Source organism: Actinoplanes aureus (assembly GCF_015704865.1).
Taxonomy (GTDB): Bacteria; Actinomycetota; Actinomycetes; order Mycobacteriales; family Micromonosporaceae; genus Actinoplanes; species Actinoplanes aureus.
In genome coordinates this window covers 169,369-227,039 of sequence record NZ_JADQTO010000010.1, presented here as the reverse complement: position 1 = coordinate 227,039, position 57,671 = coordinate 169,369, and the positions used below count along the sequence as shown (strand labels likewise).

Genomic DNA, 57,671 nt, shown 5'->3' with positions numbered 1-57,671 from the left:
ACGCGATCGCGGCGAGCAGCAGCACGGCCAGGCCGACGAAGACGGTGTTGCGGACCCGGCGGGAGCGGTCGAGCGCCGCACGCCCCGCCTCTCGCTCGGCGATCAGTCGCTCGTCCAGGGCGGCGACCTGGCGGCGGACCGTCTCGAACGCGGTGTCGGCGCTCGCCTCCGGCGTCGTCCCGGTCCGCCGGCGGTTCTCGACCAGCGGGTCGGCGCCATCGGCGCGCCACCGTGCGGCAAGCGTCTCCACCTCGGTGAGCTCGGCCAGCAGCGCCGGCTCGCCGGCGAGCAGCTCGCGCAGCCGGCCGGCCGCCGCCCGTTCCGCCGCCACGCCCCGCGGATAGGGCTCGAGCAGCGCGTCCTGACCGCTGAGCAGATATCCACGGACGCCGGTGGCCTGGTCCAGCAGGGCCACGTCGAGCTGCACCACGGTGGTGCGTGCCGGGGAGATGTGGTCGCTGAGCCGGTTCGACACCGCCGTGGTGTGTGCCAGCGCTCGCGCGCCGAGCGCCGTACCACCGACGATCAGCACCGCCATCCCCACCAGCACGAAGGCGAACCAGCGCTGCGTCGTCCACCGCCCGGCCGGGTTCAAGGTCACCTCCGCACGGTACTGGAGATCACGCCGATCCACGTGGCTGCCGCGGTGACCGCATGGACGACAGGCGATCCGCGTGGAACGCTTCGGCCGGAGGTGGGTGATGAGGATCGGCGAGCTGTCCCGGCTGACCGGGGCGAGCGTGCGGGCGTTGCGGCACTACGAGCAGGAGGGCCTGATCCGGTCGACCCGCGGCGGCAACAACTACCGGGAGTACGGCGAGGACGCCGTCGACGCCGTCCGGCAGATCCGCGGCATGATCGAGAACGGTCTGCCCACCCGGCTCATCCGGGAGATCCTGCCCTACCTGGACGGGCCGTCCGAGGTGCTGCCGCGGGAGCCGTGCGCGTACCTGATCGATGAGGTGGCCCGGCAGCGTGCGCAGCTCGACGGCCGCATCGTCTGCCTGACCCGCAACCGTGACGCGCTCGAGGCCTATCTGCGGGCCGCCCGGGATCGCGCTTGACCCTGACGTAAGCGTCAGCGTTCTAGCGTCCCGGCATGGCGATGATGCGCGCGCTTCAGCAGACCACCCTCGACGGTCCCGGCGACCTGCGACTGATCGACACCCCGGTCCCGGTGCCCGGCCCGGGCGAGCTGCTCGTCCGGGTCACCGCGGCCGGGATCAACTTCGCGGACGTCATGCAGACCCGTGGCACGTACGCCGGTGGGCCGTCCGCCCCGTACCTGGCGGGTTTCGAGGCCGCCGGCCGGGTGGTGGCGCTCGGTCCCGGAGTCACCGGCCCGCGGATCGGCACCGCCGTCGTCGGCACCGGCCACGGCGCGTTCGCGGAGTACATGACGATGCCCGCGGCCGAGGCGATCTCCGTGCCGGCGGGCTGGGCGGATGAGCAGGCCCTCGGTCTGGTCCTCAACTGGGCCACCGCCCTGGCCGCGCTGAAGCCGTTGGGCCGGGTGGCGCCCGGCGAGAACGTGCTGATCCATGCCGCGGCGGGCGGGGTCGGTCAGGCCGCGGTCAGGATGGCGAAGCACTACGGCGCGACGGTGATCGCCGTGACGTCGGCGGGCAAGCACGCGACGGTGCGCGGCCTCGGCGCCGACCACGTGCTGGAGCGCGGCGCCGCCGGCCTGGCCGCGCAGGTGCTGCGGCTGACCGGCGGCGCCGGCGCCGATCTGGTGCTGGAGTCAGCGGGTGGCGGCGCCTTTGCCGCCACCCTCGCCGCGACCCGCCGGGTCACCGGCCGGGTCGTGGTCTACGGATTCGCCGGCGGGGCTGCCGCGATCACCAGCCGGGATCTGGTCTTCGACCATCCGGTCCAGGTGATCGGCCTGCACATCGGCACGCTCGCACGGGAGGCGCCGGAGATGTTCGCCGAACTGCGGGCCGAGTTGGTGTCCTTGCGGGCGGCCAGGGTCCACGTCCCCGGCCGCCCGGCGATGTACGACCTGGCCGACGGTCCGAAGGTGCTGGCCGAGTTGGAGGCCGGATCCACCACCGGCAAGCTGGCCCTGCGCCCCTGACCGATCAGGCCTTCTTGGTCTCCCAGAAGATGTCCGAGATCTCGGCGATCTTCGCGAGCAGCCGGTCGGCGACCTCCGGGTCCGCCGAGCCCTTCGCACCGCCCGCGCCGGCCAGTTTGGTGGCCTCGTTGAACAGGGTGTGCAGCTGCGGGTACTTCTCGAAGTGCGGCGCCTTGAAGTAGTCAGTCCACAGCACCCAGAGGTGGTGCTTGACCAGCTCGGCCCGCTGCTCCTTGATGATCAGAGCGCGGGTACGGAACTCCGGGTCGTCGCTGGCCTGGTACTTCTCGCAGACGGCTTTGACCGATTCGGCCTCGATCCGCGCCTGGGCCGGGTCGTAGACGCCGCACGGCAGGTCGCAGTGTGCGCTCACCACGGTGCGCGGGGTGCGGAAGCGTCGCAGATTCATGTGTCTCGGATTCCTTCGGGATAGGTGATGAATTCGCGGTCCTGGTAGACCAGCCGGCCGTCGCACGGGCCGAGCAGGACCTCGAGCACGACCGCGACGACGACGGTCGACTCGCCGACCGGGACCAGGTGCAGCGGCGTGCCGCGCAGGGACGCCACGGCGCCGGCCAGGATCGGCTCGCCGGTCGGCGACACGTCCCACCCCTGGTCGGGGGTGAAGCGCGGGCGACCGGTCCGGGCGAAGTCGTCCGCCAGCCGGGCGTGCCCGGCACCGAGCAGATTGACCACGAAGCTCGGCGCCTCGAGGATCGCCCGGGCGGACCGGGTATCCAGCACCGAGAACGACAGCGCGGGCGGGGCGACCGACACCGACGCCACGCTCGATGCGGTAAGCCCGACCGGCCCGTCCGGAGCCATCGCGGAGATGATCGCGACGCCGGTCGGGTGGCGGCGGAAGGCGGTCCGGAACCGATCGGTGATCTCGGTGTGGCTCAGCACGCGGCAAACCTAAGACCTCAACCGCACTTGAGGTCAACGAAAAGTGTCGGACCCCGCCGCTACGGTTCCGGGCAATCGACACCCCTCGCCGAAAGGTGGCCCCCGATGCCGTCCGACGTCACATATCTCGAGCTCTCCGAAGACAGCGGGAGCGCGCACAAGTTCTACGAGGTGACCGTCGACGGCACGGAGCTGACCGTCCGCTACGGGCGGATCGGCGACCGGGGCCAGCTGAAGAAGTCCTCCTTCACCACCACCGACAAGGCGAAGTCGGAGGCCGCGAAGAAGATCGGGGAAAAGGTCCGCAAGGGGTACGCGCCGGCCGTCCCGGGTGGACGGCAGAAGCGTGCGGTGTCCCGCCGGGAGATCGTCAGCACCCGCTCGACCGCGACCCGGGCGCCGCTGCTGTGGCGATACGCGTCGGGCAGCCCGGCGTTCGGCATCTTCGTCGACGACGACATGTGCATGGTCGGCAACGAGAGCGGCCGGATCACAACGCTCAGCCACGACGCACAGGTGCTCCAGCAGTTCCAGCTCCCGGACGGCGTCAAGTGCATCGTCGCCGACGACGAGTGGATCTACGCGGGCTGCGACGACGGCAACGTCTACGACCTGACCGGCAAGGTGCCGCGGCTGGCGTACCGGATCGCTCCGGAGATCGACATCTACTGGCTCGACATCCACGACGGGGTGCTGGGCGTCTCCGACGCGAGCGGCGGGATCTCCGCCATCGACCACGAGGACGAGTTCCTGTGGCAGCGGCCCGGCCGGGGCGCGGCGGCCTGGATGGTGCGCTGCGACGACTCCGCCGTGCACCACGGCAACCGGGCCGGGATCACCAGCTACGACTGGCGCACCGGGCGCGAGCTGTGGCACACCAAGACCGGGCCGGTTCTCTTCGGCTGGCAGGAGCGGTCCACGCTCTACGCCGGCACCTCCACCCGGCAGGTGGTCGAGCTGGGCAAGGACGGCTCGCTGCGGCAGACGTACCAGTGCGACGGCCCGGTGTTCTCCTGCGCCACCGCCGAGGACGGGCGGTATGTGTTCGCCGGCGACAGCGCGTCGTCGATCTACTGCTTCGACACGGACGGAACCCGGCTGTGGAAGCTGGGCACCGGCTGCGGCTCCGCCTACTCCATGCAGTACCGCGACGAGCGCCTCTACATCGTCACCACGGACGGCTCGCTGGCCTGCATCGACGCGAGCGAGGCCGCGATCCGGTCGGCGGTGAGCGGCGAGGTCCCCGAGGTGATCGACGTGAAGGCGCCGCCGCGGATGGCCGCGGTCGTCCCGTCCACCACGGTCGAGATCGTCCACGACGTGACCGGCGGGGTGGTGGTCGAGTGCGTCGAGGTGGGCGGCCGGCTGCGGATCCGGGTGGTGTCGTCCGGCTACCACACCGACTGGCAAGTGCAGTTCCCCAAGGGGATCCGGGAACCGGGCAGCCGATATGTGGTGACCGGGCTGCGCGAGGCGAGCCGGGGCGGCTTCTACCGGGCGTACGGGGAGATTCGCCGTCTGGTTTGACGCAATGCATGGACGCTCTTGACGGGCCATCGGGGCATACCTATGTTTGTCGCAAAGATTTTCAGAAAGTTTCATGCATGTTGCTGCAAGAAGGTTCAGGAGTCGTTTCCCCGTTGTCCGACGGCTCCTGAACCCGCCCCGCGGATCCCTTCCCCGTCAGGAGATCGTTGTGGACGAGCCCACCCGTCGCCCTAAACGCCGCAGCCGCCTCACCACCGCGCTGGCCGCGGCCACCCTCGCCGTCGGCCTGGGCGGCTTCGGCGTCGCCTCGGTCGTCACCGGCCCGGACGCCTTCGCCGCGCCGCCGGGCGGCAAGGACGTCACCGCGGTGATGTTCGAGTGGTCCTTCGCCTCGGTGGCCCGCGAGTGCACCACCAAGCTGGGGCCGCTCGGTTACGGATACGTGCAGGTCTCACCGCCGCAGGAGCACATTCAGGGCAGCCAGTGGTGGACGTCGTACCAGCCTGTGTCGTACACGATCGGCGGCCGGCTCGGTAACCGCGCGGCGTTCGCCAACATGGTCAACACCTGCCACGCCGCCGGTGTGAAGGTCATCGCCGACACCGTCATCAACCACATGAGCGCCGGCTCGGGCACCGGCACCGCCGGTACGTCGTACTCGAAGTACAACTACCCGGGCCTCTACTCCGACCAGGACTTCCACTCCTGCCGGTCGGCGATCAACGACTACACGAACCGCTCCAACGTGCAGGACTGCGAGCTGGTCAACCTCTCCGACCTGAACACCGGCAGCGACTACGTCCGCGGCCGGATCGCCGGGTACATGAACGACCTGGCCTCGCTCGGCGTGGACGGCTTCCGGATCGACGCGGCCAAGCACATGTCCGCCGCCGACCTGGCCGGCATCAAGTCCAAGCTGTCCAACACCGGGGCGTTCTGGAAGCACGAGGTCATCTTCGGCGCCGGTGAGGCCGTGCAGCCGACCGAGTACACCGGCAGCGGCGACGTGCAGGAGTTCCGCTTCGCCCGGGACCTCAAGCGGGTCTTCCTCAACGAGAACCTCGCCTACCTGTCGAACTTCGGCGCCGCGTGGGGCTACCTGCCGAGCAACCAGGCCGGTGTGTTCGTGGACAACCACGACACCGAGCGCGTCGGCGACACGCTCAACTACAAGAACGGCTCGGCGTACACGCTGGCGCAGGTGTTCACGCTCGCCTGGCCGTACGGGGCGCCGGACGTCAACTCCGGCTACGAGTTCAGCAACCACGACGCCGGCCCGCCGAACAACGGCGCCGTCAACGCCTGCTACTCCGACGGCTGGAAGTGCCAGCACGCCTGGCGGCAGATCGGCAACATGGTCGGCTTCCGCAACGCCGTCTCCGGCACCGCGGTCACCAACTGGTGGACCAACGGCGCCGACCAGATCGCCTTCGGTCGCGGCAGCAAGGGTTACGTGGCGATCAACCACGAGGGCAGCGCGCTGACCCGTACCTTCCAGACCTCGCTGCCCGCCGGCACCTACTGCGACGTGCAGCACGGCGACCCGACCAGCGGCGGCGGCTGCACCGGCACGACGTACGCGGTCAACTCGGCCGGCCAGTTCACCGCGACGATCCCGGCCGGCGAGGCGGTCGCCCTCTACGTCGGCGCCAGCGGCACCACCCCGACCACCTCGGCGCCCAGCTCGCCGTCGCCCAGCCCGTCCGGCAGCGCCACGTCCGGCGCGTCGTTCGGCGTCAACGCCACGACCAGCCTCGGGCAGAACATCTTCGTCGTCGGCAACCAGGCCGCACTCGGCAACTGGGCGCCGGCCAGTGCGGTGGCGCTCTCCTCGGCCACCTACCCGGTCTGGACCGGCACGGTCTCCCTGCCGGCCGGCACTGCCTTCCAGTACAAGTACCTCCGCAAGAACGCCGACGGCAGCGTCACCTGGGAGTCCGGCGCCAACCGCACCGCGACCGTCCCGGCGAGCGGTCGCGTCACCCTCAGCGACACCTGGCGCAACTGACCATTCGGTACGCGTAAACGGCCGTTGCCGGACAGCCACGCAGTTTCGTGGCTGTCCGGCGCGGCCTTTCCGCTTCTCCGGCCGCGCGACGCGGCCGCCGGGAAGGGGCGCGTGGATTTCTGTTGTCGGGTGGGCGCCCGCGCATCCACTGCACAGCGCCCGGGTCGTTCTCGCTCGCGGTGCCGCGGCCGGCACAACCCCACCGGCCGGATCCCCGCGGCGAAGGACGTGCTCATGACCAGGAAGAACGCTCGCAAACGGTGGCTGATCGGCGCGGCGGCGGTGCTTGCCGTGCCGACCGCGCTGGTGGGTTACTCGATGCTGCCGTCGAACGCGGCGACGCTGCCGGCGGCCGGCGCCACCTATCAGCTCAAGGTGACCAAGAGCGGCATGTGCGTCGACGTGCCGGGCGCGTCCAAGGACAACGGCGCTCTGCTTCAGCAGTGGGGCTGCACGACCGGCGCGGCCTGGCAGCAGTTCAAGCTGGTCGCCTCCGGCGCGAACTACCTGCTGCAGAACGTGAGCAGCGGCAAGTGCGTCGACGTGCCCGCCGGGTCGAAGACCTCCGGCGTGCAGCTTCAGCAGTGGGGCTGCGTCGGCTCGCAGACCAACCAGCAGTGGAGGCTGGCCGCCAGCGGCACGAACACGTTCCAGATCATCAATGTGAACAGCGGCCTGTGCATCAGCGACAAGGGTGCCTCGACCGCCTCCGGCGCGGCGATCATTCAGGAGACCTGCACCGCCAACTCGAACAAGCAGTGGGCGTTCAACCAGGTCAGCGGTGGTGGCAGCACGCCGGCGCCGACGGCCGGGCTGGTCGGCTGGGCCGCGCAGAACGGCGGGACGACCGGCGGCGCGGGCGGCTCGACCACCACGGTGACCACCGCCGCCGCTCTCGACTCGGCCCTGCAGGCGAGCGGTTCGCGGATCATCAAGGTCTCCGGGACCATCTCGCTGACCGGCATGCACAGGGTGACCTCGAACAAGACCATCCAGGGCGTCGGCTCCGGCTCCGGAATCAAGGGCGGCGGCCTGAGCCTGTCCGGCGTCAGCAACGTCATCATCCAGAACCTGAACTTCACCGGGTCGAACGATGACGCGATCAACATCCAGGACGGATCACACCACGTGTGGGTCGACCACAACACCTTCTCCAGCGCGGCCGACGGCCTGGTCGACGTGCGGCTGGCGTCGGACTACGTGACCGTCTCCTGGAACATCACCCGCGGTCACGACAAGACCATGCTGCTCGGCTCGGACGACTCGAACACCGGCGACCGGGGCAAGCTGCGGGTGACCTACCACCACAACTGGTTCGACGGGACCAACCAGCGGCACCCGCGGGTCCGGTTCGGCAACCCGGTGCACGTCTACAACAACTACTACGACGGCGTGACCAGCTACGGCGTCGCCTCGACCACCGAGGCCGGTGTGCTCGTCGAGGGCAACTACTTCGAGAACGTCTCCCGGCCGACCACCCTGGCGCAGGGCACCTCGCCGAACGGCAACCTGGTGCAGCGCGGCAACCACTTCGTCAACTCGGGGACGCCGCAGACCAACGGGACGGTCAAGGCGATCCCGTACGCGTACCCGCTCGACGCCGCGAGTTCGGTCAAATCGGTCGTCACCGCCGGAGCCGGCACCGGCAAGCTCGGCCTCTGACGGCGGGGGCCCCGCACCCGGGTGCGGGGCCCTCCCTGACCCTTGCGTGATCGGCGTACGATCCCGCAGTCCGGCATGGATGATCACGCATGGGGAGCAGTCTTGAGCGACAACACTTCGCCGACCGTGAGTGTGGTGATCGCGGCGCTGAACGAGGCCCGCAACATTCCTCACGTTCTGGGCAAACTGGGTCCCGAGGTGACCCAGGTGGTGCTCGTCGACGGCGGGTCGACCGACCGGACGATCGAGGTGACCCTCGAGCACCGGCCGGACGCGACCGTGATCCGGCAGACGCGTACCGGCAAGGGCAACGCGCTGGTCTGCGGCTTCGAGGCGTGCACCGGCGACGTCATCGCGATGATCGACGCGGACGGTTCGGCCGACCCGGGCGAGATCCCGGACTTCGTCGCGGCGCTGACCGCGGGCGCCGACTACGCCAAGGGCACCCGGTTCGCCCTGGGCGGCCACAGCACCGACATCACGCACCTGCGCAACCTGGGCAACAAGGGACTGACCGGCCTGGTCAACGTGCTGTACGGCACCCGCTACACCGATCTGTGCCACGGCTACAACGTGTTCTGGCGCCGGATCGTCCCGCTCATGGAACTGCCCGACCCGAGCCTGCCCCGGCCCGCCGACGGCAGCAAGATCTGGGGTGACGGGTTCGAGGTGGAGACCCTGATCAACGTACGGCTCGCGGCGGCCGGTGCGCGCGTGTCCGAGGTGAAGAACGTCGAGTACCCGCGCCTGCACGGGGAGAGCAACCTCAACACGTTCCGGGACGGGGCGCGCGTACTGCGTACCATCGCCATCGAATATCTGCGGCATCGCCGGCAGCGTGCCGGACGCACCGCCCGGCCGGCGCTGGTGGATCAGGCCGCCGAACGGTGACCTCGGTCGCCGTCGTCATTGCGTGCCACAGCGAGGAACGCTGGGACCTGCTGCTCGGAGCCATCGCCTCGGCTCGCGCCCAGCAGCCGGCCGAGGTGATCGTGGTCGTCGACCACAACCCGGCGCTGCGCGACCGGCTGCGCACGGCCGCGGCGGGCGTGACCGTGCTGGCCAACCGCTACACCCGTGGCGTCTCCGGAACCCGTAACACCGGGGCCGAGCACGCGGCGACGGACCTGGTCGCCTTCCTGGACGACGACATCGTCGCCGCGCCCGGCTGGCTGCAACGCCTGATCGTCGTCTTCGGCGATCCCGCTGTGGTGGGAGCCGGCAGTGCCATCCGCCCGAACTGGCTGCGGGCGCGGCCACGCTGGTTCCCCGACGAGTTCCTCTGGGCGGTCGGCGGCTCGTATCCGGGGCTCCCGACCAGCACCGCACCGGTTCGTAACGTCTGGTCGGCCGGGATGGTGGTACGGCGCGACGCGTTCCGCGCCGCCGGCGGGTTCCGCACCGAGTTCGGCAAGGTCGGTGACCGGATGAAACCGGAGGACACCGAGCTGTGCCTGCGGATGGCCGCGGCCGGCGGGCGGTGGATGTTCGTGCCGGAGGCCGTCATTCAGCACGCCGTCCCGGCCGGTCGCGATGATCTGCGGCATTTCGTCCGGCGCTGCTGGCAGGAGGGCCGGGGCAAGGTCGCGATGTCCGCCCTGAAGTCCGGCGAGGGCCTCACCTCGGAGCGCGACTACGCGCGGCGGGTGCTGCCCCGGGCAGTCGCCCGGGAGATGGCCGCCGCCGCTCGAGGGAGGGGCGCCGACCATCTGCGGCGGGCCGGCGCGATCCTGTTCGGCGCCGGCCTCGCCGGTCTCGGCGCCGCGACCGAACTGGTAGCGTCGCGCCGCCACTAGAGAGGGTCTTGTCCGGCCCAACGCGGGTGCTGTCTGGCGGCTGTCGAGACAGCATTGAGCGTGGGCCAAGCAAGATCACCGTTAGAGCAGCTGGCCGAGGATCCGTTCGCCGATGCCGTTCTGGTAGAGCCAGAGACCGTTGGTCTGGCCGGTGAAGCTTGGCTCGCCGCCGAGCGGGCCGTCCAGAGTGAACCCGGACGCCAGGCCGATGCCGAACAGCCCGGGAACCGGGTCGCCGCCGGCGTCGAGTACCCGGCAGCGGGTGTCGACAAGCGGCGGGGTTCCCGGTCCGCTGCCGTACAGCGGCATCGGCCGGCCGTGCTCATCGAGGACCGGGATCGTCACCGGCCGGTAGCCGAACGCCGGAATGATCACCGCGGCCTCCTTGAGCAGCGTCGTGACGCCGTCGTCGACCGCCGGGTCGAGGCGGACGAGGCCTACCCGGTCCTCGGCTCCCGACCAGATCCGGCGCAGCAGGTCCCGCGAGTCCCAGCGCAGGCCGGCCAGCCGGTACACCCGCTGGGTGAGCGGGCACAGGTCGTCCGCTCCGAAGTCGGTGTACCCCTCGGCGTGGGCGTCCGCCGCCGTCGGATAGAAGATCCGCGGCGGCTTGCGGTGCAGGACGGTGATGTCGCCCGGGCCGAATTCGCCGCGCACCCGGTTCAGCAGCACCCATGCGGCGGAGAAGGCGCTGTGCGAACCGCCGATGATGACGACCCGGCGGGTGCCGGCCGCCGCCAGCATCTCCGCCACGCGCTCCGCGCCGCCCGCGGTCAGCACCTGCTCGGTGTGCAGCACCCGGTCGGCGTACCCGTCGGCGAGGCGCACGCCGGGGACGATCGGCGCGGCCAGCGCCCGCTGGTGGTCCTGGTAGCCGCCGAGCGCGCTGATCACGTACCGGGAACGCAGTTCGAAGGTCTCCTCGCCGGCCGCGAGGGTGGTCGCGAAGCCGCCGTCCGTGCTGCGGCGGATCGAGACCGCCCTGGTCCCGGGCAGGAAACGGCTGACCGGGTGCGCGTCGAGGGCGCCGCGGAGTGCCGCGCCGATCTCGCCGAGGAACTCGCCGACGAGCGGCAGCGGTGCCGCCGACTGCCGGTACCGCTCCAGCCGCCGGCGCGGTCCGCTGCCGGCAACCGGAGCGAACAGATCGTCGTCGAGGCATTCCAGGAAGGTGCCGCCGGCGGTGTCGGAATTGATCAGGTGCTGGCCGATCGTCCCGGGGCCCATCCGGTCTCCGCGGTCGACCACCGCCACCCCGGTGTCCAGCAGGCGTGGCAACAGCCCACGCTGCTGCGCGTTCACCAGCGGGCCGATGCCGGCCGGTCCGGCACCCAGAAAGAGCGCGTGCAGGGTCATACCAGGAACCTCGGCTGGAGCGATCCGCCGTCGCGCAGACCCAGGGCCTGGACGGCGAAGGCGGTCACCCAGACGTTGACGTGCGGCACCGGCGCCCCGTCGCTGAGCCGGCCGAACCACCAGCCGCCGTGGCTGCGTACGTCGCCGGTGTCCGCCTGGTGCCCGGCGACCAACTCGCTCAGTTCGTCCAGCTTTCCGGGCAGGCCGTGCAGGCTCGCCAGACGCAGAGCCTGGGCCTGCACGTCGACCCGCTCGGCGTAGACCGGCATGCCGGCCCGGACGAAGCGGGGGACCGCGCCGTCGGACCGTTGCAGGGTCAGCAGCCACTCGGTGGCGCGCCGGGACGCGGCGACGAAGTCCGGCCGGTTGAGCAGCAGGCCGGTCGCCCAGAGGCCTTCCGCGGCGTACTCGTGCGGGTGCATGTGGATGCCGCCCGGATGCCCCACCGACCCGTCCCCGGCCTGGATCGTGAGGGTGTACTCGCAGGCCCGGATCGCGGCCTGCCGGTACTCGTCGCCGCCGGTCAGCTGTGCGAGGTTGGCCAGACCGAGAGCCACTTTGGTGTGGTAGCCGCCGGGCTGCCACGACCAGTCGTCGGCCTCCGGTGCGAACGCCTGCGCCGAAGCGTCCCAGACCGGGCGGAAGCCGCCGTCCGGTAGCTGCGCCGTCCCGACCAGCCAGTCCGCGGCGCGTACGGCGGCCTTGAGGTGACGATCATCACCGGTGACCCGGTACAGGTTGGCCAGGCCGTTCACGATGACGCCGGTGTCGAACGCGTACACCAGGTCCTTCTTGGCGGCGAACCGGCCGTCGTGCAGCGGGACGAGGCACCGGAAGGCACCGGTTCGGGCGTCGGCGGTCCGCTCCAGCCAGTCCCCGGCGGCGGTCGCCACGGCCAGGTGCCTCGGGTCGCCGGTACGGGCGTACACCTGGCAGAACAGCGTGGTCAGGTAGCCGGTGATCTCGGCGTACAGGTACGGGTGGTCCCGGCGTTCGACGTCGTACCAAGCGGCGAAGCCACCCTCGAGGTGTTGCACGCCCGACTCGACGAGCCAACTGACCCCCGCGTCGATCCGGTTGGCGATCTTGAGCATCGGGCGAGCTTTTCATGATCCCGAGGCTCGGGAAAGATTCCTGTCCGAATAGTGATCGCGCCGCGTTGCGGCCGGTCAGTAGCTTGATCGCGGCGGGGGAGGCCGGTGGCGGCACGGCCGTGCGCTTCTCTCGCCGAGTCGGTCAGCAGAGGTCCACGGGGAGAACATGGAAGTTCATCTGGTCGCCGGCACCCGTCCGGAAGCCGTCAAGCTGGCGCCGGTCGTGTCCGCGATGCGCGATGCGCGGCTGCTGACCCCGGTCGTGGTGGCCAGCGGCCAGCACCCGGCGATGGTCGCCCAGGCACTCGCCGCCTTCGGCCTGACGCCGGACCACACCCTGCGTTTCGACCGGAGCACGGGCCGGCAGGCGGAATTGCTCGCCGAGATGGTCCGCGGGCTCGATGAACTGTGGGAGACCCGTACGCCGTCCGCTGTGATCGTCCAGGGTGACACCACGACCAGCCTGGCCGGCGCGCTCACCGCCTTCTGGCGGCGGATCCCGGTGGTGCACCTGGAGGCCGGCCTGCGCTCGGGCGACCTGGACTCACCGTTTCCGGAGGAGGCCAACCGCCGGCTCGTCACCCGGCTCACCGCCCTGCACCTGGCACCGACCCCGCTGGCGGCACTGAACCTGATCGGCGACAACGTCGCCCCGGCGGACGTGCTGATCACCGGCAACACGGTGGTGGACGCCGCCCTGGCGATGGCCGCGCGCCGGACGGCGGCACACCGCCCGGGCGGCCGGCGGCTGATCCTGGTAACCGCACACCGGCGGGAGTCGTGGGGTGAGCCGCTGGACCGGATCCTGGCGGCGGTTCGGCAGCTGGTCGTCCGCTACCCGGACGTCGACGTCGTCCTGCCGAACCACCCCAACCCGGCGGTCCGCGCGCAGGTCGACGCCGCGCTGGCCGGGGTGGAACGGGTGACGGTCACCGAGCCGCTGCCGTACCCGGACCTGGCCCGGTTGCTCTCCGAGGCGTACCTGGTGCTCACCGACTCGGGCGGGATCCAGGAGGAGGCGCCGTCGTTCGGGGTGCCGGTCCTGGTGCTGCGCGACGTCACCGAGCGGGTCGAGTCGCTGGACGCCGGCTGCGCCAAGCTGGTCGGCTCGGACACCGAGACGATCGTGAAGGAGGCGTCCGCGCTGCTCGACGACCGGGACCGCCGGGACGCGATGGCCGCCGGCGCCAACCCGTACGGTGACGGTCTCGCCGGCCGGCGGACCGCCCAGGCCGCCGCGGCGCTGCTCGGTCTCGGGCCCGTGCCGGAGCCGATGCCGCCGCGTGCGACCGGTGCCGATCCGCGGCTGGCCGAGCGGCGGTGACGGCCGGCGGCGCCGGGCGGTTATGCCATCTGAGGACCGACTGGTTCGAACATGATCCGGTGGGTATCAACTGTTCGTCCCGTTCACCGATCGAGGAGGTCTCATGAGCGCTGTCGCCAATCCCGCAACCGTCGAGGAGTGCCTGCGGGTGGGTGCCGGTTTCTCACAGGGCGACCGGGCCTGGATCGCCGAGCAGTGCGCCACCCTGGACGCCCGGCTTGCGGCCTTCCACGCCGATGCGACCGAGTTGGAGATCTCGGTGAAGGACCGTGGGGCCCGCGGACAGAAGGTCACGCTCGAGTGCTGGATCGGCGGCCGTGACAAGGTGGTCACCACTTCCTCCGAGGAGGACCTGCACGCCGCCGTCATGGACGTCCGCGACGACCTGCGCCGGCGTCTCAACGACGCGAAGACCCGGCAGGAGCCGCGGCACAACCGGCACCTGCGTGAGGTGCCGCAGCCGGCCGAGTCCTGAGCGCCCACACGGCGTGCCCCGGCCAGGCCGGGCACGCCGTCGTGTTCAACCTGGTGGGAACGTCGGCCCCCGGCCGACTACCCTGCATGCTCGCCCGGAACGATCACGGGCGAGGAAACCAGGAAGGACACCCGCACGTGACCCTGACCCAGCACGCCCCAGCTCCGCGCCTGCCCGTCGAGACCAGTACGGATCAGGCCGTCCTGATCGTGCACGGACGCGACCGGACCGGGATCGTGGCGGCGGTCAGCGCGGTGCTCGGCAAGCACGACGCGAACATCGTGTCGCTGGACCAGCACTCCGACAACCCGCACGGCGGGGCGTTCTTTCAACGTACGGTGTTCGGCCGGCCCGGTCTGAAGGCCGTGCTGCCGCAGATCGAGCGGGACCTCCAGGACCGGCTGGCGGACGGGTTCGAGCTGGAGTACACGCTGCGCGACCTGTCCGTGCCGAAACGGGTGGCGATCTTCGCGTCGAAGGCCGACCACTGCCTGCTCGACCTGCTCTGGCGGCACCGGCGCGGTGAGCTGCCGATCAACGTGGCGATGGTGATCTCCAACCACGCGGACACCGCCGACGAGGTCCGGTCCTTCGGCATCCCGTTCTTCCACGTGCCGTCCTCGGGCCCGGACAAGTCCGCTGCCGAGGCACAGCACCTGAAGCTGCTGGCCGGCAACGTCGACTTCATCGTCCTGGCCCGGTACATGCAGATCCTGTCCGGCGACTTCATCGAGCGCGTCGGCGTACCGATCATCAACATCCACCACAGCTTCCTGCCGGCGTTCATCGGCGCCGCGCCGTACGCCAAGGCCAAGGAACGCGGGGTGAAGCTGGTCGGGGCGACCGCACACTACGTCACCGAGGACCTGGACGAGGGCCCGATCATCGAGCAGGACGTGGTACGGGTCAGCCACGCACACACCGTCGCCGAACTCCAGCGCCGCGGGGCGGACGTGGAGCGTGCCGTGCTGTCGCGGGCGGTGCACTGGCACGCCGAGGACCGGGTCATCCGGCATGGCAACCACACCATCGTCTTTCCCTAACCGGCGTCGCGGCGTTCGAAGACGATCAACCCGGCGATGACCGCCGTGGCGGCGTACAGGGACAGGACGCCGAGTCCTTCCCACGGCCCGATGTGCTGCGCCGCGAGGTCGCGGGTGGACTGGATGGTCAGCCCGGCGTCCATCGGGGAGATCCGGTGCAGTCGTTGCCGCCACACCGGGTCGTTGACGAACGCGGCGACGACCGGGAACCCGTAGAGCAGGATCAGCGCCGCCGTCACCGCACCGGCGGTGTCCCGCAGCAGAAGGCCCAGCCCGGTCCCCAGCACGGCGATCAGCACCAGGTAGAGGACCGTGCCCAGGGCGGCCCGGCGGGTGAGGCCGTCGGCGAGCGACAGCGCGGGCACCACCGCCCGGCCGGCGGCCAGTGACCCGGCCACCGCCAGGGCTCCGGCGACGGCGGCGAGGACGGCCGGTACCGCCAGCTTGCCGAGCAGCACGAGCACCCGGCTCGGCACCGCGGCGAGCGTCGGGTGCATGGTGCGCGTGCTGTACTCGGCCGTCACCGCCAGCACCGCGAGGATCAGGATCCCGACCTGACCGAGGCGTACGCCGGCCAGCGACAGTTCGGTGGTGTCGAGCGGGCAGGGCGTCCCGCAGTGCTCGAAGTCGAGCGACCCGGTGATGGCGAAGCCGAGGCCCACCGTGCCCAGGACGACGACCAGCATGAGCCAGCCCGTGCTCGGCAGGGTTCTCAGCTTCGTCCACTCGGCCCGGACGGCGCGCACCGGCCGCGTCGCGGTCACGTGTCCCGCCTCCGCAGGTACCACCAGGCGAGCCCGAGGGCCACCACGACCCAGGCCGCGACCACGGTGATCCCGGCCCACGGCCCGATCATCGACCAGGGTTCGGCGAGCGTGGCCGTCGGCGGCTTCGCGCGGTGGGTCGCCAGGCCACCGACCAGGGTGGTGTACAGCAGCCATTTCGGTGACGTGCCGGGCAGGATCATGCCGACGATCAGCGGCAGGAGGACAAGCAGGACGGTGATGGTGATCGCGGCGGCGCTGTGCCGGAGCAGCATGCCGATCGCCAGCCCGACCACGGCGACGCCGGCCATGAACGTGGCGGTCAGGACCAGGGCCCGCAGTACCGACGGGTCGGTGAGGGCCGGCTCGGGGAAGGCCGGCCGGGTGAAACCTTGGCGGCGCAGCACCGGGATGGCGAACAGGAACGAACCCACCGCGGCGACCAGCCCGGTGACGAAGCAGACGGCGCCGAGGACGATCGCCTTGGCGGCCAGCACCCGGCCCCGGCGGGGAGTCGCGGTGAACGTCGTGCGGATCATGTTCCGCCGGTACTCCGAGGTGGCGTACAGGACGCCGACGGCGATCAGGGCCATCAGCCCGGCGAGGGTGCCGACCAGGGCCGCCGTCACCATGTCGTCGTCCGGCGGTTGCGGACCGATCTTGCCGGTGCCGGCGACGGTGTAGGTGCCGCCGGACTCGGTGAGCCGTCCGCCGCCGCCAGCCGGTATGTCCTTCGCGGCGGGTCCGGTGGCCACGGTTATCGCGTCGCCCTGCCAGGTGCCGGTCGAATCGAGGCGCACGTTGTCGAAGGTGGCCTGAGCGTTGGTCGGCCGTTCGCCCACCGAGGAACTGCCGCCGCCGCGGGTCATGTACCGGGCCGGGGGCGAGGAGACGTAGAAGCCGATCTCGGCCGTGGACGGCAGGTTCGCCGGGGTGGCCGTACCGATCCGTTGCCAGGTGGTGCCGTCGGCCGACTCGTAGCCGGTGATCGTGGCACCGGAGCGTACGAGCCGCAGCCAGCGGGCCTCGGTGCTCGCGCTGCCCCGGCGATCCGCGTCGAAGTCCCACTGCATGCGTACGCCCTGATCGGTCCGCAGCACCGAGGCGTACGAGGCGCCGGGCCGGGCGCCGTCCTTGATCATGATCCCGGCGGCCGGCCGGGCGAACGGTCCGGGGTCGTCCAGCCTGGTCAACTCCTCGGACGCCATGCGCACGTTCGGCCGGTTCGACTCGGTGGTGAAGGACGCCACGCGTACGGTGAGCGTCGCATCGCCGCTGATCCGCTGGTGCACGAAGAAGAACTCGTCGGACACCGGCTCGCCGGACGGCCCGGTCACGAAGGTCCCGTGCTCGTTGAGGTCGGTCCGGCTGCCCGACGCGGCCAGGCTGCTCAGCCCGACCGAGAGCACCGCCGCACCGACGAGCGTGAGGACCCACCGGTTCACCGACCGCAGTTTGGTCCACTCGGCCAGCAGCAGACGCGGAAACGATTCGCCGGTGGTCATCGCGGGTCCTCCGGCGGTGCGGCGAACTCGATGGCGCCACGGGTCAGGTCCATGTACGCCTCCTCCAGGGACGCCCGGTGCCGCCGCATCTCCGAGAACGGGACCCGGGCCTCGCTCAGCAACTGCGACATCTGGTCGCCGGCCAGTCCTTCGACCACGACCGTCGAGGGGCCGGCCACGGTGACGGTCGCCCCGGCGTTGGCGAGCACGGTGGTCGCGTCGGTCCGCTGCGCGGTGGTGACCTCGATGCGGTCCTTCGACGCCGTCGCCAGGAGCTCGGCCACGCTCGTGTCGGCGATCAGTCGGCCGCGCCCGATCGCGATCAGATGGTCGGCGGTGTCCTCCAGCTCGCCCATCAGGTGGCTGGAGACCAGCACCGCCCGTCCCTCCGCGGCAAGCGACCGCATCAGGTTCCGGATCCAGACGATGCCGTCCGGATCGAGGCCGTTGACCGGCTCGTCGAACATCAGCACCGGTGGATCGCCGAGCAGCGCGGCGGCGATGCCCAGCCGCTGCTGCATGCCCAGCGAGAAACTCCCGGCGCGGCGGCGGGCGGCGGAGGCCAGGCCGACCTGTTCCAGCACGTCGGACACCCGCCGCTTGGAGATGCCGTTGCTGTACGCCATCCAGAGCAGGTGGTCGCGGGCCCGCCGGCCCGGATGCAGCGCCGAGGCGTCCAGCACGGCACCGACCTGGGTCAGCGGCGTACGCAGGGAGCGGTACGAGCGGCCGTTGACCAGCGCCTGACCGCCGTCCGGCGTGTCCAGCCCGAGGATCAGCCGCATCGTCGTCGACTTGCCGGCGCCGTTGGGCCCGACGAAGCCGGTCACCTCGCCGGCCCGGACGGTGAACGACAGCCCGTCCACCGCGACGGTCGAGCGATAGCGCTTGCGGAGTGCGCGTACCTCGATGGTGGGATCCATGCCAGGCACGCTATGAGCGGCGCCACCCCGGGCGCGACACGGCACAGTGGGGTTTCCGCCGGTGGTCCTCTCCCTCCTGTGGGGGAGAGCCACTCCCTGCCGGGATGGACGACACCGGATTCCCGGCCGGTCACAATGACAGACGTGAAAGGGCAGGGGCTGGCCGCGGCGACTGCCGTACTCGGTGCCGTGGCGGTGACCGAGGCGGTGGCGCGCGCCCACGACCGGCCGCCGGCGGCGATCGCGGCCCTCGTCGCTGTGCTGGCGGTGGCCCCGCTCGCACTGGTGCGGCTCTGGCCCGCGACGGCGGCTCTCCTGTCCGCCACCGCGGCTCTGTCCGGCCTGCTCATCTCGTATCCGGTCACGGTCGCCGGGGTCGCCGTTCTGGTCCTGCTCTACGGGGTGGCCGGCCGCTGGCGCCCACTGCCGGTGGCGGGTGCGCTGGTTCTGCCGTTCGTGCTGTTCGCGGCCGTGCCGCTGGGTAGCGACCGGCGGGCCGCCCTCCTGCTGCTGGGTGCGGTGGCGGCGGCGACCACCGCCGGAGCGGCGTTGCGACTGGCGGACGAGCGCCGCCGCCACCGGGCCACCGAGCAGCTGGCCGCCGCGTCGCTGCTGGAGCACGCCGCCCGCGGTGAGCGGGCCCGCATCGCCCGGGAGCTGCACGACGTCGTGGCACACCACATCACCACGATCGCCCTCCAGGCCGAGGCGGCCCGGCTGGCGACGCCGGGTCTCCCGCCGGAAGGGGCTCGCCGCCTGACCGCCATCGGGGACACCGCCCGTACCGCGCTGACCGAGATGCGGCGGCTGCTGGGCGTCCTGCGCGAGGACGGCGACGCCGAGCAGGCCTTTCGCCCTCAGCCCGCGCTACGCCAGCTCAACAGCCTGCTCGACGAGGTACGGGACACGGCGACGGGCGGTGGCGTACGCCTGATCGTCAGCGGCCCGGTCCAGCCGCTCGACCCCGGGATCGAGTTGACCGCGTACCGCATCGTGCAGGAGGCGCTGACCAATGTCCGCCGGCACGCGGCCGGCGCGGCCATCGACGTGGAGCTGCGGTACGGCGGTGACGACCTGGTCGTCCGGATCTACGACAACGGTCCCGGCCCGGTGTCCGACGACAGCGGCGGGCACGGTCTGGCGGGCATGCGGGAACGGGCCGCCATGGTCGGCGGTCAGGTCACCGCCGGCGCCTCGCCGGGTGCGGGATTCCTGGTCGAGGCCGTCCTGCCGGTGAAGGGTGCGACACCGTGACGGCCACCCGTCTCGTCGTGGTCGACGATCAGGACGTCGTCCGCGCCGCCTTCGAGGTCCTGCTGGCCACGCAGCCCGACTTCACGGTCGTCGGCTCGGCCGCCGACGGCGAGCAGGCCGTGCGGATCTGCCGCGACCTGCACCCGGACGTGGTCCTCATGGACATCCGCATGCCGGGTATGGACGGCATCGAGGCGACCCGCCGACTGGTCGGGGCCACCGGGCCGCCCCGCGTACTGATCCTGACGACCTTCGACCTCGACGAGCTCGTGTACGCCGCACTCGACGCGGGCGCGAGCGGTTTCCTGCTCAAGGACGCGACCGCCGAGCGCCTCTTCGACGCCGTCCGCGTGGTCGCCGCCGGCGAGGCGCTACTCGCCCCCAGCGTGACCCGGCGGCTGGTCGCCGAGTTCGCCCGCTTGCGGGTACGCCGCCGCGACGCCGATGCGGCGCTCGCCACGCTCACCGCCCGGGAGACCGAGGTGTTGCGGCTGATAGCCGAGGGCCTGTCCAACCCCGAGATCGCCGCCCGGCTCGTGGTCGGCGAGGAGACCGTCAAGTCCCACGTCAGCCGGGTCCTCGCCAAGCTCAGCCTGCGCGACCGCACGCAGGCCGTCGTCGTGGCCTACGAGTCCGGCCTGGTAATCCCCGGCGATCGCTGACGCCCCGCGCGTGACGGCCGGGACGCGTACTGAAAAGGGTCTAAGGTCGCGGCGGGCCGGTGGAGCCTCGGATGACCAGGCGGGTCGGCACGGTGACGCCGTCGGTGATGTCTTCGCCGCTGAGCAGGGACAGCACCATCCGGCCGGCGAGTGTGCCCTGTTCGCGGACCGGCTGGGCGACCGTGGTCAGGTCGGTGAGGTCGGCGAGTGGATGGTCGTCGATGCCGACCACCGAGACGTCGCCGGGGATGCGCAGGCCGGCCCGGCGCAGGGTGCGTACCGCGCCGAGTGCTACCTCGTCGGAGTGGGCGTAGACGGCGGTCGGTGGTTTGCGCAGGCCGAGCAGCTGGGCCATGGCGTCGGCGCCGGGGGCGCCGCCCCAGGGGACCTCGACTATCAGGCGCTCGTCGACCGGGATGCCGGCGTCGGCGTGGGCTTCGTGGTAGGCGCGGGTGCGGCCGCGGACGGCCGGCCAGCCGGGCTGGCCCGGGTCGGCGGTGGCGATCATGCCGATCCGGCGGTGACCGAGGAAGAGCAGGTGGTCCATCGCCTGCCGGCCGGCGGCCAGGTCGTCGACCGAGACGTACGGGTAGCTCTCCACCTGCCCGCCGGCGGCGACGATGTGCACACCCATCAGGCCGAGCCGCTCGCGTTCCGGCTCGGCGACCGGCATGCCGAGCACCACGACGGCGTCGACCTTGCGGCGGGCCGGGAGCCGCTGGAAGAAGGTGCTCCGGTCGGCGGCGTCGCCCACGTGGTAGAGCAGCACGTCCAGATCGGACTCGCGCAGCACCGCCTCCAGTCCCTCGAGCAGTGAGGCGAAGAACCACCGGGAGATGTGCGGGACGACCACGGCGACCCGGCCGGTCGTGCCGCCGGCCAGGCGGGACGCTTCCGGGGAGATCACATAGGACAGGTGCTCGGCGGCGGCCAGCACCCGGGCGCGGGTGGCGGGCGCGACGTGTGGGTGATCGCTGAGAGCGCGCGATGCCGTCGCCATCGACACCCCCGCGCGCCGGGCGACGTCGGCCATGTTGACCTTCGCGGACGACGGCACCTCCGAACTCTATCAATTTGGAAGCGCTTCCAGTTCGGACTCCGCAAGTGGAGAACGTGAATCTCCAGACTACGGAGATTGCCTTGACATGAGATTTAGGTCACACGAACGTGAATTCGTTGCAAGCGATTTCACGGTCGGCTTCACCCGCCTTCAACGACGAAGGGAAGGCACCGTGCACAAGGGACGACTCCGTACAGCCGCCGTCACCTCTCTCACCCTGATCGCCGCGACTCTCACCGGATGCGGTGGCGACGACGGGGGTTCCACCACACTCAGCTACTTCATCGCCGACGGCCCGCAGCAGGACGTCGCCGAGCGGTGTGCGGCGGAGTCCGGTGGCGCCTACAGCTTCGACATCCAGCGGCTGCCGAACAACGCGGCCGGTGGCCGGGAGCAGTTGCTGCGCCGGCTCGCCGCCGAGGACCGCTCGCTGGACATCGTCAGCGTCGACCCGCCGTTCATGGCCGAGTTCGCCAACGCCGGCTTCCTGCGGGTGTTCACCGACGCCGAACGGCAGGAGTTCTCCAACGGCGTGCTCCAGGGCCCGCTGGAGCAGTCGTTGTTCCGCGACGACATGTGGTCGGCGCCGCTCTACGGCAACACCCAGCTGCTCTGGTACCGCAAGTCGGTTCTTCAGAAGGCCGGCGTCGACCCGGCCGCCGGGCCGGTCACCTGGGATCAGCTGATCCAGGGTGCGAGCTCGGCCGGTGTCACCCTGGCGGCGCAGGGCCGCCGCAACGAGAGCCTGATGGTCTGGGTGAACGCGCTGGTCGCCTCGGCCGGCGGGTCGATCCTCGCGGAGGGCTCGCAGAACGTGCCCGCCGATCAGGTGAAGGGCGAGCTGGACAGCCCGGCCGGCACCGCGGCCGTGAAGGTCATGCACGATCTGGCGATCTCGCCCGCCGCGCCCGCCGGGTTCACCACGGCCGGCGAGGAGGACTCGCGGGCCGCGTTCCAGGCCGGCAACGGCGGCTTCATGGTCAACTGGCCGTACGTGTGGGCGGCCTTCGACACCGCGATCGAAGAGGGCTCCCTCCCGGCCGACTTCAAGAACGACGTCGGCTGGGCGGCGTACCCGCGGATCGAAGCCGGTACGCCCGGCGCCGCGCCATCGGGTGGCCTCGGGCTGTCGATCAGCGCGTTCAGCGACCGGCAGGACCTCGCCGTCGAAGCCATCCGCTGCCTCGCGTCACCGCAGAGCCAGAAGGAATTCATGATCAGCGCGGGTAACCCGGCCGCCCTGGCCTCGGTCTTCGACGACCCGGAGATCCGCGAAATGTTCCCGATGGCCGACGAGATCCGCACCGGCATGGACAACGCGACGCCGCGCCCGGTCAGCCCGTACTACGGCGACGTCACCGGCTCCATCCAGGCCGGCTTCCACCCGCCGGACGACCTGAACCCGCAGACCACCCCCCGAGAGGCGAACCAGCTGCTCGAGGACGTCCTGTCCAACCGGCGACTGATCTAGGAGGGGCTGTGAGCATCACGACGTCCGCGTCCGCGGCCTCGCAAGACGCCCCGGTCACCAAGCCCGCCCGCCGCAAGGTCCGGCTCACCGACCGGAGCCGCCACGAACGCAACCTGGGCTGGCTGCTCGCCGGGCCGGCGTTCATCGTCATGGTGGCGGTGACCGGTTATCCGATTCTCAACGCGATCTGGCTGTCCCTGTTCGACTACCGGTTGACCGACCCGGCCGGGCGTGACTTCATCGGCCTCGGCAACTACGGGATGATCCTGACCGACGCGCTGTTCTGGCAGCAGTTCGGCATCACCACGCTGATCACCGTGGTCACCGTCGCGGTCGAGCTGGTGCTCGGGTTCGCGCTGGCCATGGTGATGCACCGGGCGCTCTACCTGCGCACCCCGTTGCGGACCGCCATCCTGGTCCCGTACGGGATCATCACGGTGGTATCCGCGTACGCCTGGGCCTACGCGTTCAGCAACACGTACGGCTTCGTCAACCCGATGCTGGGTCTCGGTGAGTTCGACTGGTTCGGCGGCACCTGGTCGGCCCTGTTCGCGGTCTGCGTCGCGGAGATCTGGAAGACCACGCCGTTCATGTCGCTGCTGCTGCTCGCCGGCCTGGCGCAGATCCCGGACGACTACCTGGAAGCGGCCAAGGTCGACGGCGCCAAGGCGTGGCAGCGGGTGAAGCGGGTGATCCTGCCGAACATGAAGGCGGCCATCATGGTGGCGCTGCTGTTCCGCACGCTCGACGCGTTCCGGATCTTCGACAGCATCTTCATCATGACCGCCGGTGCGCAGAACACCGAGACGCTGTCGTTCCTGGCGTACCGGCAGACGATCAGCCGGGTCATGATCGGCCTCGGCTCGGCGGTCAGCGTCATCCTCGCGATCCTGGTCGTCCTCATCGCGTTCCTGTTCCTCAAGGTGTTCAAGACCGACCTGTCGCAGGCGAGGGGTGATCGCAAGTGAAGGCCAGCCGGCAAGTCCAGATCGCTTGGGTGGTCGGGGCGATCCTGGTCATCCTGTACGCGATCATCCCGGTCTTCTGGATCGTGTCGCTGTCCTTCAAGGAGGGCGACGACATCACCAACAAGTCGTTCCTGCCGACCGTGTGGAGCTGGGCGAACTACCGGACCGTGTTCGCGTCCGACCTGTTCACCACGGCGCTGCGCAACTCGGTCGGGATGGCCCTGATCGCCACCACCATCTCGGTGATCCTGGCGACCCTGGCCGCGTACGCGATCTCCCGCCTGGAGTTCCCCGGCAAGCGCCTGGTCCTCGGGGTGGCCCTGGCCATCACCGTCTTCCCGGTGATCGCGATCGCCACGCCGCTGTTCAACCTGTGGCGCAACATCGGCCTCTACGACACGTGGCTCGGCCTGATCATCCCGTACCTCTCCTATTCGCTGCCGCTGGCGGTCTACGTGCTGGCGGCCTTCTTCCGGGAGATCCCCTGGGAGATGGAGCAGGCCGCCCAGGTGGACGGCGCCACCGCGTGGCAGGCGTTCCGCCGGGTGATCGTGCCGCTGGCCGCGCCGGGCGTGTTCACCGCGGCGATCCTGACCTTCTTCGCGGTCTGGAACGACTTCGTCTTCGGCATCACGCTCACCTCCAGCGAGGCGGCCCGGCCGGTGCCCGCCGCCCTCGCCTTCTTCCAGGGCGCCTCGCAGTTCTCCCAGCCGACCGCTCCGATCGCGGCCGCCGCAGTGGTGGTCACGATCCCGGTGGTCATCCTCGTGCTGCTCTTCCAACGCAAGATCGTGGCCGGCCTGACGTCCGGCGCCGTCAAGGGCTGAAAGGGACTTCTCATGGCAGGCATCGAGATGCGCAACATCGTCAAGGAGTACGGCGACGGCTTCAAAGCGGTGAACGACATCAGCCTCGACATCGCCGACGGCGAGTTCATGATCCTGGTCGGCCCGTCCGGGTGTGGTAAGTCGACGCTGCTCCGCATGATCGTCGGGTTGGAGGACATCACTTCCGGCGACATGGTGATCGGCGGTGACCGGGTCAACGAGAAGGCGCCCCGGGACCGCAACCTGTCCATGGTCTTCCAGAACTACGCGCTCTACCCGCACCTGACCGTCTTCGAGAACATCGCCTTCCCGCTGCGGCTGCAGAAGGGCCTCAAGGAGGACGAGATCCAGAAACGGGTACGCGACGCGGCCTCGATGCTGGAGCTCAACGAGCACCTGGACCGCAAACCGGCCAACCTCTCCGGCGGTCAGCGGCAGCGGGTCGCCATGGGCCGGGCCATCGTCCGGCAGGTCAACGCGTTCCTGTTCGACGAGCCGCTGTCCAACCTGGACGCGAAACTGCGCGGGCAGATGCGTACCGAGATCTCCCGGATGCAGCGCCGGCTCGGCACCACCACGGTGTACGTCACCCACGATCAGACCGAGGCGATGACCCTCGGCGACCGGGTCGCGGTGCTGCGGCGCGGGCTGTTGCAGCAGGTGGCGTCGCCGCGCGAGCTGTACGAGCAGCCGGTCAACATGTTCGTCGCAGGCTTCATCGGTTCCCCGCCGATGAACTTCCTGCCCGCGGTCGTCTCCGGGCAGCGGCTGAAGCTCCCGTTCCTCGAGACGGACCTGCCGGCGGTCGTGGCGGAGAAGGTCACCGACGGGCAGCTGCTGGTCGCCGGCATCCGGCCCGAGCACTTCGAGGACGCCCGCGTGCTCGATGCCGCCAAACGGGAGAAGGGTGTGGTGTTCCGGGCCCAGGTCGACGTCACCGAGTGGCTCGGCGACTCGCAGTACGCGTACATCCCGTTCGAGTCGAACCCGGAGGTGGCCGAGCAACTCGCCGAACTGGCCGCCGAACTGGACAGCGAGGCGCTGCGCAGCCAGCTGATCATCTCGATCGACGCGATGAGCCGGCTGCGGGAGAACCACGAGGGCGAGTTCTGGGCCGACACCCGCCGGATGCACCTGTTTGAACCGCGTAGCGGGGAGAACCTGACTCGCGACGAGGCCGCTGCCGCCGACCTGGCCCGGCTCGAACAGGAGGAACTCGCCGAGCGGATGGAACAGGCTCGGTGACCGATCCGGCCTGGTGGCGACACGCGGTCATCTACCAGGTGTACGTGTGGAGCTTCGCCGACTCCGACGGCGACGGGATCGGGGACCTGCCCGGTGTCCGGTCCCGCCTGCCGTACCTGCGTGACCTGGGCGTCGACGCCGTCTGGCTGAACCCGTTCTACCCGTCGCCGCAGGCGGACAACGGCTACGACGTCGCCGACTACCGGGACGTGGACCCGCGGTTCGGCACCCTGGACGACGCCGCCGCGCTGATCCGCGACGCCCACGACCTGGGGCTGCGGATCATCCTCGACCTGGTGCCGAACCACACCTCCGACATGCACCCCTGGTTCGTCGAGGCGCTGGCCTCGCCGCGCGGCAGCCGGGCGCGCGCCCGCTACCTGTTCCGCGACGGCCGGGGCCCGGACGGCGCGTTGCCGCCGAACAACTGGATCAGCATGTTCGGCGGCCGGGCCTGGACCCGGGTCGATGCCCAGTGGTATCTGCACCTGTTCGCGCCCGAGCAGCCCGACCTGGACTGGACCAACGACGAGGTACGGGCCGAGTTCGAGGACATCCTGCGGTTCTGGTTCGACCTGGGCGCCGACGGGTTCCGCATCGACGTGGCGCACGGGCTGGCCAAGGACCCGCAGATGCCGGACCTGGGGGAGAAGCAGATCGCGGTCGGCCCGGCGCCGGAAGGCCACCCGCACTGGGATCTCGACGAGGTGCACGACGTCTACCGGTCCTGGCGGGTGCTGGCCGACGGATACCCCGGGGATCGGGTCTTCGTCGGCGAGGTGTGGGTGCAGAGTCTCAGCCGGCTCGCCCGCTACCTGCGCGCGGACGAGCTGCACACCGCCTTCAACTTCACCTTCCTGCTGGCACCGTGGTCGGCGAAAGGATTGCGTACGGCCATCGACGACAGCATCGGGCACCTGCTGGCGGTCGGCGCACCGGCGACCTGGGTGCTGTCCAATCACGACGTGGTCCGGCACGTCACCCGGTACGGCGGCGGCGAGCTGGGCCTGCGGCGGGCCCGGGCGGCGGCGTTGCTGATGCTGGCGCTGCCCGGCGGGGCGTACGTGTACCAGGGTGAGGAGCTCGGCCTGCCGGAGGTGGAGGACCTGCCGGACGCGGTGCGGCGGGACCCGACGTTCGTGCGTACCCGGGGTGCCGACCGGGGGCGGGACGGCTGCCGGGTGCCGCTGCCCTGGTCCGGCACGTCACCCTCGTACGGCTTCGGCCCGGGCGCCGCCTCCTGGTTGCCCCAGCCGGACGAATGGGCCTGGGTCTCGGTGGAACACCAGGACGGCGACCCGGACTCGATGCTCACCCTGTACCGCACGGCCCTGCGGCACCGCCGCGACCTCCCGGCTCTCGGCGCCGGCGACCTGACCTGGCTGCCCTCGGAGGAGAACGTGCTGGCCTTCCGCCGTGACCCGGGCTTCGTCTGCGTAGTGAACGTCGGCGACGACCCGGCCCCGCTGCCCGCCGAGCTGCACCACGCCCCGCTGCTGCTGGCGAGCGTGCCGGCCCTGGGCGGTGACACTCTGCCCGGCGCCACCGCCGCCTGGTATGCCCGGTAACGCTACGAGCGGCGGCAAGAGTCGGATTCCGGGGGAAGGGTTGCCAAATCGTTCACTATCCAAGATCATGGATGGTGCGCGCCCGTCCCGGTTCCCCCGTGCCCGGACGGGCGCGCCCTTTCCTGCGGCTCATTGCCAACCTTTAAACGACGTGAGTCAATGAACGAGCGCTCATATGGGAGCGCTCCCAAGTGTCCCCCGTCCAGAGGTAGGTCAATGAAACGCCGACTCGCCGTCCTCAGCGCCGCGCTGCTCGCGGCCGCCGCATCCGTGCTCTTCCACGTCGCGCCCGCGTACGCCGCCACCGGCCTGCACGTGTCCGGCACCGACATCGTCGAGGCCAACGGCCAGAAGTTCGTGATGCGCGGGATCAACCACATGCACACCTGGTACACCAACCAGACGAACTCGTTCGCCGACATCAAGGCGAAGGGTGCCAACACCGTGCGGGTCGTGCTCAGCGGCGGCCGGTGGACCGCGAACAGCGCGGCCGACGTCACCAACGTGATCAACCTGTGCAAGGCGAACCGGCTGATCTGCGTGCTGGAGAACCACGACACCACCGGGTACGGCGAGGACGCCGCGGCGTACAGCCTGGACCAGGCGGCCGACTACTGGATCGGGCTGAAGAGCGTGCTCGCCGGCCAGGAGGACTACGTCGTCATCAACATCGGCAACGAGCCGATCGGCAACACCAACGCCGGCCAGTGGACCGCCGCCACCGTGGCCGCGATCCAGAAGATGCGCAGCAATGGCTTCGAGCACCTGCTGATGATCGACGCGCCGAACTGGGGCCAGGACTGGCAGTACGTCATGCGCGACAACGCCCAGACGGTCCTGGACGCCGACACCCGCGACAACACGGTGCTCTCCATCCACATGTACGCGGTCTTCAACACCGCCGCGTCTATCACTGCCTACCTTGATCACTTCGAGAGCCGGGGCTGGCCGCTGGTGATCGGTGAGTTCGGCTGGCGGTTCGACTCCAGCCAGGTCGACCACGAGACGATCCTGGCCGAGTCGGTCAACCGGGATCTCGGCTATCTGGGCTGGTCGTGGGCCGGCAACACGGATCCGATCCTGGACATGGCCACGAACTTCAACCCGGACCAGCTGACCACCTGGGGCGAGCGCATCTTCAACGGCGCCAACGGGATCAAGGCCACCGCCCGGGAGGCCACCGTCTTCGGCGGCCCGTCCTCGCCGTCGCCGAGCGTTCCGTCCTCGCCGAGCCCGTCCCCCAGCAGCCCGTCGCCGAGCCCGTCGCCGAGCACTCCGACCGGCGCCTGCACCGCCACCTACACAGTGACCGGCCAGTGGCCCGGCGGCTTCCAGGGCGACGTCAAGATCACCGCGGGCGGCGCCGCCATCACCGGCTGGACCGTCACCTGGACCTACGCCAACGGACAGACCGTCTCCAGCCACTGGGGCTCCACCCTGACCAGCAGCGGCTCCACGGTCACCGCCCGCAACGCCGGCTGGAACGGCCGCCTGTCCGCCGGCGCCAGCACGTCCTTCGGGTTCCTCGGCTCGTGGACCGGCACCAACAGCGTCCCCGCGGTGACCTGCACGGCAAGCTGAGCACGTCCGGTCACCCTGATTCGGGGTACGGGTGACCGGCCGTCCCGCCGGAATCGGGCCGTCTCCGCCGGCCACGCGATCGGCTGCGCGGAACGGCCTCAGCGCGACCGCCGGGAAACGCCACGTGCCTGGGCCCGGCGGCCGCCGGGCGGCCGGGAGCGGGCACCCGGATCGCGCGGTAGCCGGGGACGGCCGACGTTCGCTGAGACTGCCGTCGCTCGTACCGAAAAGGGGTTTCAAGTAAGGGCGTTCAACTGGATTTCGTGGCAGGATACTCGCCAGTAACCGCCTGGAAGGCTGGTGGCAGCATGCGCACGGCGTATCGGACCTGTCCTTTGTGCGAGGCCGCCTGCGGCCTCGAGCTCACCGTCGCCGACGGCGAGGTGGTCGCCGCGCGCGGCGACCGCGAGCACGTCTTCAGCCACGGTTTCGTGTGCCCGAAGGGCGCGACGTTCGGGCAGCTCTCCGGCGACCCGGACCGGCTGAGCCGGCCGCTGGTGCGCCGCGACGGCCGGCACGTCGAGGTCGAGTGGGACGAGGCCTTCGCCGCCATCGAGGCCGGCCTGGTGCCGATCGCCAAGCGGTACGGGCGGGACGCGGTCGGGCTCTACGTCGGCAACCCGAACGCGCACACCATGTCCGGTGGCCTCTACCTGGCCCCGCTGCTGAAGGCGGTCGGCAGCCGCAACATCTTCTCCGCCAGCACGGTCGATCAGATGCCGAAGCACGTGTCCTGCGGCTATCTGTTCGGCCATCCGCTCACCATCCCGGTGCCCGACCTGGACCGCACCGATCTGCTGCTGATGCTCGGCGCCAACCCGTGGGAGTCCAACGGCAGTCTGGCCACCGCGGCCGACTTCCCGGGCCGGCTCAAGGCGATCCAGGCGCGCGGCGGCCGGTTCATCGTGGTCGACCCGCGCCGCACCCGGACCGCCGAGCACGCCGACGAGCACCTGTTCATCCGGCCCGGGACGGACGCGTTCCTGCTGTTCGGGATCGTGCACACGCTGTTCGCCGAGGACCTGGTCGACCTGGGCCGGCTGGCCGGGCACGTGACCGGCGTCGAGCAGGTACGCGACCTGGCCGCCGGCTTCCCGCCGGAGCGGGTCACCGCGGCCTGTGACGTGCCGGCCGAGCGGATCCGCGGCCTGGCCCGCGAGCTGGCCGCCGCGCCCACCGCCGCCGTGTACGGGCGGATCGGCACCTGCACGGTCGAGTTCGGGACGCTGACCAGCTGGCTGGTCGACGTGGTGAACGTGCTCACCGGCAACCTGGACCGGCCCGGCGGGGTGATGTTCCCGCTCGCACCGCATCTGCGGCCGAACAGCCGGCCCGGCGGCAAGGGGTTCCGGGGCGGGCGGTGGCACAGCCGGGTCCGCGGGCTGCCCGAGGTCAAGGGTGAGCTGCCGGTGGCGACGCTGGCCGACGAGATCGAGACCCCCGGTGACGGGCAGATCCGGGCGCTGATCACGGTGGCCGGCAACCCGGTGCTGTCGACGCCGAACAGCGGGCGGCTGGACCGGGCGCTCGGCGGGCTCGACTTCATGGTGAGCGTGGATCCGTACCTGAACGAGACCACCCGGCACGCCGACGTCGTGTTGCCGCCGGCTGACAGCACCCGCAAGGGGCATTACGACTTCGCGTTCCTCGCGCTGTCGGTGCGCAACTTCGCGGCGTACTCGCCGCCGGTGCTGCCGCCGGACCCGGCCGGCATGGATGAGTGCGACATCCTGGCCCGGCTGGTCCTGCTGGTCACCGGCCGGGGCGCCGGCGCCGACCCGACGACGCTGCACGAGGCGCTGCTCACCCAGGCCCTGGAGAAGGCCGGCGCGGCCGGGAAACGGCACCTGGTCAGCGGGGACGGCCCGGCCGAGCGGCTGCTCGACGTGGCGCTGCGCGCCGGGGCCTACGGTGACGGCTTCGGCGCCCGGCCCGGCGGACTCTCGCTGGACCGGCTGCTGGCCAGCCCGCACGGCGTCGACCTCGGGCCGTTGCAGCCGCGCGTCCCGGAGGTGCTCAAGACACCCAGCGGCACGGTGGAGCTGTATGTGCCGGAGATCGGTGACGAGGCCTCCCGGTTGCGGGGTGCGCTGGACCGGCACCGCGCCGACCTGGTGCTGATCGGCCGCCGGCATCTGCGGTCCAACAACAGCTGGGGGCACAACGTCCCGGCCCTGGTGAAGGGCCGGGACCGGTGCACGCTTCAGGTGCACCCGGCGGACGCCGCCCGGCTCGCCCTGGCGGACGGCGGCGAGGCGCAGGTGACGTCCCGCGCGGGTGGCCTGTCGGCGCGGGTCGAGGTCACCGACCGGGTGATGCCCGGGGTGGTGAGCCTGCCGCACGGATGGGGGCACGACCTACCGGGTACCCGGATCGCGGTCGCCGCCGCCCACCCGGGCGTGAACTCGAACCTGCTCACCGACGAGCTCGTCGTCGACCCGCTGTCCGGCAACAGCGTGCTGAACGGCATCCCGGTCGAGGTCAAGGCGGTGGGCTAACCCGCGCTGTCGCTGGTGTACTCGTCGGCCGGGGTCCGCAAGGCACCGGTCGTGGCGTCGCCGGTGGTCGTGTTCGCCACGCCGGGTCCGGAGCGGGGCCGGTCCGGGAAGCTGGCCGGGCCGGCGGTGCCGCCGGTGGTGGTCATGATGCCGCCGTCGGCCGGCGGCGGCCCGCCGTTGCGGAGCTGTTCGGTGTCGGTGTCCGCGTCCAGCGTGCTGGACAGCTCGTCGTCGACTCGCGGGTCGCTCATTTCCAACCTCCGGTCGTGGGTGATCGTCCGGCGGAGGAATGCCCGTATCGTGCCGTCTCAAACGACCACTAATTGATCTTGTCGGTGGTATCGACTACGGTCCACGCGTGATTCGTACCCGACTTGTTGCAGTCGCCCTGACCGGCGCCTTTCTCATGACCGTTGCCGCGTGTGGTGGCGACGACGCCGATACCACTGCCGGCTCCACGCCGACGACCGCGGCCACCACGGCCGCGGCCGAGGCCACCACCGCGCCGGCCGAGCCGACCGAGGCCGCTGCCCCGGCTGACGACAAGGCGCTCTGCCAGGAGGCCGACAAGGCCGCCAAGGCGATGACCAAGGCGATGGTGACGCTGGTCGGGTCCGGTACGGAGCCGTCGGCCGGCGACTACAAGGCCATCCTCGACGACATGGACCGGACGCTGACCGAGGCTGTCGGGACTGCCGACAGCAAGGTGGCGGCGGCCATGAAGGAGGTCGCCGCGCAGTCCGCCAAGGCCGCCGCGGCGCCGGACCCGGTCGAGGCGGCCGGCGACCCCGCCTTCGAGAAGGCGGGCACGTCGCTCAACGCCGCCTGCAAGAAGGTCGGTGTCAAGGTCAAGTTCTGACCGATCATCAAGAGAGCGGGGCCGGACGGATCCGGCCCCGCTTTCTTTTCGATGATCTTATCGACGTACCTCGATTCTGGACGTTCGGCCCATGTCGTGACCCCTCGGCTGTGGGGTCGGATCAAGGCGACCGGTTATTGCCGTCCAAAGAGGAGGTACCGTGCGCACACCATCCCGTGCGTTGGCGGGCACCACCGCAACAATCGTCGCCGCAGTGCTCGTGCTCGCCGCAGGATCCGGCGGGAACGCGGCGCCAGGTAGCCCGGCCCGGGCTCCCGAGGGCGTCAAAGTGCACGGCGACGAGGACCACGCGAAGATCAAGGACAACCGTCGGGGCCGGATCGCCCCGACGTCGCAGCAGAAAGCGCAGGCCGCTGAGGCGGGCGCCGAGGCGCGGTGGAACGCGCTCGGCACGCCGGCGGCGCTGACCGCCACCGAGGAACCGCTGGCCACCGGGCTGGCCGCGGATCCGGTGGCCGCGGCGAAGGCGTACGTCGCCGCCAACCGGGACATGCTGGGGCTCACCGCCGAGGGGGCGGACGCCCTCGAGGTGCTGACGAGCGCGCCGCTCGGGGAGGGCGCCGCGGTCGTGATGCGGCAGAAGTTCGGTGACCTGGTCGCCGGCGTCGACGGCCTGCTCTCGGTGGGCGTGCGCGACGGCAAGGTGTGGTACGTGAGCTCCTCGCTCTCCCGGGACGCCGGCGCACCCGCGCCCGCCACGCTGACCGCGGCCGACGCCGAGCGCATCGCCCGGACCGACGCGGGCATTCCGAATGCGACGATCCTGGCCACCAAGCTGGTCGCGGTGCCGACCGCCGACCAGGGTGCGCGTGCGGCGTACCGGGTCACCCTCGGCGACGGCCTGAACAGCGCCGAGCCGATCGCGTACACCACGCACGTGGACGCCCGGGACGGCTCGGTCCTGGTCCGCCAGAACATCGTCGACTCGCACAGCGACAACCCGGAGTGGGACGTCTTCCCCAACTCGCCGCCGACCAGCTATTCCTCGGCGGACACCCGCAAGACCTGGTGCTGGACGCCGCAGCGGGGCTGCGACGAGGTGGTCGGGAACCCGGCGTCGCCGCTGCCCTGGGACGTGGACCCGGCGACCGGCGAGCCGACCTTCACCACGCGCGGCAACAACGCGTTCGCGGTGCACAACTGGAACTCCAACGACCCGTTCACGGTCGGCACCGAGCTCGCCACGCCCAGCCCGACCCGGGAGTACCAGTACCCGTGGACCAACCAGTGGCACCGCGAGCAGTGCGCGCCGACCGCCTTCGACACGCCGACGCGTAACGACATCGACGCCGCCCGGGCCAACCTGTTCGCGCAGCACAACCGGATGCACGACTGGTCGTACAACCTCGGCTTCACCGAGGCCACCTGGAACATGCAGGACGAGAACCCGCGGCCGGGTGGGCTGCCGAACGACCCGGAGCAGGGCAACGCGCAGGCCGGTGGCATCAGCGGCGGCCCGCCGGACTTCGCCGCCCGTAACAACGCCAACCAGATCACCCCGGAGGACGGGGTCGCGCCGATCACGAACATGTACCTGTGGCAGCCGATCGCCGGTGTCTTCTACGCCCCGTGCGTCGACGGCGACTACGACATGTCGGTGATCGCCCACGAGTACACCCACGCCATCACCAACCGGATGATCGCCGGTCCGGACGCCGGTCTCAGCTCGCCGCAGGGCATGAGCGAGAGCTGGTCGGACCTGCTGTCGGTGGAGTACCTCGCCGAGCACGGCTACGCGCAGCGCGGCAGCCGCGGTTTCACCATCGGTGAGTACGTGACCAGCGACGAGAACGCCGGTATCCGTAACTACAACATGACCAAGAGCCCGCTCAACTACAGCTCGGTCGACTACGACTTCGTCGGCCTGCAGGTGCACGCCTCCGGTGAGGTGTGGAGCGCGGCCAACTACGACGTCCGTGCCGCGTTCCTCAAGCGGTACGGCGACGGCAACGCCGCCCTGCAGAAGGCCTGCGCCAACGGCAAGGTGCCGGTGACCAAGTGCCCGGGCAACCGGCGCTGGATCCAGCTCGTCCTCGACTCGTTCCTGCTGATGGCGAACAGCGCCAACAGCCAGGTCGACGCCCGCGACGCGCTGCTCGGCGCGGACCGGGTCCGCTTCGGCGGCAAGAACCAGGATCTGATCTGGAACGCGTTCGCCAAGCGCGGCCTCGGCGAGACGGCGCTCAGCAACGGCGCCACCGACGCCGACCCGCGGCCGGGCTTCACCTCGCCGCACGCCAGGGAGGCGACCGTCACCTTCCGTCCGGTGGACGAGAACGGCAAGGCCGTGACCGGTGCGAAGCTGTTCGTCGGTGACTACCAGGCCCGGGCCGTCCCGGTCGCCGACACCGACCCGGCGACGCCGCTCACCGACCAGGTCAGCCTGGTGGCCGGCACGTACGGGTTCATCGCCCAGGCACCCGGTCACGGGCACGCCCGGGTGAGCGCGACGTCCCTGCGGTCCGGGGAGTCGGAGCGGCTCTACGTGCGGATGCCGCGCAACCTCGCCTCCGCCACGTCCGGCGCCACGGTCAGCGGAGACGGCATCAACCTGGCCCGGATCGCCGACGACGACGAGGCGACCAACTGGGCGTCGCTGGGCAGCCCGGTGGCCGGCAAGCAGGTCACCGTTGACCTCAGCGGCGAGGCGCAGCGGGTCCGCCGGGTGCAGGTCAGCGCGATGCTGCGCCCGCAGATCACCACCGATCCGGACGCCGGCGCGCAGAGCCGCTTCTCGGCCCTGCGGCAGTTCCGGGTGTCGGCCTGCACGGCGACGGCCACGGTCACGTGTTCGGCCGCGACCGACTTCAAGGCCGTCTACACCAGCAAGCGGGACGCGTTCCCGGCGGTCGCCCCGCGGCCCCGCGCCCCGCAGCTGATCGTCAGGTCGTTCGACATCCCGTCGACGACGGCCACGCACCTGCGCATCGAGGTCGTGACCAACCAGTGCACCGGCGGGCCGGACTACGCCGGTGAGCAGGACGCCGACCCGCGGGCGGCGACCGACTGCGCGACGGCGAGCCCGCAGGCGCAGAACGTACGGATCGCGGAGTTCCAGGCGTACAGCCGGTAGCTCTGCGTGGGCGGGCGGGCCGGTCGGCCCGCCCACCCACCCCATGCCGATCTTGCCCATCGAGCGGTATCGTTTCAGCGGATTTGTCGCCGAAGCGGGGGATCATGGCATGAGGAGGATCTGCGCACAATTTGCAGCGATCTTGCTGATCGCGGGGTTGATGTCCGGTTGTGGGGATTCCGGGGACTCCGGAGAGGACTCACAGCCGGCCGACAAAATCACTTACCTGACCGCCTTCGGAGCGGTCGGCCGGGACGCGTTCGCCTGGGTGGCCCAGGAAAAGGGCTACTTCCGCGACGCCGGCCTCGACGTCACCATCCGGCTGGGCGCCGCCACCGGTGAGAACCTGAAGGTCCTCGCCGCCGGGCAGGCGCAGTTCGCCAACCTCGACCTGACCGGCACGTGGATCCTGTCCGGCAAGGGTCAGTACACCGACATCCGCGCGTTCGCGGCGGTGCACCAGCAGACCCTGGTCTCGATCATCACCCTCGAGGGCTCCGGAATCACCGAGCCGAAACACCTGGAGGGTCGCAAGCTGGGCGCCGCCACCGGCTCGGTCAACCAGTTGCTCTTCCCGGGGTACGCGAAACTCGCCGGCATCGACGAGTCCAAGGTCGAGTGGGTAAACGCGCCGCCCGCGCAGTTGCCGACGCTGCTGGCCAGCGGCCGGGTCGACGCGCTGAGCACCTTCCTGATCGGGCAGCGCGGCATCGAGAAGGCGGCCGGCGGGAAGAAGACCGTGGTCCTGCCGTACAGCGAGTACCTGCCCGATCTGTTCGGCAACGGGCTGATCGCGCCCACCTCGATCGTCGAGGGCGACCCGGACCTCACCAAGCGGTTCCGTGACGCCGCCCTCAAGGGCCTTCAGTACACCCTGGAGCATCCGGACGAGGCGGCGCAGATCCTCAAGAAGGCCCAGCCGGCCGCCGACGTGACGGCCGCGGTCGGTGAGATCACCCTGATGGCGCCGTACGTGAAGGCGTCCGGCGTGATCGAGCGGGACCGGGTCGCCAAGGCCCTCGCCACCCTGGAGGGCGAGGCGCTGATCAAGCCGGGGCTGACCCCGGACACGGTGGTCGACTTCGACCTGGTGCCCACCGGATGAGAGCCGCCTACTCCTTCGACAACGACGACCCGGCAGCGGCGGAGCGGCACGAACTGCTCGCCGAGATGAACGACCCGTTCACGGTGGAGCGGCTGTCCGCGCTCGGCGATCTCACCGGCCGCCGCTGCCTCGAGGCCGGCGCCGGCGGGGGCAGCATCGCCGGATGGCTGGCGGCTCGGACCGGTCCACGCGGGCAGGTGCTGGCCACCGACCTCAACCCGCGTCACCTGCCGGTCGACCAGGGTTACGCGGTGCTGCGCCACGATCTGGCCACCGAGCCGGTCCCCGACCCGCCGTGGGACCTGATCCACGCCCGCCTGGTGCTGGCTCATCTTCCCGGCCGGGCCGAGATCGTTCAGCGCCTCGTCGGCGCTCTGGCCCCGGACGGCGTCCTGCTGGTCGAGGACTGGCTTTCCGCGTACCCCGAAGTGGTATTGGCCGCGCCCGACGCGGCCGCCGCCGACCTGGTCGAGCGTTACCACCGCATCGTGGTGGAGCGGCTGTTGCCGGCCAACGGCGCCGACCCGGCGTGGGGTGGCCGGGCGCATGCCGCCCTGCTCGCCGCCGGCCTCGGCGACGTGCGCACCGAGATCCGGGCGGAGTCCTGGGCCGGCGGCTCGGCCGGCGCCCGGCTGATCGCGGTGAACGTGGCACAGGTCGGCGCCGGGTTGCGTGCGGCCGGGCTCACCGAAGCCGAGCTGGCCCGGTTGTGCCGGCTGGCCGTCGATCCGGCCCTGGTGATCCGCGGTCACTTCACCTACTCGACGCTGGGCCGCCGGTGACCCGGGCCCGGACCTGGGGACTGCCGGTGCTCGGCGCGGTGAGCGCGATCGCGCTCTGGTGGTCGGCCACCGCCGTGTTCGGGATCCGCTCGTTCATCCTGCCCGCCCCGCCGGACATCGTCGCCGCGTTCCGGGCCCAGCCCGCCTACCTGCTGCGGGAGGCCGGCGCGACGCTGACCGGGACGGTGACCGGGTTCGGCATCGCAACCGTGGCCGGGCTGCTGCTGGCGGTGCTGCTGACCGCGTGGCGATCTCTGGAACGCGCCACCCTGCCGGTGCTCGTCGCGTTGAACTCGGTGCCGAAGGTCGCGGTGGCCCCGCTGCTGGTGGTCTGGCTCGGCTTCGGGGCCCGGCCGAAGATCGTGCTGGTCGTGCTGATCTGCTTCTTCCCGATCCTGGTGGCGACGATGGCCGGGCTCACGTCGACGCCGGCGGAGCTGGGCGAGCTGGCCCGGTCGCTGTCGGCGAGCGTCTGGCAGGCGTACGTCAAGATCCGCCTGCCATGGGCACTGCCGCAGGTGTTCGTGGGGCTGAAGGTCGCCATCTCGCTCGCGGTGATCGGCGCGGTGGTCGCCGAGATCAGCAACCCGACCAGCGGGCTCGGCGCGGTGATCGTGCTGTCCGGCATGTCGTTCGACACGCCGCTCGCGTTCGCCGCGATCGTTCTGCTCGCGGTGCTGAGCACGGTGCTGTTCTACCTGGTCGTGGCCCTCGAACGGTGGCTGGTGCCGTGGGCGCGGGCGATCAGCGCATGATCGAACTGACCCGGGTGTCGCGCAGTTTCGGCGCGGTCCAGGCGCTGCGTGACATCGATCTGAGTGTCGCCGAGAACGAGTTCGTCGCCGTCATCGGCCGGTCCGGGTGCGGCAAGTCGACCCTGCTGCGGCTGATCGCCGGGCTGCTCGAACCCAGCGCCGGAACGGTCACCGTCAGCGGTGCGCCGGTCGCGTTGATGCAGCAGGTCCCGGCGCTGTTGCCGTGGCGGACCGCGCTGGGCAACGTCATGCTGCCGGTGGAGATCCGGCGGCTGCCGCGCGAGCAGTACCGGGACCGCGCGGTGGCACTGCTCGACGCGGTGGGGCTGGCCGGGTTCCACGATCGGCATCCGTACGAGCTGTCCGGCGGCATGCAGCAGCGGGTGGCGCTGTGCCGGGCGCTGATCCAGCAGCCGCGCGTGCTGCTGATGGACGAGCCGTTCTCCGCGCTGGACGCGCTGACCCGCGAGGAGATGGCCGGCCAGCTGCAGGACCTGCACCTGGCCCGGTCGGCGACCACGGTCTTCGTCACCCACTCCATCCAGGAGGCGGTGCTGCTCGCGGACCGGGTGGTGGTGCTCAGCCCGCGGCCGGGGCGGGTGCGCAAGGTGCTCGGCGTGGACATCCCGCGGCCGCGTTCGTTCGGGCACAACGCCCACCTGGAGGCGGTCGCGGAATGCGTCGCCCACCTGCACGACCTGCTGCTACACGACTGACCGGATGTTGTGGTTGCGGGCGAACAGGTTGCCGGGATCGTAGTGACGCTTGACCGCCGCGAGCCGTTCGTAGACCTCGGGTGGGTAGATCTCGTCCTCGGTGGAGGTGAGGAAGTTCGCGTACGGGCCGGTCACGTGCGGCTCGAGCCGGTCCCAGAGCGCCTGAGGCAGCACCGGGGCGGGTCCGGCGACCGACGTGACGATCATCAGCTCCGCCTGACGATGCGGGTACGCGGTGGCGCCGGAGGGGACCCGGGACACCGCACCGCCGAGGCTGCGGACGGCGATGAACGGCTCGGGCTCGGGCTCGGACTCGGTCAGGATCCGCAGGGCCGGGGTCACCGACTCCTTCGCGACGAACCCGCTGCGGGTCACCAACCGGATGCCGGGCGGCGGGACCGGGCCCTCGACGAGCGTGTCCGCGTACGGCTTGAGCGTCACGTCGTCGTCCAGGACCGTGCCGAGCCGGCGGAGCGGGTCGATCGCCTCGGCCGCCCCCCGCGGGTCGTCGCCGTCGAAGACCACGGTGATCCCGATCGGTGCCGGCCCGCCCATCAGCTCGGCGACGGAGGTGAGCTCCTCGGGCGCGGTGCGGAGATGGTCCGCCCACCCCTGGAGCACGGCGGCCGCCTCCGCCGCGGGGAAGGTGATCCGGCCGTGGAAGACGGCCGTCGTCGGGTGCGCCGTGAACTCGAAGGCGGTCACGATCCCGAAGTTGCCGCCGCCACCGCGGATCGCCCAGAACAGCTCCGGGTTCTGCGTCGCGCTGGCCCGGACGACCTCGCCGGCTGCGGTGACCACCTGCGCGGCGACCAGGCTGTCCAGGGCCAGGCCGTACTTGCGGACCTTCCAGCCGATGCCGCCGCCCAGCGTGAGCCCGCCGACGCCGACACTCCTGGTGTCGCCCGAGGAGATCGCCAGGGCGTGTGGTGCGAGGGCGTCCACGACCTGTCCCCAGGTGGCGCCGCCGCCGATCCGGACCCGGTGTGCCGTCTCGTCGACGATCTCCACGGTCGCGAGCCGGCCGAGGTCGATCACCACGCCGCCGTCGTTGGTGCCGAAGCCGGGGAAGCTGTGGCCGCCGCCTCGTACGGAGAGCGGGAGGCCGGTGCCGGCGGCGAAACGAACGGCGGCCTGGACGTCCCGGACGGTCCCGGGGCGCAGCACCACGGCCGGGCGGCCCCACGCCAGCACGGTGCGGGCGGCCGGCTCGTACTCCGCCGAGCCGGGCTCGATGACATCGCCGCCGAAGTCACGGCGGAGGGTGGAGAGAGGTGAGGTCATGTGCCTGAAGACAACGGCGGCCGGTTCCGCGTGACGGCGCGCCGGTGTGACCGGCCCCACAAGCCGGATGTCACGCCGCGGCGGCGAGGATTATCACGCCGATACCGAGGGGGATGTCGAGGAGCATGCACGCCTCGGACAGCGAGCGCGGCACCACCGTGTTGCGCCGGTAGTTGACCAGGTCCCAGGCGGCGTGCGTGGCGAGGGACAGGCCGGCCAGGATCGCCCCGGCGAGCGGGGACAGGTAGAGGGCGACGACGGCCGGGGCGCCGTACGCCAGTGCTGCCCCGGCCTGGGCCAGCAGGGCGTGCCGCGGCGCGCGGATCGCGAAGCCGGCGCCGAGCAGCAGGACCGCGACCACCGCGAACGCCGCCCACCACGGCACCCCGCCGAGTTCCGCGGCGAACACCACCACGCTGAAGCCGGCAACCCCGGCCCAGGCCACCCAGCGCCGGTCGAACGCGGCCGCGGCGAAATAGCAGAGCACGGCGACGTTCACCGAGGTCGAGGCGCTCTCCCGGTCGGCGCCGAAGATCAGTACGAGCACGGCGGCGGTGAGCCCGAGCGCGGACGGCCACCGGCGCAGCAGAGCGTTCGTCATGCCGCAAGCGTTCCGGCTGTAGTGCGCGGCCGTCCGCTTCGCGCGGCGGCCAGGTCCGGAATCGTGGGCTGCCGGTCCGGTTCCCTGGCACCAGAATGACGGTCATGGAACACAGATATCTGGGCGCCAGTGGACTTCGGGTCAGCGAGCTCTGCCTCGGCACGATGACGTTCGGCAAGGAAGCCGACGAGGCGACCTCGCACCGGTTGCTGGACCGCTACGTCGAGGCCGGCGGCGACTTCATCGACACCGCCGACGTCTACGGCGGTGGCGCCTCCGAGGAGATCATCGGCCGGTGGCTGTCCTCCCGGCGCCGGGACGACCTGGTCATCGCCACCAAGTTCTTCTGGAGCACCGGCGAGGCCGCGAACGACCACGGCGCCGGGCGCAAGCACATCATCGCCGCGGTCGAGGCGAGCCTGCGCCGGCTGCGTACCGACTACATCGACCTCTACCAGGTGCACTGCTTCGACGAGTCCACTCCGCTCGAGGAGACGCTGTCCACTCTCGACGGGCTGGTCCGCTCCGGCAAGGTCCGTCACCTCGGTGCGAGCAACTACGCGAGCTGGCAGCTGCAGAAGACGATCGACGTGGCCCGGCACCGCGGCTGGGAACCGTTCGTGGCGTTGCAGCCGCTCTACAACCTGATCGACCGGGAGGTGGAACTGGAACAGGTGCCGGTCAGCCGCAACGAGGGCGTCGGCATCATCCCGTGGTCGCCGATGCGGGGCGGCTGGCTCACCGGCAAGTACCGGCGGGGGATGACCTCGGCGCCGCCGGACACCCGCTGGGAGGGCGACAAGCAGCCCTGGCTCGGCGACTGGCAGAAGAGCGTCGACGAGCGGACCTGGTCGGTGACCGACGCGCTGCTCGCCGTCGCCGAGGAGGTGGGGCACAGCCCGGCGCAGGTGGCGCTGCGCTGGCTGATGCAGCGGCCGGGCGTCACCGCGCCGATCATCGGGGCCCGCAAGCTCGAACAGCTCGACGACAACCTCGGCGCGTCCGGGTGGTCGCTGGACGACAAGAGCATGGAACGGCTCACCGCGGCGGGCGAGATGCCGCTGCCGTACCCCCATGGTTATCTGGCCGGATCCCCGCGCCGCCGGGCCTGAGAAACCGCTGGGAGAGGGGCCGTGCGGCCCCTCTCCCGTGCTTTCTGCAACAAACCTGCAAATCGATTCTGTTGACTCGGTTATCTCGTCGATGGCAGATTCCAACACGGAATAACCGTCCCCGGACCCGCCGGATCCCCACTCCCGGACGCGCCGCTATCTGCGGAAACGTATTCCCCATTCGTATTCGTATTGGGCTCGTCCATGCCGGCGGAATCCATTCTCGACAGGAGAAACACCCATGGCTCCAACCCTGCGCCGGTGGGCCGGTGCCGGCGGGCTGGTCACGGTGGTGACCATGGCGCTGGTCGCCACCGTGACCAACGCCGAGGCGGCCACCGTGTTCACCGCCGACTTCGAGTCCGGCAGCACCAGCGGGTGGTCCAGGTCGGGCGGCACATGGTCGGTGGCGGCCGACGGCTCGCAGACCCTGCGCCAGACGAACGCGAGCAGCGAGAACGCCCGGCAGTTCGCCGGTGACGCGGCCTGGACCGACTACACCGTCTCGGCGAAGGTCAAGCCGCTCTCGTTCGGCGCCAACGGTTTCGTCGGCCTGCTGGCCCGGGCGAAGAGCTCGACGACGTTCTACCGCCTGGCGCTGCTGCCCGGCAACCAGGCCCAGTTGCAGGCGGTCAACAGCGGCAACGTCACCGTGCTGGGCAGCGCGGCGCGCACGGTGGCCACCGGCTCCTGGTACACGCTGAGCCTGACCGTCTCCGGCACCACGATCAGCGGCAGCGTCGACGGCACCGCGGTCGGCTCCGGAACCAGCTCGGTCGCCGGCACCGGACGGATCGGCCTGCAGACCGGCTACGCGTCCGCCGGCTTCGACGACGTCACGGTCAGCACGGGTGGCACCACGCCGCCGACGAGCAGCCCGCCGACGAGCGGCAGCCCGTCAGCCAGCCCGTCTCCCAGCCCGTCCACCTCGACGCCGCCTCCGGTCAGCGGCGCCCTCTACGTGGCGCCCAACGGCTCGGCGAGTGCCGCGGGCACCCAGGCCGCACCGACGACGCTGCCGTCCGCGATTACCCGGATCGCCGCCGGCGGCACGATCTATCTGCGCGGCGGCACCTACAACTCCGCCTCGACGATCACCGTCGCGCCCGGCAACAACGGCTCCGCCGGCGCGCTGAAGAAGATCGTCGCGTACCCGGGTGAGCGGCCGATCCTGAACTTCTCCGCTCAGGCCGAGGACCCGGCCGCCCGTGGCCTCGCCGTCAACGGCAACTACTGGCACGTCCAGGGCCTGATCGTGGAGCGGGCCGGCGACAACGGCATCTTCATCGGCGGCAGCAACAACATCGTCGAGCGGACGGTGACCCGCTTCAACCGGGACAGCGGCCTGCAGATCTCCCGGATCGCCTCGGACACCCCGAACTCGCAGTGGCCGGCGAACAACCTGGTGCTCTCGTCGGAGTCGCACGACAACGCCGACTCCGACGGCGAGGACGCGGACGGGTTCGCCGCGAAGCTGACGGTCGGTTCCGGCAACGTCTTCCGCTACACGGTGTCGCACCACAACATCGACGACGGCTGGGACCTCTACACCAAGACCGACACCGGGCCGATCGGCGTGGTCACCATCGAGGACTCGCTCGCCTACGAGAACGGCACGCTGAGCAACGGCGGGCAGGCCGGCGCCGGCGACCGCAACGGCTACAAGCTCGGCGGGGAGGACATCGGCGTCAACCACGTGGTGCGGCGCAGCATCGCCTACGACAACGGCAAGCACGGGTTCACCTACAACAGCAACCCGGGCTCGATGACGATCTCCAACAACCTCTCGATCGACAACGCCGAGCGCAACTTCAACTTCGACGAGGGCTCGCACGTGTTCCGCAACAACACGTCCTGCCGCAGCGGCAGCGGCACCAACGACCGGATCATCGGCAACTCGGACAGCTCGAACCAGTTCTGGTCCGGCAGCAACGGGTCCCGGTGCGCGTCGTACACCGGTGCGCTGGGCTGGTCGTTCGCCGCCGACGGCAAGCTGGTCGTCACGCTGGGCGGGCGGGTCGTCTCGCTCTGATCTTGAATTTGTGGCAAGCCCGGCCGGTGATCCGGCCGGGCTTGACTCTCCTCCTGGGGGAGACTCCAAGCTCGAGTCCAGGAAGGAGGAACCCATGACCGACCTGATCCCGATCGGCCGCTTCTCCCGGATGACCCGGCTGTCGATCAAGGCGCTGCGCTTCTACGACGAGCAGGGCATGCTGAAACCGCTGCGGGTCGACCCGTCATCCGGATACCGGTTCTACAGCCGGGTCCAGGCCAACCGCGCCGAGGCGATCCGCATCCTGCGGTCCACCGGCATGCCGATCGACGAGATCCGCGAGGTGCTGGCCGAGGACGATCCGGAGCTGACCGGCAAGCGCCTGGACATGCACCGGGAGCGGCTGCTGGAGCGGTTGGCGGAGCAGGAGCGGATGCTGCGGTTCCTCGAACGGCTCATCGATCGAGGAGAAGGCGTCATGCCCTACCACGTAACCGTCAAGCAGGTCGAACCCAGGTTCGTCGCGGCCCTGCGGCTGCGGATCAGCCTCGCCACCGCCGGCGCCGACGTGCAGCGCGGCTTCGGCACACTGGTCCAGGCCGTCACGGCCGCCGGCGCCGGCCCGACCTGCAAGCCGTTCGTCATCCACCACGATGTGGTCGACGAGCAGACCGACGGCGACATCGAGATCTGCATCCCGGTGAAGCCGGGCACGGCATTCCCCGACGGTCCGGTCCGGGCCACCGAGATCCCCGGCGGTCAGGTGGCCGCCACCGTCCACCGTGGGCCCTATGCGGAGATCTCGCCCGCCTACCACTACGTGACCGGCTGGATCCAGGAGCAGGGCCACCAGCACGCCGGCCCGCCCCGCGAGATCTATCTCAACGACCCGCAGTCGGTCACCCAGGACGATTTGCTCACCGAGGTGCAGTTCCCCATCGGGTACGCGTAATCGGCCGCCCCGCGCCGGACCACACCTCCCGCCGAGCCGCGCGGCCACGCACCCGGTCCCGGCTCTGACGCGCCCGCCGGGCCCATGCGGGTGGTCGCTCGCAAACCGCATGGATCCGGCGGCCCGCCGACCGATTCCTTTCGAGCGCGCCCACGGTCGGTATTCACATGGATGCGATAAAGGAGATGTACGCCCGCTGGGCCGCCGGGGACATGGGCGAGGACGACCAGTGGGGCGACGTGACGGCCGAGCCGCGCGGCCTGGACTACGTGGAGGTGTCTGCGGGCGGCGTGCCGGCGATGTGGCTCAGCCCGCACGGCGCCGACCCCGACCGGGTGATCGTCGCGCTGCACGGCGGCGGCTTCGTGGGCGGGTCGCTCTACACCCACCGCAAGATGTATGGGCACCTCGCGAAGTCGGCCGGCGTGCGGGTGCTGCTCGCCACCTACCGGCACATTCCCGAGTTCCGCTACCCGGCGCAGATCGAGGACGCGGTCACGGCGTACCGGTGGGCGGCGGCGCGCGCCCAGAAGGTGGCGCTGGCCGGCGACTCCGCCGGTGGCGGCCTGGCCGTGCAGGTCGCCCTCCGCGAGCCCGGCGCGGCCGCGCTGCTGTTGCTGTCGCCGTGGATCGACACGGACCCGGCGCAGACCGCGACCTCCTACGAGGAGAACGCCGCCACCGACCTTTTCTTCACCCGGCCGATGGTGCAGGGTCTCCTCCAGCAGTACCTGCCTGAGGGGACGAGCGGACTGGAGCCCGCGGTCAACGCCTTCCACGCCGACCTGTCCGCTCTGCCGCCGATTTACGTGCAGTGCGGCGGCGACGAGAGCGGCCGGGGCGACAGCGAGCGCCTCGCGAAGCTGACCGGAGCCCAGCTGGACGTGTTCGACGGGCAGCTGCACACGTTCCAGATGGCCGCCGGACGCGCACCGGTTGCCGACGAGGCGATCGGGAGGCTGGCCGCATGGGTGCGCCCGAGACTGGGGCTCTGACCAAGGCGTTCGAGGGGGAACGGCGCGGGTTGTTCGCCCACGTGTACCGGATGCTCGGCGCCTATCACGAGGCCGAGGACGTCGTGCAGGACACGTACGTGCGGGCGCTGCGCGGATGGGAGACGTTCGAGCGGCGCTCGTCGGTGCGCACCTGGCTCTACCGGATCGCCACGAACGTCTGTCTGACCGTGATCGAGGGCCGCGAGCGGCGCGCGCTCACGTCCGGCCTCGGCCCGGACGAGCTCGCTCCGCTGCTCGAGCCGTTCCCCACCGACCCGCTCGACCTGGTGACCGAGCGGGAGAGCGTGCGGCTCGCCTTCGTGGCCGGGTTGCAGCACCTGGCACCCCGGCAGCGTGCCGTTCTGCTGCTGCGGGAGGTGCTGGCCTTCTCCGCGGCCGAGACCGGCGAGGCGCTCGACATGTCGGTGCCGGCCGTGAAGAGCGCCCTCCAGCGGGCCAGGGCCCGGCTCGCCGAGGTGGCACCGGCTCGCGACGACGTGCTGGACGCCGCCTCGCCCCGGGCCCGGGAGCTGCTCGCCGGATACATGGCCGCGTGGGAGGCGTCCGACGCCGACGCCTTCCGCGACGTGCTGCGCGCGGACGCGGCCATCGAGCCGGTCGGCTCGCCGACCTCGTACGCCGGTCGTGAGGCGTGCCTGGCCTTCGCGACGCCGTCGATGGGCGTCGCGGGGGAGTGGCGGATGGTGGCGACCGAGGCGAACGGCCAGCCCGCCGTGGTGGCGTGGTTCCGCGGCGAGCCGTTCGGCGTGGCGGTGCTGACGGTCGCCGAGGACGGGATCTTGGTGATCACGCTCTTCGGCGACCCGAAGCTGGCGGAGACCTTCACACCGACGCGCGCGAGTCAGGGGTGAGTGGTGCGGGCCCGCCGAGGGGAAGCGGCGGGCCCGCACACCGGGCCGGGTCAGGCGAAAGCCTTCACCTCCAGCAGGCCCACCGAGGCGGCGCCGCTGGTCAGGGCCACCCGCAGGCGGGTGGTGCTGATCTGGCCGAAGGTGACCTGGTTGTACTGGTTGGCGGCCACCGGGTAGCCGCTCGGGGACGGCACGTCGGCGTACGCGCTGCCGGTCCAGTATTGGAGCTTCCACGAGGCGGGCAGGTCGATGCCCTGGTTGTCGTCGAAGAAGTAGACCTGGGCGGAGCGCAGGGTCTGCGCCGAGGACCAGGTCAGTTCGGCCCACTGCTGGCCCTGGTTGGGCCACGCTCCCCAGCGCGGGTTGACCGTGTCGTTGGAGGACAGTGGGTCGATGCCGTCGTTTATCGCGGCGACGTTCTCCCACGCCGAGGTGTAGGAGGCGCTCGGAGTCGCGGCCGCCGCCAGGTTCGGGTTGGCCGGGACGGTGCCCTGGCCGTACAGCTTGACCTCGGTGAGGCCGACCTTGGCGGTGCCGGACGGCTGGGTGAACTGGATCCGCAGCCGGGCGGTGCTGACCGGGGTGAAGGTGACCCGGTTGTAGTTGGACTGCGGCGTGCCCGGCGTCTTGACCTGCGCGGCCGCGGCGACCCAGGCGGAGCCGTTCCAGTACTGCGCGGTGTACGCCGAGGGCGGCCGGTACCGGTTGCCGGCCCGGTCGTTGCGGAAGTACAGCCGGGCCTCGTTCACCGTACGGTTGGCGCCGAAGTTCAGCTCGTACCAGTCGGTGGCGTTCGGTGTGCCGTAGGTGCCCCACAAGGGTGAGTTGGTGGGCAGGTCGTCGATCGCGGCCGCCGCCGACGTGCCGGAGGTGGTGTAGGACGCCGACACGGTCGCGCCCGCGGCCAGGTTGGGTGCGGTGGAGGTGAGGTCGACGCCCGCCTTGGCGAAGATGTCGACCATCCGGTCACTGCTCTGCGCCACGTTCTGCGGCGCCTGCAAACCGGAGAAGGCCACGTTGTGGGTGACCGTGCCGGTGCCGGACGGGAAGGTGACCGCGCCGGTGGCCGGGTTGTAGACGAACCGGACCAGCCGGTCGACGGTGGCGACCCGGGTCCCGTTCAGATAGATCGAGTAGCCCTGCGGTACGCCGCTGTAGCGGGTCACCCCGTCGGTCGGGTCGTCCCAGACGACGGAGAGGTTCGCGTTGCGGTAGCGCAGGTTGTTGACCGCGAAGTGGCTCCAGCCGATGTTGATCGGCGACAGCTCGATCTGGGCGTCGTTGCGCGGTCGCAGCCCGGCCACGTCCTCGATGATCGTCCAGTTGCTGCTGCCGAGGATGTTGTGATGGATCCACGACCGGTACGTGATGGCGCTGCCGTTCCAGTCCGCCCAGAACTCGTTGGCGTCCGGCCAGGCCGTGTTGCCGTCGACGTACTGTGCCCAGGCGTTCCAGTAGAGCAGCTTCTTGTAGTCCTCGTTGGTCATCCACGAGTTGGGGTAGTTGCGCAGCACCGACGAGTAGAGCCGGAACTGCACCGTCGAGTTGATCGTGGAGAAGTTGTTGCTTCCCGGGTTACCGGCGGCCGCCGCCGCGGCCTTGTCCTTCTGGTTGGCGGTGTAGAACGGGAAGATCGGATACTCGGCGGCGTCGGCGAACAGCCGCAGCGCCTCCCGGTACTGGGCGGTGTTCGGCATCAGCCCGACCGAGTACGGGTAATAGTTGTTGATCTCCTTCCACGGCACGTGGGTGTTCGTCGACACGTGCTTGTGCTCGAGCAGCTGCCGCGACGGGTTCCACAGCGTGTTCACGACGCCGTTGCGGATCCGGTCGGCGAGCGTCTGCATCTCGGTGGCCTTGGCCGTGTTGCCGAGCAGCGTGTACGCCTGCTGGGCGGCGACGGCCGCGGACCACACGTACGCCGTCTCGGCCCGGTCCAGGTTGCCGGACCGCCAGTGGAACGACACCGCGTCGGCGTCGTTGCCGGTCATCGCGCCCCAGTCGTACTCGATGACGCCGTTGTTGTTGGTGTCGTAGGTGGCCAGCTGCCCCTTGGCGTCGCCCTCGGCGTACCGGGCGAAGTTGCGCAGCATGGCCGGCTGCCCGCCGTGGATCTGGTACGCCCGCCAGGCCGCCTCGGCGATGTACTGCGTGTACGAGTTCGACCAGTTCTCCGGGTCACCCGGGTTGTCCATGAACCGGCCGTTCGCCGAGTACTGCCCGACCGCCAGGTAGGGCCCGTAGGACAGCGACGGGTCGCGCAGGTACTTCAGGTCGTCGATGTGCATCGGCTGGGTCAGCGCGATCGCGTTGTTGTACCCGGTCACACCCTCGATCGACTGCGGGAACTGGAAGTCCTGCCCCGGGATGTCCGCGTCCAGGTGGTTGAAGCGCATCAGCCACCAGCGGTAGTAGATGTTCTTCTTGATCGCCGGGTCGGGCACGTCGATGTAGGGCACGTTGTCGGCCCACCACCGGTTGTAGGCGCGCACGTGGGTGGCGAACGCGTCGGCCGCCGACTGCGCACGGTAGGCGTCGTACTCCGTACGCGACTGGGGTATCTCGGTGGCGACCAGCCCGAGTTGCACCTTCACGGTGACCGTCTGCCCGGCCGGCACCGTGACCGAGCGGCTGAGGCCGCCGCTCGCGGCGGTGAAGCCGTCGCCGGAGAACCGCGGGTACAGCGTGGTGAGGTTGTTCTTCACCGCCCGCGTGCCGGTCAGTTCACTGCCGCTGACCGTCGTCGCGTAGGGCGAGGTGGCGTTCAGCTGCACGGTCGCCGACGCGGAACCCGTGTTGACCACCGCGACGTTGGTGACCAGCACGTTGTTGTGGGTGATGAACTTCGTGACGTCGAGCCGGACCGAGCCGCCGGTGTGCACGCTGCGCCAATGGCTCGGCGTCTGCCGTCGCTGGGCGGGCTGCTCGGTGAAGGTGCCCGGTGACGCGGTGATCGCGTACGCGTTCTGGCTGCTGATGTTGTCCCAGTAGGCGGCGTTGCCGCCGAAGCCGATCACCGCCGGGTTGTGGGTGTACATGAAGGCCGCGCGGCCGCGGCTCATCAGCCAGGGCCCGGCCGGGTCGTTTCCGGTCCGCGCGAGCAGCCGGTCCATCCAGAAGTCGGTGCCGGACGCCTCGGCGTCGTAGATGGCCCGCATGGTGTCGCCGGTCGAGTAGCCGACCGGCGGCGCCGGGATCGCGCCGCTACCGGTGAAGGTCGGGAAACCGATGGGTTGCGCTGCCTGCGCCGGTTGCGCCGGCATGAGGCTCAGGCTGGTCAGAGCCAGGATCATTGCGTACGCCCGGAGCTTCATGACTGGAACGCCTTCCACTCGAGTACGCCGGTGGAGTAGCCGCTACGGGAGGTGATCTGGAGTCTCAGCCGGGTCGTGTTGACCGGGTTGAACGTGATGACGTTGTCAACATTGCCGGCCGTGCCACATGTTGACTGACCGGGCACCGGTACATATTGACTGCCGTTCCAGTACTGGAGTTGACATGACGCGGGCAGATCGATGCCCTGGTTGTCGTCGAACCAGTAGACCGCCGAGCGGTTGATCGAGCGCGCGGCCGGCCACTGGTACTCGATCCACTGGGTGCCCTGCTGCGGCCAGTTGCCGTAGACGAGGTTGGAGCGGTCCTGCGAGTTGGCCGGCGTGCCGCCGTTGTTGATCGCCGCCAGGCTCTCCCACGCGGAGACGTGCGACGTGGACGCGGTCGCCGACGGCGCGATGTTGGTGCCGCTACCGCCGCCGGTTCCCGGGTTGGGCGGCGGACCGGTGGTGGTCTGGGTGACCGGCTGGATGGTGCCGTCGGCGTTGAAGTAGAGCCGGTCGACCGCCACCGACCTGCGGAAGTTCCCGCCGCCGGGCGCGTTGGCGTTGTGGTAGACGATGTACCACTGGCCGTTGAACTCGACGATGCCGGCATGGTTGGTGGTCGACGAGACCTGACCGAGGACGACGCCGCGATGTGTCCACGGGCCGAGCGGGTTGGTCGCGGTCGCGTACCGCTGGCAGGCGTAGTTCGAGTTGGTGACGCAGCCGCTGGTGTCGTTGGCGGCGTACATCATGTAGTAGAGGCCGTTGCGTTTGAACATCCACGGGGCCTCCCAGAAGTTGGTGAGTCCCGTCGGGGTGACCACCGATCCGACCGTGTCGATCATGTTGCTGGCCAGCCGGACCGCGCGCGGGCCCCAATAGCCGCCCCAGTACATGTACGCCTGGCCGTCGTCGTCGACGAAGACCGTCGGGTCGATGTTGAGGCCCGACGAGTTCGGGGTGCTGTCGCTGATCAGCGGTCCGCCCTTGGCGTCGGTGAACGGGCCGAGCGGGCTGTCACCGACCGCGACGCCGATGTTCATCCAGCCGGGGCCGTTGCCGTTGATCGAGGTGTACCAGTAGTACTTGCCGTTGCGCGGTTCGACCTCGCTCGCCCAGGCGTCGGCGCCGGCCCAGCCGAAGGTCGCGATGTTCGCCCGCGCGCCGTGGTGCGTCCAGTTCGCCGCGTCGGTGGAGGAGAGCACGTGCCACTCGCGCATCACGAAGTTGCTGGTGCCGGTGGGAGCCTCGTCGCGGCCCGCGTAGACGTACATGGTGTTGCCGACGACGAGCGGGGCTGGGTCGGCGGTGTAGATGGTGGTGATGATCGGGTTGGCGGCGTGCACCGGCACGGCGGTCACGGCGACCGCCGTGATCACCCCGCACGCGGTGGCTACCCACCTACGGAGAGACATTCTGACTCCTTCACTGACCGGTGGCGTTCAGCTGGGAAACCTCGGCCGCGGACAGCGCCCGGCTGTAGATCCGGACGTTGTCCACGGCCGCGGCAAGGTACGGATCGTTCGCGTACTGCGAGCGGCCGATCCAGTTCTGGGTGGTGGCGCCGAGCGCGCTGGGGCGGACGGTGAGCGCGCTGTTGCGGGCCACCTCGGCACCGTTGACGTAGAGCACGCCTAGGTTGCCGGTGTGGGTGACGGCGACGTGGGTCCAGGTGCCGGTGGGCAGCGCGGCCGGTGCGTCGATGCGCTGCTCCGCCCCGGATCCGCCGGTGCTGATCGCGTAGCGGGCGGTGCCGGCGCTGCTGCGCGGGGTCAGGAAGAGGTACGACCCGGTGCCGCTGCCGAAGTCGAAGACCCGGGCCCAGCTGGCGGCCGTGTCGACGCGTACCCAGGCGGCGACCGTGAAGGAAGCGGCGCCGGCCAGGATGCCGGCCGGCAGGCCGATGTACGCGTTTCCGCCGCCCAGCAGCACACCGCGACCGGTACGCCCGGCCGTCCTGGAGGCCGCGCCGGCGAGCGTGCCGTTCCACCCGTTGCCCGTCGCGTCGACGACCGCGCTGCCGGAGGCCTCCTCGAACGGATAGTGCGCCTCTCGCGGGGTGTTGCTGACGACGTTCCAGTACACCGAGTACCGCTGGCCGTGGGTCTTGTAGAACGGCCGCAGCAGCACCGAGCCGGCGGTGTACTCCAGCGGGGCGGCCGCCGGGCGCAGCGTCGCCGGGTCGAGCGAGGGCAGCGCGCTCAGGTTGGTGCTGCCGAACTGTCCGGCCAGGACGATCGGGCCGTGCTTGACGGCGCGGACCGCCGGGTTGTCGGGGGTGGGCTCGACGGTCAGCGCCATGGGCAGGCTGATGTCGACGGTGTCGCCGCTCGCCCAGGTGCGGTTGATCGCCAGGTAGGTGCCGGGGGCGGGGGAGCCGGTGAGGGTGCCGTTGACGCGTACCTGGGCGCCGGTGGCCCAGGACGGGATGCGGACGCGCAGGTCGATCGGTCCCGTGCCGGTGACGGTGAGCCGTGACGTCGCCGTCTCCGGGAACGTGGTGTCCTGCCGTACCGTGATGCCCCGGCCCGGCCAGGTCAGCGTCGCCGCGATGAAGAGATTGACCCAGAGGGTGTTCGCGTTGTGGAAGAAGACGCTGTCCACGTACTTGGTGTTGGTCTCCATCCCGGTGCCGTGGCAGCAGGTGAAGTTGTCGTAGTCGTTGCTGTACGTCTTGATCCCGCCGGGCCGCAGCGGCACGTAGTAGCAGTGGTGCCCGTGTGCCGAGCCCGGGTTCTGCGCGCCGAGCAGGTGGTTGTAGAGCGCCTTCTCGTAGAAGTCCATCAGCTCGGCGCCCCGGCCCGGGTCGGTGAAGAACAACTGCCGGGTCAGCTTGAGCATGTTGTACGAGTTGCAGCACTCGCAGGTCGTGTCGGACAGCTCGCTCGCGATCCGGTTCGGCGCCTGGAAGTACTCGCCGTTGGAGTTGCCGCCGATCGCGTACGAGTGCTGGCGCACCACGAAGTTCCAGAAGTTGACGGCGATGTCGCGGTAACGCACCGCCCCGGTCGCGTGGAAGCCGCGGATGGCGGCAAGAGCCTTCGGGATCTGCGTGTTGGCGTGGAACCCGGCGAGCGCGTCGGTGTTCGCCGCGAGCGGGTCGAGCACCTGGGCATGGTCGAAGTACTGGGCGGTGGTCAGGTGCGCCGGGTTCTCGCTGAGCTGGTAGAGGTTGAACAGGGTCTCGCCGATGCCGCCGAACTCGACACGCAGCATCTGCTGGCGTTGCGCGTACGTCAGCCGGCTGTTGCGGGCCTGCACCCACGCCGCCTTGCGTTCCAGCACGGTGAGCGCTTGACCGTTGCCGGCGAGCTGGTGCATGTCGAGCAGGCCCTGCACGATCTTGTGCAGCGTGTAGTACGGCGCCCACACCTGCTGGCCGGTCTCCACCCGGTCGATGAAGCTTTCCGGGTACGCGGACAGGAAGCCGTTCGGCCGCTGGCAGAGTGCGAGCTGCGCGACCAGGTAGTCGCCCTTGGTCCGGTACGCGGTGTCGCCGGTGCTCGCGTACGCCTGGGCGAGAGCGGTCAGCACGTGTCCGATCGAGTGGCCGCGCAGCTCGGTGGTGGGTGACTCCCAGCCGCCGCACGGGGTCGCCGACGAGGACAGTCCGGCCGTGACCCGGAACATGTGCAGCAGCCGGTCGGCGTTGAGGAATCGCAGGTAGGTCTGGGTGCGAGCGGCGTTGTCGGCGAACGGTCCGGCGCCCAGGCGGACGGCGGTGAGCGGGAAGGCGTACGCGGACACGCCGTTGTCGGGCCGGGCCAGCGTGACCGGCGGTAGCAGGGCGGCGCCGGCGGCGGCTTTGAGCAGGGTGCGGCGTTGCGGCATGGGCGGCACCTTTCGTCGGGCCCCGGCCGGTTCTCCGCCGGCCGGGGCTCTGTAACGCGGATCAGTAGCCGTAGCGGCTCTTCAGGTGCCGCCACCAGTCGCGGAACATCCAGGCGTCGAACTCGGTGATCGACGTGGAACTGCCGGCGCGCATGATGAAGTTGCTGACGCCGCTCGGGGTCCAGTCGTAGAAGTCGTCCAGACCCCAGGTATGGCCGATCTCGTGCAGCAGGATGTGCATGTTGTTCGCGTTGATGTTGTTCATGAAGTACTCGCGGCCCATCCGCTGGCCCCAGTCACCGCCGGCGCCGCCGCCGAAGCCGTCGGTCAGCCACAGCGACTGGTCGTAGTGCCGGGCGACCCCGCCGGGGCACCTCGGGTACTGGCCGTTCTGGTTGAAGAACCGCCCGCACGGCACCGAGCACTGCGGCGCGTTCTCCCGGATGTCGTTGACGTAGATGTCCACCGACGTGTCGCTCCACTGCAGCTGGGAGCGGTTGCGCACGGCCCAGCCGACCACCCGGACCGGCACCTCGCCGTACGGCCAGGCGTTGTGCCCGACCAGTTCGTCCATCCACTTCTTGTGCTGCCGGGCCAGGGCGGCGTGGATCTGGTCGCGCTGGGCCGCGGTCACGCTCGCCGAGGAGTCCCAGCGCACGCAGTAGTTGATGTAGCCACGGTTGGCCATCACCTGGTCCCAGCCGTAGTTGCGGAACCCGTACAGATTGCCGCCGTTGTAGGTCTGCTCCTGGTGCTGCCATACCTGGTTGAGCGGGGTGACCAGGTGGGACGGCGGGCTCCAGGTGGCCGGCGCGGCGTACGCCCCGGCGGGAATCAGACTGACGGCCACCAGTGCGGCGGCGATGGCCGCGAGGAGTCGTGTTCGCACGGAACCTCCATTGATACTCATCGATTCATTGGGTTCTGGTGCACCCCCGTGCGCGGTTCGTTGGTGGTTGCCGGGCATGGACTCGCGGCAGTGCCCCTGCGTCGCGAGATGCCCCAGCGGGCTCCGTCCTGGAAGTCAGGCTGACGTACGAAAACGTTTTCGGCAAGATGTTGTGCGCGTTAACAGCTATCGATGTGGAAAGCCGCCCGGCGATCGCCGGGCGGCTGGGGTTGCGAACGTGTCGTCGAAGGGTTCAGTGGGTGAGCTGGTCGGGCAGGACCGCCAGGCCGGCCCGGGCGACGATCTCCTGCAGTGCCGCGACGTGGTCGGCGAAGGCCTGCTGTCCCACCGGGGTGAGCCGGGCGGAGGTGCGCGGCCGCTTGCCCACGAAGCTCTTGCGGATGTCCACGTATCCAGCCTCTTCGAGGGTGGTCAGCTGCTTGGACAACGCCGAGTCGGAGAGGCCGATGCTGTCGCGGAGGAACTTGAACTCCGCCCACTCCGTCGCGGCGAGCAGGCTGACCAGTGAGAGCCGGGTCGGTGCGTGGATCAGCTCGTCGAAGCGCGGGGTGCCGGTCATCGGGGACCCGCCACCGGCCGGGACAGCATCAACCGGCGCAGGTGGGACATCAGCCGGGGGCCGCCGACCGCCAGGCCGATCGCGACGGGCAGGCAGCCGAGCGTCGCCGGCAGCGGGACGCCGAGCGCGTCCAGGGTGAAGCCGAGGGCCACGCCGATCGCGACCAGGGTGACCGTGAAACCGGCGATGGCAAGGGCGCCGCGCACGCCGATCAGCTCCTGCCGGACCTGGACGCGGGCCCGGCGGACCAGGGCGAGGATCAGGGTGGCCAGGCCGAGCGCGTAGACGATCGTGCCGACGGCGATCAGCCAGCCGATCTCGCTCTCCATGGCGGCGACGAACAGCATCATCAGGACGGCGATGCCGTACCAGAACCAGTCGGGTACGAGGTTGGTGTCGACGACCTGGGCGCGGCGGGCCCGCACCTCGGCCAGGGCGAGCTCGGCGTCGACGGGTGGGATGTTCGGCGTGGTCATCGCTTCCTCCTCGGGCCTGTACTTGCCTACTAGGAAAGTACGCTCCACTTTCCTAGTAGGCAAGTATTTTCCTCAGGGGACCGAGATGACCACGTTTCCCACCTTGCGGCCGGTGTCCACGTACCGGTGCGCGGCGACGATCTCGCTCATCGGATAGGTGCGGTCGACGACGATCTTCAGCTCGCCCTGCTCGAGCAGGGCACGCAGCTCGGCGAGGGCGGCGTGTTTGCGTACCGACATGCCGGTACGCACCCGGGGGCCACCGGTCAGGGCGGTCCGCAGCTGGAGGACGTTGTTGAACAAGCCGGTCGTCGGGAGGTAGCTGCCGCGCGGCGCCAGCACCGGCCGGGAATGGGTGAACGAGCTGCGGGACACGGTGTCGAAGACGATGTCGTACCGCTCGCCGGAGGTGGCGAAGTCCTCGGCCGTGTAGTCGAACACCCGGTCGGCGCCGAGCGACTCGACCAGCTTGACGTTGCGGCCGCTGCACACCCCGTGCACGGTGGCGCCGGCGCGTTTCGCGACCTGGACGGCGTACGTGCCGATGCTGCCGGACGCGCCGATGACCAGCACCCGCTGGCCGGGGCGCAGGTTGACCGTTCTGTGCAGGAAGTGCCAGGCGGTGGTGAAGCCGTCCACGGTGGCGGCTGCCTCCTGGTACGAGACGCCCGGCGGGATCGTGGTGAACGACGCCTTCTCGGAGAGGCATTTGTACTCGGCGTTCGCCCCGACCGCGAAACCGGTGAACCCGAAGACCCGGTCACCGACCCGATAGTTACGGACGTCCGGACCGGCTGCCGTGATCTCGCCGGCGAACTCGAGGCCGAGCACGCGAATCCCGGAACGGGGCCGCATCGGCCCGATGATGACGCGCCCCCAGCGGGGCTCGCCGCGCCGCATGCCGCACTCGGCGGAGGTGACCGTGGTGGCGTGCACCCGGACCTGCACCTGATCACCGCGCGGCACCGGCGTCGGCAGCTCGACCTGAGTGAGCACTTCGGGTGGTCCATATCTGTGGAACATCACCGCACGCATCCGGCCATCGTGGCGGAGTGATGCTGTGACTTCGCTGAGTGTTGCTGGCACGACCGCGAGTGAACCGCTGCGGCCCGCGAGGCGTACACCAGGGCATCCGTAACGCGGTGAGGGGGACAATCATGGCCGATCGCCTGCAAGTCGACCTTGTGTTGCTCGAATCGATCTCCAGCCGGCTCCGGCGCTCCAGCGAGATGCTGGGTGCCACCCGGGCCCGCACACCGGCCACACCGGACGCCAGCGAGGCGACACCGATCTTCGCCGAGCTGCTCAGCAGGCTCTCCGAGAGTTCCGCGAACCTGGTGGCCGGCCTCCAGGAGGCCGGGACGCGGGTCGCCGAGGCGAGCCAGACGTACGCCGCGCGCGAGGTCGCCGCCGGGCGGACGATAGACGGGGCCTACTGATGCCGATCGACACCCGCCTCGACGGCGATCCGAGCCGGATGTACGCGACCGCCCGCTGGCTGCGCGACGAGCTCGGCTTCGAGGTGAACGCCAGCGCGTCCACGCTGCGGTCGGCCGGCACCGGCCACCGGCCACCGGCCACCGGCCACCGGCTGAGGGTGGGTCAGCGGCCGTCCTTGCGGGCCTGCCGGCGGGCGCCCTTCGCGCGGGTGGACGCGTGCCGTTTCTGCAGCTCGACCGACTGCGGGCGGCGGTCGTCGCGCTGCGGGCGCAGGACCGGGACCGGCGGTGGCTCGGCCGACACGCCGCGGGTCACGGGTTCCTCGGCGAGGCGTTCGGCCTCCATCGACTCGGCGCTGGCCTGCGCGGCCAGCGCCAGGTGCCGGCTCACCGTGGCGAGGATGACCTCGAAGACCTCGGCCTTGGCGCGTTTGCGGCTGTTCTGCGCGCGGGCCTTT

The 57,671-nt window shown here is 70.6% G+C and carries 50 protein-coding genes and 1 pseudogene (2 of these 51 only partly in view); 31 read left to right on the top strand and 20 right to left on the bottom strand.

Translation table 11 applies throughout. The features are described 5' to 3' along the window. A protein-coding gene (locus I4J89_RS22520; RefSeq protein WP_309238422.1) for a sensor histidine kinase crosses the window boundary here: on the bottom strand, nt 1-601 show its beginning. The gene continues 935 nt to the left of window position 1, outside the view; only the first 601 of its 1,536 coding nucleotides appear in the window; the start codon lies at nt 599-601; the stop codon falls past the left edge of the window. A 100-nt stretch (nt 602-701) separates the two neighbouring features. On the opposite strand from I4J89_RS22520, the gene I4J89_RS22515 reads away from it, so the two are divergent. Beyond that, on the top strand, nt 702-1,064 hold the full coding sequence (locus tag I4J89_RS22515) for a MerR family transcriptional regulator (RefSeq protein ID WP_196416001.1): 363 nt from the start codon (nt 702-704) through the stop codon (nt 1,062-1,064). A gap of 35 nt (nt 1,065-1,099) precedes the next feature. Beyond that, a complete protein-coding gene (locus I4J89_RS22510) occupies nt 1,100-2,080 on the top strand; it encodes a zinc-binding dehydrogenase (RefSeq protein WP_196416000.1) in 981 nt (326 codons plus the stop codon). Between the two features lie 4 nt (nt 2,081-2,084). Here the strand turns inward: I4J89_RS22510 and sodN are convergent, their stop codons facing one another. Further along, complete coding sequence (gene sodN / locus I4J89_RS22505; protein ID WP_196415999.1) at nt 2,085-2,489, bottom strand: superoxide dismutase, Ni; 405 nt, start codon at nt 2,487-2,489, stop codon at nt 2,085-2,087. Further along, nucleotides 2,486-2,986, bottom strand: a complete 501-nt coding sequence (locus I4J89_RS22500; RefSeq protein WP_309238421.1) for a flavin reductase family protein — start codon at nt 2,984-2,986, stop codon at nt 2,486-2,488. The genes sodN and I4J89_RS22500 overlap by 4 nt, the downstream gene beginning before the upstream one ends. 105 nt (nt 2,987-3,091) lie before the next feature. Here I4J89_RS22500 and I4J89_RS22495 point away from each other — a divergent pair, with 105 nt between their 5' ends. From I4J89_RS22495 to I4J89_RS22475, 5 genes are all read left to right on the top strand, one after another. Then, complete coding sequence (locus tag I4J89_RS22495; protein WP_196415998.1) at nt 3,092-4,513, top strand: WGR domain-containing protein; 1,422 nt, start codon at nt 3,092-3,094, stop codon at nt 4,511-4,513. Between the two features lie 169 nt (nt 4,514-4,682). Next, nucleotides 4,683-6,482, top strand: coding sequence for a carbohydrate-binding module family 20 domain-containing protein (locus I4J89_RS22490; RefSeq protein ID WP_309238420.1), 1,800 nt, complete (start codon nt 4,683-4,685; stop codon nt 6,480-6,482). A gap of 234 nt (nt 6,483-6,716) precedes the next feature. After that, nucleotides 6,717-8,144, top strand: a complete 1,428-nt coding sequence (locus I4J89_RS22485) for a pectate lyase family protein (protein WP_196415997.1) — start codon at nt 6,717-6,719, stop codon at nt 8,142-8,144. A gap of 102 nt (nt 8,145-8,246) precedes the next feature. After that, nucleotides 8,247-9,035: a glycosyltransferase family 2 protein gene (locus I4J89_RS22480; RefSeq protein WP_230859388.1), complete on the top strand. Its 789-nt coding sequence runs from the start codon at nt 8,247-8,249 to the stop codon at nt 9,033-9,035. Beyond that, on the top strand, nt 9,032-9,940 hold the full coding sequence (locus I4J89_RS22475) for a glycosyltransferase family 2 protein (protein ID WP_196415995.1): 909 nt from the start codon (nt 9,032-9,034) through the stop codon (nt 9,938-9,940). The genes I4J89_RS22480 and I4J89_RS22475 overlap by 4 nt, the downstream gene beginning before the upstream one ends. An 81-nt stretch (nt 9,941-10,021) precedes the next feature. On the opposite strand, the gene I4J89_RS22470 is transcribed toward I4J89_RS22475, so the two are convergent. Then, nucleotides 10,022-11,296, bottom strand: a complete 1,275-nt coding sequence (locus I4J89_RS22470; protein WP_196415994.1) for an NAD(P)/FAD-dependent oxidoreductase — start codon at nt 11,294-11,296, stop codon at nt 10,022-10,024. Then, nucleotides 11,293-12,390, bottom strand: coding sequence for a YyaL domain-containing protein (locus I4J89_RS22465; protein ID WP_196415993.1), 1,098 nt, complete (start codon nt 12,388-12,390; stop codon nt 11,293-11,295). The genes I4J89_RS22470 and I4J89_RS22465 overlap by 4 nt, the downstream gene beginning before the upstream one ends. A gap of 166 nt (nt 12,391-12,556) precedes the next feature. Between I4J89_RS22465 and wecB the strand changes: the two genes are divergently transcribed. The 3 genes from wecB to purU all read left to right on the top strand — a co-directional run bounded on the left by wecB (nt 12,557) and on the right by purU (nt 15,232). Next, nucleotides 12,557-13,714 carry a non-hydrolyzing UDP-N-acetylglucosamine 2-epimerase gene (gene wecB, locus I4J89_RS22460; RefSeq protein WP_196415992.1) on the top strand — a complete coding sequence of 386 codons (1,158 nt, stop codon included), beginning with the start codon at nt 12,557-12,559 and terminating at the stop codon, nt 13,712-13,714. 103 nt (nt 13,715-13,817) lie between these two features. Next, nucleotides 13,818-14,189 (top strand): HPF/RaiA family ribosome-associated protein, encoded by a 372-nt coding sequence (locus I4J89_RS22455; RefSeq protein ID WP_196415991.1) that lies wholly within the window; start codon nt 13,818-13,820, stop codon nt 14,187-14,189. A 137-nt stretch (nt 14,190-14,326) separates the two neighbouring features. Beyond that, nucleotides 14,327-15,232, top strand: a complete 906-nt coding sequence (gene purU / locus I4J89_RS22450) for a formyltetrahydrofolate deformylase (RefSeq protein ID WP_309238419.1) — start codon at nt 14,327-14,329, stop codon at nt 15,230-15,232. On the opposite strand, the gene I4J89_RS22445 is transcribed toward purU, so the two are convergent. The 3 genes from I4J89_RS22445 to I4J89_RS22435 are packed head-to-tail and all read right to left on the bottom strand — an operon-like array spanning nt 15,229 to nt 18,424. After that, a complete protein-coding gene (locus tag I4J89_RS22445) occupies nt 15,229-15,996 on the bottom strand; it encodes an ABC transporter permease subunit (protein ID WP_309238418.1) in 768 nt (255 codons plus the stop codon). The two genes, purU and I4J89_RS22445, sit on opposite strands and share 4 nt — an antisense overlap. Next, the gene (locus I4J89_RS22440) at nt 15,993-17,501 is read right to left on the bottom strand and encodes a DUF1349 domain-containing protein (protein WP_196415989.1); all 1,509 of its coding nucleotides are present in this window, start codon (nt 17,499-17,501) and stop codon (nt 15,993-15,995) included. Before I4J89_RS22440 ends, I4J89_RS22445 begins: the two co-directional genes overlap by 4 nt. Beyond that, a complete protein-coding gene (locus I4J89_RS22435; RefSeq protein WP_196415988.1) occupies nt 17,498-18,424 on the bottom strand; it encodes an ABC transporter ATP-binding protein in 927 nt (308 codons plus the stop codon). The genes I4J89_RS22440 and I4J89_RS22435 overlap by 4 nt, the downstream gene beginning before the upstream one ends. Before the next feature lie 144 nt (nt 18,425-18,568). Between I4J89_RS22435 and I4J89_RS22430 the strand changes: the two genes are divergently transcribed. Both I4J89_RS22430 and I4J89_RS22425 read left to right on the top strand, forming a co-directional pair. Next, nucleotides 18,569-19,678, top strand: a complete 1,110-nt coding sequence (locus tag I4J89_RS22430; RefSeq protein WP_309238417.1) for a sensor histidine kinase — start codon at nt 18,569-18,571, stop codon at nt 19,676-19,678. Next, entirely contained in the window at nt 19,675-20,340 is a 666-nt protein-coding gene (locus I4J89_RS22425; protein WP_196415986.1) for a response regulator, read from the top strand. The genes I4J89_RS22430 and I4J89_RS22425 overlap by 4 nt, the downstream gene beginning before the upstream one ends. Before the next feature lie 40 nt (nt 20,341-20,380). On the opposite strand, the gene I4J89_RS22420 is transcribed toward I4J89_RS22425, so the two are convergent. Continuing rightward, nucleotides 20,381-21,397 carry a LacI family DNA-binding transcriptional regulator gene (locus I4J89_RS22420; protein ID WP_309238416.1) on the bottom strand — a complete coding sequence of 339 codons (1,017 nt, stop codon included), beginning with the start codon at nt 21,395-21,397 and terminating at the stop codon, nt 20,381-20,383. Between the two features lie 175 nt (nt 21,398-21,572). On the opposite strand from I4J89_RS22420, the gene I4J89_RS22415 reads away from it, so the two are divergent. The 7 genes from I4J89_RS22415 (at nt 21,573) to I4J89_RS22385 (ending at nt 31,558) form a co-directional block, all read left to right on the top strand. Beyond that, complete coding sequence (locus I4J89_RS22415) at nt 21,573-22,871, top strand: extracellular solute-binding protein (protein ID WP_196415985.1); 1,299 nt, start codon at nt 21,573-21,575, stop codon at nt 22,869-22,871. Between the two features lie 8 nt (nt 22,872-22,879). Further along, nucleotides 22,880-23,839, top strand: coding sequence for a carbohydrate ABC transporter permease (locus tag I4J89_RS22410; protein WP_309238415.1), 960 nt, complete (start codon nt 22,880-22,882; stop codon nt 23,837-23,839). After that, nucleotides 23,836-24,666, top strand: coding sequence for a carbohydrate ABC transporter permease (locus I4J89_RS22405; protein ID WP_196415984.1), 831 nt, complete (start codon nt 23,836-23,838; stop codon nt 24,664-24,666). Before I4J89_RS22410 ends, I4J89_RS22405 begins: the two co-directional genes overlap by 4 nt. A gap of 12 nt (nt 24,667-24,678) precedes the next feature. Then, entirely contained in the window at nt 24,679-25,911 is a 1,233-nt protein-coding gene (locus tag I4J89_RS22400) for an ABC transporter ATP-binding protein (protein ID WP_196415983.1), read from the top strand. Then, the gene (locus tag I4J89_RS22395) at nt 25,908-27,479 is read left to right on the top strand and encodes a glycoside hydrolase family 13 protein (RefSeq protein WP_196415982.1); all 1,572 of its coding nucleotides are present in this window, start codon (nt 25,908-25,910) and stop codon (nt 27,477-27,479) included. Before I4J89_RS22400 ends, I4J89_RS22395 begins: the two co-directional genes overlap by 4 nt. Before the next feature lie 216 nt (nt 27,480-27,695). Further along, nucleotides 27,696-29,060 (top strand): cellulase family glycosylhydrolase, encoded by a 1,365-nt coding sequence (locus tag I4J89_RS22390; protein ID WP_196415981.1) that lies wholly within the window; start codon nt 27,696-27,698, stop codon nt 29,058-29,060. 308 nt (nt 29,061-29,368) lie between these two features. Beyond that, on the top strand, nt 29,369-31,558 hold the full coding sequence (locus I4J89_RS22385; RefSeq protein WP_196415980.1) for a molybdopterin-dependent oxidoreductase: 2,190 nt from the start codon (nt 29,369-29,371) through the stop codon (nt 31,556-31,558). Here the strand turns inward: I4J89_RS22385 and I4J89_RS22380 are convergent. Then, nucleotides 31,555-31,755: pseudogene (locus tag I4J89_RS22380) on the bottom strand (hypothetical protein); the annotation flags it as partial. The gene I4J89_RS22385 and the pseudogene I4J89_RS22380 sit on opposite strands and share 4 nt — an antisense overlap. A 161-nt stretch (nt 31,756-31,916) precedes the next feature. Between I4J89_RS22380 and I4J89_RS22375 the strand changes: the two are divergent. From I4J89_RS22375 to I4J89_RS22350, 6 genes are all read left to right on the top strand, one after another. Then, nucleotides 31,917-32,417, top strand: coding sequence for a hypothetical protein (locus tag I4J89_RS22375; RefSeq protein ID WP_196415978.1), 501 nt, complete (start codon nt 31,917-31,919; stop codon nt 32,415-32,417). A 160-nt stretch (nt 32,418-32,577) separates the two neighbouring features. Beyond that, entirely contained in the window at nt 32,578-35,511 is a 2,934-nt protein-coding gene (locus I4J89_RS22370) for a M36 family metallopeptidase (protein WP_196415977.1), read from the top strand. A gap of 160 nt (nt 35,512-35,671) precedes the next feature. Then, a complete protein-coding gene (locus I4J89_RS22365) occupies nt 35,672-36,616 on the top strand; it encodes an ABC transporter substrate-binding protein (RefSeq protein WP_230859386.1) in 945 nt (314 codons plus the stop codon). Next, entirely contained in the window at nt 36,613-37,398 is a 786-nt protein-coding gene (locus I4J89_RS22360; protein WP_196415975.1) for a class I SAM-dependent methyltransferase, read from the top strand. Before I4J89_RS22365 ends, I4J89_RS22360 begins: the two co-directional genes overlap by 4 nt. Then, the gene (locus I4J89_RS22355) at nt 37,395-38,153 is read left to right on the top strand and encodes an ABC transporter permease (RefSeq protein WP_196415974.1); all 759 of its coding nucleotides are present in this window, start codon (nt 37,395-37,397) and stop codon (nt 38,151-38,153) included. Before I4J89_RS22360 ends, I4J89_RS22355 begins: the two co-directional genes overlap by 4 nt. Beyond that, nucleotides 38,150-38,869 carry an ABC transporter ATP-binding protein gene (locus I4J89_RS22350; protein WP_196415973.1) on the top strand — a complete coding sequence of 240 codons (720 nt, stop codon included), beginning with the start codon at nt 38,150-38,152 and terminating at the stop codon, nt 38,867-38,869. The genes I4J89_RS22355 and I4J89_RS22350 overlap by 4 nt, the downstream gene beginning before the upstream one ends. On the opposite strand, the gene I4J89_RS22345 is transcribed toward I4J89_RS22350, so the two are convergent. Together I4J89_RS22345 and I4J89_RS22340 are read right to left on the bottom strand one after the other, a co-directional pair. Further along, nucleotides 38,858-40,153, bottom strand: a complete 1,296-nt coding sequence (locus tag I4J89_RS22345; RefSeq protein ID WP_196415972.1) for an FAD-binding oxidoreductase — start codon at nt 40,151-40,153, stop codon at nt 38,858-38,860. The genes I4J89_RS22350 and I4J89_RS22345 overlap by 12 nt on opposite strands. 70 nt (nt 40,154-40,223) lie before the next feature. Then, nucleotides 40,224-40,754, bottom strand: coding sequence for a hypothetical protein (locus I4J89_RS22340; protein ID WP_196415971.1), 531 nt, complete (start codon nt 40,752-40,754; stop codon nt 40,224-40,226). 104 nt (nt 40,755-40,858) lie between these two features. On the opposite strand from I4J89_RS22340, the gene I4J89_RS22335 reads away from it, so the two are divergent. From I4J89_RS22335 to I4J89_RS22315, 5 genes are all read left to right on the top strand, one after another. Then, on the top strand, nt 40,859-41,866 hold the full coding sequence (locus I4J89_RS22335; protein ID WP_196415970.1) for an aldo/keto reductase: 1,008 nt from the start codon (nt 40,859-40,861) through the stop codon (nt 41,864-41,866). A 241-nt stretch (nt 41,867-42,107) separates the two neighbouring features. Continuing rightward, nucleotides 42,108-43,898: a right-handed parallel beta-helix repeat-containing protein gene (locus tag I4J89_RS22330; protein ID WP_196415969.1), complete on the top strand. Its 1,791-nt coding sequence runs from the start codon at nt 42,108-42,110 to the stop codon at nt 43,896-43,898. 94 nt (nt 43,899-43,992) lie between these two features. Continuing rightward, the gene (locus I4J89_RS22325; RefSeq protein ID WP_196415968.1) at nt 43,993-44,811 is read left to right on the top strand and encodes a MerR family transcriptional regulator; all 819 of its coding nucleotides are present in this window, start codon (nt 43,993-43,995) and stop codon (nt 44,809-44,811) included. 167 nt (nt 44,812-44,978) lie between these two features. Continuing rightward, nucleotides 44,979-45,806: an alpha/beta hydrolase fold domain-containing protein gene (locus I4J89_RS22320; RefSeq protein ID WP_196415967.1), complete on the top strand. Its 828-nt coding sequence runs from the start codon at nt 44,979-44,981 to the stop codon at nt 45,804-45,806. Then, nucleotides 45,779-46,678 (top strand): RNA polymerase subunit sigma-70, encoded by a 900-nt coding sequence (locus I4J89_RS22315; RefSeq protein ID WP_196415966.1) that lies wholly within the window; start codon nt 45,779-45,781, stop codon nt 46,676-46,678. The genes I4J89_RS22320 and I4J89_RS22315 overlap by 28 nt, the downstream gene beginning before the upstream one ends. Nucleotides 46,679-46,728: 50 nt before the next feature. On the opposite strand, the gene I4J89_RS22310 is transcribed toward I4J89_RS22315, so the two are convergent. From I4J89_RS22310 to I4J89_RS22280, 7 genes are all read right to left on the bottom strand, one after another. Next, nucleotides 46,729-49,992, bottom strand: a complete 3,264-nt coding sequence (locus I4J89_RS22310; protein WP_196415965.1) for a discoidin domain-containing protein — start codon at nt 49,990-49,992, stop codon at nt 46,729-46,731. Further along, entirely contained in the window at nt 49,989-51,413 is a 1,425-nt protein-coding gene (locus tag I4J89_RS22305; RefSeq protein WP_196415964.1) for a glycoside hydrolase family 43 protein, read from the bottom strand. Before I4J89_RS22305 ends, I4J89_RS22310 begins: the two co-directional genes overlap by 4 nt. 10 nt (nt 51,414-51,423) lie before the next feature. Continuing rightward, nucleotides 51,424-53,829, bottom strand: coding sequence for a glycoside hydrolase family 127 protein (locus I4J89_RS22300; RefSeq protein WP_196415963.1), 2,406 nt, complete (start codon nt 53,827-53,829; stop codon nt 51,424-51,426). A 61-nt stretch (nt 53,830-53,890) separates the two neighbouring features. Beyond that, the gene (locus I4J89_RS22295) at nt 53,891-54,718 is read right to left on the bottom strand and encodes a hypothetical protein (protein ID WP_309238414.1); all 828 of its coding nucleotides are present in this window, start codon (nt 54,716-54,718) and stop codon (nt 53,891-53,893) included. 253 nt (nt 54,719-54,971) lie between these two features. Continuing rightward, complete coding sequence (locus tag I4J89_RS22290) at nt 54,972-55,298, bottom strand: winged helix-turn-helix domain-containing protein (RefSeq protein ID WP_196415961.1); 327 nt, start codon at nt 55,296-55,298, stop codon at nt 54,972-54,974. Beyond that, nucleotides 55,295-55,774 (bottom strand): hypothetical protein, encoded by a 480-nt coding sequence (locus I4J89_RS22285; protein WP_196415960.1) that lies wholly within the window; start codon nt 55,772-55,774, stop codon nt 55,295-55,297. The genes I4J89_RS22290 and I4J89_RS22285 overlap by 4 nt, the downstream gene beginning before the upstream one ends. 72 nt (nt 55,775-55,846) lie before the next feature. Beyond that, nucleotides 55,847-56,809: an NAD(P)-dependent alcohol dehydrogenase gene (locus I4J89_RS22280; protein ID WP_196415959.1), complete on the bottom strand. Its 963-nt coding sequence runs from the start codon at nt 56,807-56,809 to the stop codon at nt 55,847-55,849. Between the two features lie 122 nt (nt 56,810-56,931). On the opposite strand from I4J89_RS22280, the gene I4J89_RS22275 reads away from it, so the two are divergent. Beyond that, the gene (locus I4J89_RS22275; RefSeq protein ID WP_196415958.1) at nt 56,932-57,213 is read left to right on the top strand and encodes a hypothetical protein; all 282 of its coding nucleotides are present in this window, start codon (nt 56,932-56,934) and stop codon (nt 57,211-57,213) included. A 163-nt stretch (nt 57,214-57,376) separates the two neighbouring features. On the opposite strand, the gene I4J89_RS22270 is transcribed toward I4J89_RS22275, so the two are convergent. Then, a protein-coding gene (locus I4J89_RS22270; protein WP_196415957.1) for a hypothetical protein crosses the window boundary here: on the bottom strand, nt 57,377-57,671 show its 3' portion. 194 nt of this gene lie beyond the right edge of the window; only the last 295 of its 489 coding nucleotides appear in the window; the start codon falls outside the window, past its right edge; it ends in the stop codon at nt 57,377-57,379.

What these genes read in the sequence shown, in the direction of transcription:
- I4J89_RS22515 (WP_196416001.1), top strand. Translation starts at nt 702, where the DNA reads ATGAGGATCGGCGAGCTGTCCCGGCTGACCGGGGCGAGCGTGCGGGCG.
- I4J89_RS22510 (WP_196416000.1), top strand. Translation starts at nt 1,100, where the DNA reads ATGGCGATGATGCGCGCGCTTCAGCAGACCACCCTCGACGGTCCCGGC.
- sodN (WP_196415999.1), bottom strand. Translation starts at nt 2,489, where the DNA reads ATGAATCTGCGACGCTTCCGCACCCCGCGCACCGTGGTGAGCGCACAC.
- I4J89_RS22495 (WP_196415998.1), top strand. Translation starts at nt 3,092, where the DNA reads ATGCCGTCCGACGTCACATATCTCGAGCTCTCCGAAGACAGCGGGAGC.
- I4J89_RS22485 (WP_196415997.1), top strand. Translation starts at nt 6,717, where the DNA reads ATGACCAGGAAGAACGCTCGCAAACGGTGGCTGATCGGCGCGGCGGCG.
- I4J89_RS22470 (WP_196415994.1), bottom strand. Translation starts at nt 11,296, where the DNA reads ATGACCCTGCACGCGCTCTTTCTGGGTGCCGGACCGGCCGGCATCGGC.
- I4J89_RS22465 (WP_196415993.1), bottom strand. Translation starts at nt 12,390, where the DNA reads ATGCTCAAGATCGCCAACCGGATCGACGCGGGGGTCAGTTGGCTCGTC.
- wecB (WP_196415992.1), top strand. Translation starts at nt 12,557, where the DNA reads ATGGAAGTTCATCTGGTCGCCGGCACCCGTCCGGAAGCCGTCAAGCTG.
- I4J89_RS22455 (WP_196415991.1), top strand. Translation starts at nt 13,818, where the DNA reads ATGAGCGCTGTCGCCAATCCCGCAACCGTCGAGGAGTGCCTGCGGGTG.
- I4J89_RS22440 (WP_196415989.1), bottom strand. Translation starts at nt 17,501, where the DNA reads ATGACCACCGGCGAATCGTTTCCGCGTCTGCTGCTGGCCGAGTGGACC.
- I4J89_RS22435 (WP_196415988.1), bottom strand. Translation starts at nt 18,424, where the DNA reads ATGGATCCCACCATCGAGGTACGCGCACTCCGCAAGCGCTATCGCTCG.
- I4J89_RS22400 (WP_196415983.1), top strand. Translation starts at nt 24,679, where the DNA reads ATGGCAGGCATCGAGATGCGCAACATCGTCAAGGAGTACGGCGACGGC.
- I4J89_RS22390 (WP_196415981.1), top strand. Translation starts at nt 27,696, where the DNA reads ATGAAACGCCGACTCGCCGTCCTCAGCGCCGCGCTGCTCGCGGCCGCC.
- I4J89_RS22385 (WP_196415980.1), top strand. Translation starts at nt 29,369, where the DNA reads ATGCGCACGGCGTATCGGACCTGTCCTTTGTGCGAGGCCGCCTGCGGC.
- I4J89_RS22365 (WP_230859386.1), top strand. Translation starts at nt 35,672, where the DNA reads ATGTCCGGTTGTGGGGATTCCGGGGACTCCGGAGAGGACTCACAGCCG.
- I4J89_RS22360 (WP_196415975.1), top strand. Translation starts at nt 36,613, where the DNA reads ATGAGAGCCGCCTACTCCTTCGACAACGACGACCCGGCAGCGGCGGAG.
- I4J89_RS22350 (WP_196415973.1), top strand. Translation starts at nt 38,150, where the DNA reads ATGATCGAACTGACCCGGGTGTCGCGCAGTTTCGGCGCGGTCCAGGCG.
- I4J89_RS22345 (WP_196415972.1), bottom strand. Translation starts at nt 40,153, where the DNA reads ATGACCTCACCTCTCTCCACCCTCCGCCGTGACTTCGGCGGCGATGTC.
- I4J89_RS22340 (WP_196415971.1), bottom strand. Translation starts at nt 40,754, where the DNA reads ATGACGAACGCTCTGCTGCGCCGGTGGCCGTCCGCGCTCGGGCTCACC.
- I4J89_RS22335 (WP_196415970.1), top strand. Translation starts at nt 40,859, where the DNA reads ATGGAACACAGATATCTGGGCGCCAGTGGACTTCGGGTCAGCGAGCTC.
- I4J89_RS22330 (WP_196415969.1), top strand. Translation starts at nt 42,108, where the DNA reads ATGGCTCCAACCCTGCGCCGGTGGGCCGGTGCCGGCGGGCTGGTCACG.
- I4J89_RS22325 (WP_196415968.1), top strand. Translation starts at nt 43,993, where the DNA reads ATGACCGACCTGATCCCGATCGGCCGCTTCTCCCGGATGACCCGGCTG.
- I4J89_RS22320 (WP_196415967.1), top strand. Translation starts at nt 44,979, where the DNA reads ATGGATGCGATAAAGGAGATGTACGCCCGCTGGGCCGCCGGGGACATG.
- I4J89_RS22315 (WP_196415966.1), top strand. Translation starts at nt 45,779, where the DNA reads ATGGGTGCGCCCGAGACTGGGGCTCTGACCAAGGCGTTCGAGGGGGAA.
- I4J89_RS22310 (WP_196415965.1), bottom strand. Translation starts at nt 49,992, where the DNA reads ATGAAGCTCCGGGCGTACGCAATGATCCTGGCTCTGACCAGCCTGAGC.
- I4J89_RS22305 (WP_196415964.1), bottom strand. Translation starts at nt 51,413, where the DNA reads ATGTCTCTCCGTAGGTGGGTAGCCACCGCGTGCGGGGTGATCACGGCG.
- I4J89_RS22300 (WP_196415963.1), bottom strand. Translation starts at nt 53,829, where the DNA reads ATGCCGCAACGCCGCACCCTGCTCAAAGCCGCCGCCGGCGCCGCCCTG.
- I4J89_RS22290 (WP_196415961.1), bottom strand. Translation starts at nt 55,298, where the DNA reads ATGACCGGCACCCCGCGCTTCGACGAGCTGATCCACGCACCGACCCGG.
- I4J89_RS22285 (WP_196415960.1), bottom strand. Translation starts at nt 55,774, where the DNA reads ATGACCACGCCGAACATCCCACCCGTCGACGCCGAGCTCGCCCTGGCC.
- I4J89_RS22280 (WP_196415959.1), bottom strand. Translation starts at nt 56,809, where the DNA reads ATGCGTGCGGTGATGTTCCACAGATATGGACCACCCGAAGTGCTCACT.
- I4J89_RS22275 (WP_196415958.1), top strand. Translation starts at nt 56,932, where the DNA reads ATGGCCGATCGCCTGCAAGTCGACCTTGTGTTGCTCGAATCGATCTCC.